Source organism: Halalkalibacter kiskunsagensis (assembly GCF_037027555.1).
In the GTDB taxonomy this organism is placed as follows: Bacteria; Bacillota; Bacilli; order Bacillales; family Bacillaceae_D; genus Halalkalibacter; species Halalkalibacter kiskunsagensis.
In genome coordinates, this window is the sequence record NZ_JAXBLX010000024.1 from 1 (window position 1) to 57,671 (window position 57,671).

At 35.9% G+C, this 57,671-nt stretch carries 52 protein-coding genes and 1 pseudogene (1 of these 53 running past the window's edge); 40 read left to right on the plus strand and 13 right to left on the minus strand.

Annotated elements, in window-relative coordinates:
- The first annotated feature begins 134 nt into the window (after positions 1-134).
- The 3 genes from SLH51_RS14565 (at position 135) to fabF (ending at position 4,271) form a co-directional block, all read left to right on the plus strand.
- The gene (locus tag SLH51_RS14565; RefSeq protein ID WP_335962069.1) at positions 135-1,412 is read left to right on the plus strand and encodes a hemolysin family protein; all 1,278 of its coding nucleotides are present in this window, start codon (positions 135-137) and stop codon (positions 1,410-1,412) included.
- A gap of 653 nt (positions 1,413-2,065) precedes the next feature.
- Entirely contained in the window at positions 2,066-3,010 is a 945-nt protein-coding gene (locus tag SLH51_RS14570; protein WP_335962070.1) for a beta-ketoacyl-ACP synthase III, read from the plus strand.
- Between the two features lie 25 nt (positions 3,011-3,035).
- The gene (fabF, locus tag SLH51_RS14575; RefSeq protein WP_335962071.1) at positions 3,036-4,271 is read left to right on the plus strand and encodes a beta-ketoacyl-ACP synthase II; all 1,236 of its coding nucleotides are present in this window, start codon (positions 3,036-3,038) and stop codon (positions 4,269-4,271) included.
- 155 nt (positions 4,272-4,426) lie between these two features.
- Here fabF and SLH51_RS14580 read toward each other — a convergent pair whose 3' ends face one another.
- Positions 4,427-5,713: a NarK family nitrate/nitrite MFS transporter gene (locus tag SLH51_RS14580; protein WP_335962072.1), complete on the minus strand. Its 1,287-nt coding sequence runs from the start codon at positions 5,711-5,713 to the stop codon at positions 4,427-4,429.
- A 359-nt stretch (positions 5,714-6,072) separates the two neighbouring features.
- Here SLH51_RS14580 and nirB point away from each other — a divergent pair, with 359 nt between their 5' ends.
- The 5 genes from nirB (at position 6,073) to hcp (ending at position 13,651) form a co-directional block, all read left to right on the plus strand.
- Positions 6,073-8,484 carry a nitrite reductase large subunit NirB gene (gene nirB, locus SLH51_RS14585; protein WP_335962073.1) on the plus strand — a complete coding sequence of 804 codons (2,412 nt, stop codon included), beginning with the start codon at positions 6,073-6,075 and terminating at the stop codon, positions 8,482-8,484.
- A 22-nt stretch (positions 8,485-8,506) separates the two neighbouring features.
- A complete protein-coding gene (gene nirD, locus SLH51_RS14590) occupies positions 8,507-8,827 on the plus strand; it encodes a nitrite reductase small subunit NirD (protein ID WP_335962074.1) in 321 nt (106 codons plus the stop codon).
- 243 nt (positions 8,828-9,070) lie between these two features.
- On the plus strand, positions 9,071-11,296 hold the full coding sequence (gene pflB / locus SLH51_RS14595) for a formate C-acetyltransferase (protein ID WP_335962075.1): 2,226 nt from the start codon (positions 9,071-9,073) through the stop codon (positions 11,294-11,296).
- 153 nt (positions 11,297-11,449) lie between these two features.
- The gene (gene pflA / locus SLH51_RS14600; RefSeq protein WP_335962076.1) at positions 11,450-12,178 is read left to right on the plus strand and encodes a pyruvate formate-lyase-activating protein; all 729 of its coding nucleotides are present in this window, start codon (positions 11,450-11,452) and stop codon (positions 12,176-12,178) included.
- 168 nt (positions 12,179-12,346) lie between these two features.
- A complete protein-coding gene (hcp, locus tag SLH51_RS14605) occupies positions 12,347-13,651 on the plus strand; it encodes a hydroxylamine reductase (protein ID WP_335962077.1) in 1,305 nt (434 codons plus the stop codon).
- Between the two features lie 292 nt (positions 13,652-13,943).
- Here the strand turns inward: hcp and SLH51_RS14610 are convergent, their stop codons facing one another.
- On the minus strand, positions 13,944-15,209 hold the full coding sequence (locus SLH51_RS14610) for an L-lactate MFS transporter (RefSeq protein WP_335962078.1): 1,266 nt from the start codon (positions 15,207-15,209) through the stop codon (positions 13,944-13,946).
- 483 nt (positions 15,210-15,692) lie between these two features.
- On the opposite strand from SLH51_RS14610, the gene SLH51_RS14615 reads away from it, so the two are divergent.
- From SLH51_RS14615 to SLH51_RS14650, 8 genes are all read left to right on the plus strand, one after another.
- Entirely contained in the window at positions 15,693-15,974 is a 282-nt protein-coding gene (locus SLH51_RS14615) for a hypothetical protein (RefSeq protein WP_335962079.1), read from the plus strand.
- A gap of 460 nt (positions 15,975-16,434) precedes the next feature.
- Positions 16,435-16,758, plus strand: a complete 324-nt coding sequence (locus SLH51_RS14620; RefSeq protein ID WP_335962080.1) for a DUF3895 domain-containing protein — start codon at positions 16,435-16,437, stop codon at positions 16,756-16,758.
- Between the two features lie 596 nt (positions 16,759-17,354).
- A complete protein-coding gene (locus SLH51_RS14625; protein WP_335962081.1) occupies positions 17,355-18,146 on the plus strand; it encodes a 6-carboxyhexanoate--CoA ligase in 792 nt (263 codons plus the stop codon).
- The gene (gene bioA, locus SLH51_RS14630; RefSeq protein ID WP_335962140.1) at positions 18,127-19,494 is read left to right on the plus strand and encodes an adenosylmethionine--8-amino-7-oxononanoate transaminase; all 1,368 of its coding nucleotides are present in this window, start codon (positions 18,127-18,129) and stop codon (positions 19,492-19,494) included. The genes SLH51_RS14625 and bioA overlap by 20 nt, the downstream gene beginning before the upstream one ends.
- Positions 19,478-20,656, plus strand: coding sequence for an 8-amino-7-oxononanoate synthase (gene bioF, locus SLH51_RS14635; protein WP_335962082.1), 1,179 nt, complete (start codon positions 19,478-19,480; stop codon positions 20,654-20,656). The genes bioA and bioF overlap by 17 nt, the downstream gene beginning before the upstream one ends.
- Entirely contained in the window at positions 20,653-21,339 is a 687-nt protein-coding gene (gene bioD / locus SLH51_RS14640; RefSeq protein WP_335962083.1) for a dethiobiotin synthase, read from the plus strand. Before bioF ends, bioD begins: the two co-directional genes overlap by 4 nt.
- A 302-nt stretch (positions 21,340-21,641) precedes the next feature.
- Entirely contained in the window at positions 21,642-22,832 is a 1,191-nt protein-coding gene (locus SLH51_RS14645) for a cytochrome P450 (RefSeq protein ID WP_335962084.1), read from the plus strand.
- A gap of 671 nt (positions 22,833-23,503) precedes the next feature.
- The gene (locus SLH51_RS14650) at positions 23,504-24,088 is read left to right on the plus strand and encodes a hypothetical protein (protein ID WP_335962085.1); all 585 of its coding nucleotides are present in this window, start codon (positions 23,504-23,506) and stop codon (positions 24,086-24,088) included.
- 36 nt (positions 24,089-24,124) lie between these two features.
- On the opposite strand, the gene SLH51_RS14655 is transcribed toward SLH51_RS14650, so the two are convergent.
- On the minus strand, positions 24,125-25,057 hold the full coding sequence (locus SLH51_RS14655) for a 3'-5' exonuclease (RefSeq protein ID WP_335962086.1): 933 nt from the start codon (positions 25,055-25,057) through the stop codon (positions 24,125-24,127).
- A 266-nt stretch (positions 25,058-25,323) separates the two neighbouring features.
- Here SLH51_RS14655 and SLH51_RS14660 point away from each other — a divergent pair, with 266 nt between their 5' ends.
- The 3 genes from SLH51_RS14660 (at position 25,324) to SLH51_RS14670 (ending at position 27,933) form a co-directional block, all read left to right on the plus strand.
- Positions 25,324-26,244: an aldo/keto reductase gene (locus SLH51_RS14660; protein WP_335962087.1), complete on the plus strand. Its 921-nt coding sequence runs from the start codon at positions 25,324-25,326 to the stop codon at positions 26,242-26,244.
- 49 nt (positions 26,245-26,293) lie between these two features.
- A complete protein-coding gene (locus tag SLH51_RS14665) occupies positions 26,294-27,133 on the plus strand; it encodes an aldo/keto reductase (protein ID WP_335962088.1) in 840 nt (279 codons plus the stop codon).
- Between the two features lie 263 nt (positions 27,134-27,396).
- Positions 27,397-27,933, plus strand: a complete 537-nt coding sequence (locus SLH51_RS14670) for a hypothetical protein (RefSeq protein ID WP_335962089.1) — start codon at positions 27,397-27,399, stop codon at positions 27,931-27,933.
- A 50-nt stretch (positions 27,934-27,983) separates the two neighbouring features.
- Here SLH51_RS14670 and SLH51_RS14675 read toward each other — a convergent pair whose 3' ends face one another.
- Both SLH51_RS14675 and SLH51_RS14680 read right to left on the minus strand, forming a co-directional pair.
- Positions 27,984-28,184 carry an alpha/beta-type small acid-soluble spore protein gene (locus SLH51_RS14675; RefSeq protein WP_335962090.1) on the minus strand — a complete coding sequence of 67 codons (201 nt, stop codon included), beginning with the start codon at positions 28,182-28,184 and terminating at the stop codon, positions 27,984-27,986.
- A gap of 329 nt (positions 28,185-28,513) precedes the next feature.
- The gene (locus SLH51_RS14680; RefSeq protein WP_335962091.1) at positions 28,514-29,230 is read right to left on the minus strand and encodes a Crp/Fnr family transcriptional regulator; all 717 of its coding nucleotides are present in this window, start codon (positions 29,228-29,230) and stop codon (positions 28,514-28,516) included.
- A gap of 176 nt (positions 29,231-29,406) precedes the next feature.
- Between SLH51_RS14680 and SLH51_RS14685 the strand changes: the two genes are divergently transcribed.
- The 3 genes from SLH51_RS14685 (at position 29,407) to SLH51_RS14695 (ending at position 32,784) form a co-directional block, all read left to right on the plus strand.
- Positions 29,407-30,018 (plus strand): molybdenum cofactor guanylyltransferase, encoded by a 612-nt coding sequence (locus SLH51_RS14685; protein ID WP_335962092.1) that lies wholly within the window; start codon positions 29,407-29,409, stop codon positions 30,016-30,018.
- A gap of 322 nt (positions 30,019-30,340) precedes the next feature.
- Positions 30,341-31,051: a Crp/Fnr family transcriptional regulator gene (locus SLH51_RS14690; protein WP_335962093.1), complete on the plus strand. Its 711-nt coding sequence runs from the start codon at positions 30,341-30,343 to the stop codon at positions 31,049-31,051.
- Positions 31,052-31,599: 548 nt separating this feature from the next.
- A complete protein-coding gene (locus tag SLH51_RS14695; RefSeq protein ID WP_335962095.1) occupies positions 31,600-32,784 on the plus strand; it encodes an MFS transporter in 1,185 nt (394 codons plus the stop codon).
- A gap of 108 nt (positions 32,785-32,892) precedes the next feature.
- Here SLH51_RS14695 and yhfH read toward each other — a convergent pair whose 3' ends face one another.
- Positions 32,893-33,027, minus strand: a complete 135-nt coding sequence (gene yhfH / locus SLH51_RS14700; protein WP_335962096.1) for a protein YhfH — start codon at positions 33,025-33,027, stop codon at positions 32,893-32,895.
- Positions 33,028-33,159: 132 nt separating this feature from the next.
- Positions 33,160-33,990 (minus strand): deoxyribonuclease IV, encoded by an 831-nt coding sequence (locus tag SLH51_RS14705; RefSeq protein ID WP_335962097.1) that lies wholly within the window; start codon positions 33,988-33,990, stop codon positions 33,160-33,162.
- Positions 33,991-34,183: 193 nt separating this feature from the next.
- On the opposite strand from SLH51_RS14705, the pseudogene SLH51_RS14710 reads away from it, so the two are divergent.
- Positions 34,184-34,762: pseudogene (locus tag SLH51_RS14710) on the plus strand (peptide-methionine (S)-S-oxide reductase MsrA); the annotation flags it as partial.
- Between the two features lie 191 nt (positions 34,763-34,953).
- Positions 34,954-35,190: a peptide-methionine (R)-S-oxide reductase gene (locus SLH51_RS14715; RefSeq protein WP_335962141.1), complete on the plus strand. Its 237-nt coding sequence runs from the start codon at positions 34,954-34,956 to the stop codon at positions 35,188-35,190.
- A gap of 78 nt (positions 35,191-35,268) precedes the next feature.
- Here SLH51_RS14715 and SLH51_RS14720 read toward each other — a convergent pair whose 3' ends face one another.
- Complete coding sequence (locus tag SLH51_RS14720; protein ID WP_335962098.1) at positions 35,269-36,330, minus strand: AbrB family transcriptional regulator; 1,062 nt, start codon at positions 36,328-36,330, stop codon at positions 35,269-35,271.
- Positions 36,331-36,714: 384 nt separating this feature from the next.
- Between SLH51_RS14720 and SLH51_RS14725 the strand changes: the two genes are divergently transcribed.
- The 5 genes from SLH51_RS14725 to SLH51_RS14745 all read left to right on the plus strand — a co-directional run bounded on the left by SLH51_RS14725 (position 36,715) and on the right by SLH51_RS14745 (position 40,604).
- The gene (locus SLH51_RS14725) at positions 36,715-37,008 is read left to right on the plus strand and encodes a Dabb family protein (protein WP_335962099.1); all 294 of its coding nucleotides are present in this window, start codon (positions 36,715-36,717) and stop codon (positions 37,006-37,008) included.
- Positions 37,009-37,182: 174 nt separating this feature from the next.
- Entirely contained in the window at positions 37,183-38,037 is an 855-nt protein-coding gene (locus SLH51_RS14730) for an endonuclease/exonuclease/phosphatase family protein (protein WP_335962100.1), read from the plus strand.
- A gap of 167 nt (positions 38,038-38,204) precedes the next feature.
- On the plus strand, positions 38,205-39,104 hold the full coding sequence (locus SLH51_RS14735; protein WP_335962142.1) for an ABC transporter ATP-binding protein: 900 nt from the start codon (positions 38,205-38,207) through the stop codon (positions 39,102-39,104).
- A complete protein-coding gene (locus tag SLH51_RS14740; RefSeq protein ID WP_335962101.1) occupies positions 39,097-40,347 on the plus strand; it encodes an ABC transporter permease in 1,251 nt (416 codons plus the stop codon). The genes SLH51_RS14735 and SLH51_RS14740 overlap by 8 nt, the downstream gene beginning before the upstream one ends.
- 71 nt (positions 40,348-40,418) lie before the next feature.
- Entirely contained in the window at positions 40,419-40,604 is a 186-nt protein-coding gene (locus SLH51_RS14745; protein WP_335962102.1) for an MGMT family protein, read from the plus strand.
- A gap of 161 nt (positions 40,605-40,765) precedes the next feature.
- Here the strand turns inward: SLH51_RS14745 and SLH51_RS14750 are convergent, their stop codons facing one another.
- Positions 40,766-41,758: an aldo/keto reductase gene (locus SLH51_RS14750; protein WP_335962103.1), complete on the minus strand. Its 993-nt coding sequence runs from the start codon at positions 41,756-41,758 to the stop codon at positions 40,766-40,768.
- Between the two features lie 215 nt (positions 41,759-41,973).
- Here SLH51_RS14750 and SLH51_RS14755 point away from each other — a divergent pair, with 215 nt between their 5' ends.
- Both SLH51_RS14755 and SLH51_RS14760 read left to right on the plus strand, forming a co-directional pair.
- Entirely contained in the window at positions 41,974-43,137 is a 1,164-nt protein-coding gene (locus tag SLH51_RS14755) for an LL-diaminopimelate aminotransferase (RefSeq protein ID WP_335962104.1), read from the plus strand.
- Positions 43,138-43,374: 237 nt separating this feature from the next.
- The gene (locus tag SLH51_RS14760) at positions 43,375-43,767 is read left to right on the plus strand and encodes a DUF2203 domain-containing protein (RefSeq protein WP_335962105.1); all 393 of its coding nucleotides are present in this window, start codon (positions 43,375-43,377) and stop codon (positions 43,765-43,767) included.
- Between the two features lie 88 nt (positions 43,768-43,855).
- Here SLH51_RS14760 and SLH51_RS14765 read toward each other — a convergent pair whose 3' ends face one another.
- Complete coding sequence (locus tag SLH51_RS14765) at positions 43,856-44,911, minus strand: glycoside hydrolase family 15 protein (RefSeq protein WP_335962106.1); 1,056 nt, start codon at positions 44,909-44,911, stop codon at positions 43,856-43,858.
- 233 nt (positions 44,912-45,144) lie between these two features.
- Between SLH51_RS14765 and SLH51_RS14770 the strand changes: the two genes are divergently transcribed.
- Positions 45,145-45,681: a hypothetical protein gene (locus SLH51_RS14770; protein ID WP_335962107.1), complete on the plus strand. Its 537-nt coding sequence runs from the start codon at positions 45,145-45,147 to the stop codon at positions 45,679-45,681.
- A 213-nt stretch (positions 45,682-45,894) separates the two neighbouring features.
- Positions 45,895-47,106, plus strand: a complete 1,212-nt coding sequence (locus SLH51_RS14775; protein WP_335962108.1) for a CynX/NimT family MFS transporter — start codon at positions 45,895-45,897, stop codon at positions 47,104-47,106.
- A gap of 61 nt (positions 47,107-47,167) precedes the next feature.
- Here SLH51_RS14775 and SLH51_RS14780 read toward each other — a convergent pair whose 3' ends face one another.
- A complete protein-coding gene (locus tag SLH51_RS14780; RefSeq protein WP_335962109.1) occupies positions 47,168-47,797 on the minus strand; it encodes a TetR/AcrR family transcriptional regulator in 630 nt (209 codons plus the stop codon).
- A gap of 220 nt (positions 47,798-48,017) precedes the next feature.
- Between SLH51_RS14780 and kynU the strand changes: the two genes are divergently transcribed.
- From kynU to SLH51_RS14810, 6 genes are all read left to right on the plus strand, one after another.
- Positions 48,018-49,304: a kynureninase gene (kynU, locus tag SLH51_RS14785; RefSeq protein WP_335962110.1), complete on the plus strand. Its 1,287-nt coding sequence runs from the start codon at positions 48,018-48,020 to the stop codon at positions 49,302-49,304.
- The gene (gene kynB / locus SLH51_RS14790; RefSeq protein WP_335962112.1) at positions 49,304-49,948 is read left to right on the plus strand and encodes an arylformamidase; all 645 of its coding nucleotides are present in this window, start codon (positions 49,304-49,306) and stop codon (positions 49,946-49,948) included. The genes kynU and kynB overlap by 1 nt, the downstream gene beginning before the upstream one ends.
- A 36-nt stretch (positions 49,949-49,984) precedes the next feature.
- Positions 49,985-50,842, plus strand: coding sequence for a tryptophan 2,3-dioxygenase (kynA, locus tag SLH51_RS14795; protein WP_335962113.1), 858 nt, complete (start codon positions 49,985-49,987; stop codon positions 50,840-50,842).
- A 325-nt stretch (positions 50,843-51,167) separates the two neighbouring features.
- Complete coding sequence (locus tag SLH51_RS14800; RefSeq protein ID WP_335962114.1) at positions 51,168-51,365, plus strand: hypothetical protein; 198 nt, start codon at positions 51,168-51,170, stop codon at positions 51,363-51,365.
- 219 nt (positions 51,366-51,584) lie between these two features.
- Positions 51,585-52,541, plus strand: coding sequence for a TRM11 family SAM-dependent methyltransferase (locus tag SLH51_RS14805; protein WP_390183887.1), 957 nt, complete (start codon positions 51,585-51,587; stop codon positions 52,539-52,541).
- Positions 52,542-52,818: 277 nt separating this feature from the next.
- On the plus strand, positions 52,819-53,643 hold the full coding sequence (locus tag SLH51_RS14810; RefSeq protein WP_335962115.1) for an aldo/keto reductase: 825 nt from the start codon (positions 52,819-52,821) through the stop codon (positions 53,641-53,643).
- A 77-nt stretch (positions 53,644-53,720) separates the two neighbouring features.
- Here the strand turns inward: SLH51_RS14810 and SLH51_RS14815 are convergent, their stop codons facing one another.
- Positions 53,721-55,109, minus strand: coding sequence for a hypothetical protein (locus tag SLH51_RS14815; protein ID WP_335962116.1), 1,389 nt, complete (start codon positions 55,107-55,109; stop codon positions 53,721-53,723).
- Between the two features lie 194 nt (positions 55,110-55,303).
- The gene (locus tag SLH51_RS14820; RefSeq protein WP_335962117.1) at positions 55,304-55,510 is read right to left on the minus strand and encodes an alpha/beta-type small acid-soluble spore protein; all 207 of its coding nucleotides are present in this window, start codon (positions 55,508-55,510) and stop codon (positions 55,304-55,306) included.
- A gap of 561 nt (positions 55,511-56,071) precedes the next feature.
- Here SLH51_RS14820 and SLH51_RS14825 point away from each other — a divergent pair.
- On the plus strand, positions 56,072-57,671 hold the 5' portion of the coding sequence (locus SLH51_RS14825) for an assimilatory sulfite reductase (NADPH) flavoprotein subunit (RefSeq protein WP_335962118.1). Its footprint extends 218 nt past the window's final position; only the first 1,600 of its 1,818 coding nucleotides appear in the window; its start codon is at positions 56,072-56,074; its stop codon lies beyond the right edge, outside the window.

Sequence of the window (57,671 nt, forward strand, 5' to 3'; positions counted from 1 at the left end):
GGATTTGGGGAGGTACTTCCTTTTTTATGCCTTGGAACCCTTGAGACACAAGGGATGATATTTATGAAATTCACTCATTTTATCTGAAAATTAGGTATAATGATAAGTAACTTTATTTGGAGTGTGATGTTTAGATGGACGATGTTCCGTCAAGTACGATCGCGTTTTTAATCCTGCTTTTATTACTGTCTGCTTTTTTCTCATCAGCCGAGACCGCTTATTCTAGTGTAAACAAAATTCGACTTCGAAATTATGAAGGAGAAGGGAGGTTGGGAGCAAAGACAGCAGTTTACATTGCTGAGAATTTTGATAAGACGCTGTCGACGCTATTAGTCGGTAATAATCTTGTAAACATTGCAGCCGCAACGCTTTCATCTCAAATAGCTACTCAATTATTTGGACCTAGTTTGGGCGTATTTATTAGTACGTTTGTTGTAACCATTTTGGTTTTGATTTTTGGAGAAATCATTCCCAAATCATTAGCAAAGGAATATGCAGAGGTATATGCGTTAAAAACATCTGGAGTTTTGTTTGTCTTAATCCAAGTCTTCTATCCCGTGACGTGGATTTTTTTGCAAATCAAAAAACTTGTTTCAATCTTTGTCAGAAACAAAGAGATGGTCCCTTCCGTTACAGAAGAAGAAATAAAATTGCTCGTACAAATTAGCGAAGATGAGGGCATCATTGGGAAAAATGAGAAAGAGCTGGTTCACAGATCTCTTGAATTTGATGATATTATCGTTAATGAGATTTTAAAGCCTCGTCCTGATATGGTTGCAATAGAAGTCAATCAACCAGTAGATGAGATAAAAGAAATCTTTTTTAAAGAACATTTCTCAAGAATTCCTGTATATGAAGGAAACATTGATAATATTATTGGGATCTTATCAGAACGTGACTTTTTTACTACGTACATTCAACAAAATGAAAATATGAATATTAAATCAATCCTGCGCAATCCATTGTTCGTAGTAGAATCGATGAAAATCTCTGCCTTATTACCTGAGTTACAAAAACAAAAGGTGCATATCGCTATCGTAATCGATGAATTTGGTGGAACGTCAGGCCTAATAACGCTTGAAGATATTTTGGAGGAAATCGTTGGGGAAATTTGGGATGAACATGATATTAGTATTAAGCAAGTGAAACAACTAGGGCCGTCAAGTTATGTGTTCAATGCAGATTACTCGATTGATGATTTCGCCGAGTTTGTTAATATGGATGCTCCACTTACATCGAATCATACTCTCGGTGGATGGCTAATAGAAGAATTTCAACGAGTACCACAAGAGGGAGAAGAATTTTCTTATCAAGATCTTAACTTGAAAATAACGAAGGCTGAGAAAAAAAGAATCCGTCAAATTCAAATTAATATCAATCAAAAGCAAGAAAGTGTTGAGTTCGCAAATTAATATGAGTGTGAGCAAGTTATCTGATGATAGCTTGCTCTTTTTGGTTTACATATAATATTGATTGCCATTAGCCCCCAAAGTGATAAGTTGACTATGAAGCTATTTGTTAAAAATTGTTATCGATCCTTGTCTTCTACCATAATCGTGAGTGCAGTATACTAGATGAATGAACATAGAGTTGTTATAAAGAAATAAATACAAGTCTCTACAAGTAAACCTTTTAAGTAGAATCCTTAAGCAACTATATGTCACACTCTCATATCGGTAATTATTTGCAGTAGCAGATTTTTTTCTAGGAATTTACTGGAACGGATATTTGCTCGGTAAGGCTCGATCGTGGGGTTTGTATATTTCTATGATGATTTGAGTTTGGGTTGTTTTCATTTTAGGCTTCACACAATTTATTCCCTAAATAGAAAGAAACGAATATTGAATAAGAAGGTTCGTTTTTTCCTTTTTATAAGAGAGGAAGTTTTAAAAAAAGATATGGAGAATACAATATAATATTAAAAAATAGATACAATTAACTTGTTGGGACTAGGCTTCCTTGAACATATTTTTCAGATTATCTTCATTTTGATAGTGTTTTCCTGTAATATATATTTATAGGAGATATTATGACCTAGTCATAATTGTAAAGTTAGGGTGATAAAATGAAACGGGTTGGAATCATTGGTGTTGGTTCTTATGTTCCAGAAACAATTGTGACAAATTACGATTTAGAAAAGAATGTAGATACAACTGATGAATGGATTAGGACAAGAACTGGAATTGAAGAACGTAGAATTGCTAGTGAAGATATAGATACGTCAGATATGGCAATTATTGCAGCTCAAAAAGCTATTGCTGATGCCAAATTATATCCTGAGGATATAGATTTGATTTTAGTTGCAACTGCAACACCTGACTATGCTTTTCCATCTGTTGCCTGTATCGTGCAAGAAGCTCTTGGTATGCATCATACACCAGCAATGGATATAAGCGCTGCATGTTCTGGATTTATTTATGCCTTAGTAACGGGGAAACAATTTGTTGAAAATGCCACATATAAAAATGTGTTAGTTATTGGTAGTGAAAAATTTTCTAAAGTCGTCGATTGGACGGATCGGAATACGTGTGTGCTATTTGGCGATGGAGCTGGAGCTGTTATTCTAAGTCAAGTTTCTGAAGATAAAGGGATTCTATCGTTTTCTCTGGGGGCTGATGGTTCAGGAGCCAATCATTTACTCGTTGATAAAAAAACGAACTTCGTTGAAATGAATGGCAGGGAAGTATTTAAATTTGCGGTCCGACAAATGCCTAATTCTAGCTTAGAAGTAGTTGAGAGAGCAGGATTAACGAAAGAAGATGTTGACTTTCTTATTCCACATCAGGCAAACATGCGTATTATTGATGCAGCTAGAGAGCGTCTAGGCCTTCAAAAAGAAAGAGTTTCTACAACAGTACGAAATCACGGAAATACATCAGCTGCATCAATCCCGTTAGCTTTATTCCATGAAATCGAAGCTGGGAAAATCCAAGATGGTGATGTAGTTGTGATGGTTGGTTTCGGTGGTGGTTTAACATGGGGATCAATTTGTTTGAGGTGGGGAAAATAACTAGTTAAAAAAGGGGAGGATCCATTTGAAAAAAAGAGTTGTTATTACAGGGGTAGGAGCGGTCACGCCATTAGGAAATAATGTTTCTACTACATGGGAAAATATAAAAATGGGAATTTCAGGCATTGGTCCATTAACAAGACTTGATTCAGAGCAATTTAACGTTAAAGTTGCAGGTGAAGTTAAAGACTTTGTTCCTTCAGAATTTATTGATGGAAAAGAAGCTAGAAGAATGGCTCGTTTTACCCAATTTGCAATCGCTGCTAGCAAAATGGCACTTAATGATGCTGAACTTACTCTCGGGGGAGATGTTGATCCTGAACGAGTCGGTGTATGGATTGGTTCAGGCATTGGTGGTTTAGATGCATTTGAAGAACAGCATAAACGTTTTTTAGATAAAGGACCAAAACGAGTTAGTCCTTTTATTATTCCTATGCTTATACCTGACATGGCTTCAGGTCGAGTATCGATCGAAGTTGGAGCTAAAGGATTAAATAACTGTTCAGTTACGGCATGTGCTTCAGGAGCTAATTCAATTGGAGATGCATTTCGAGTTGTTCAAAATGGTGATGCGGATGTTATGATTGCTGGTGGTACAGAAGCGGCGATTACTGACATGACGATTGCAGGATTTCAAAATATGACCGCTCTTTCTACGAACCCAGATCCGAAAACAGCGAGTCGCCCATTTGATAAAAATCGGGATGGCTTCGTCATTGCTGAAGGCTCAGGAATTCTAATTTTAGAGGAACTCGAGCACGCACTAGCACGTGGTGCAAACATATATGGAGAAATGATTGGGTATGGGGGAACAGGTGATGCCCATCATATTACAACGCCAGCTCCAAATGGGGAAGGTGCACAGCGCGCGATGAAATTGGCTTTAAAGGATAGCGGTGTATCATTAGAAGACGTCGATTATGTAAATGCACATGGGACAAGCACTCATTATAATGATTTATATGAAACAACGGCGATCAAAGAAGTGTTTGGTAAGCAGGCTTACGATCTTTCCGTTAGTTCTACGAAATCGATGACAGGGCATTTACTTGGAGCGGCAGGTGCAATTGAAGCGATATTCTCCTTATTATCAATGAGTGATAGTATCCTACCACCAACCATTAATTATGAAACACCAGATAAGGAACTTGATTTAGATTACGTTCCAAATCATGCAAAAGAAAAAAATGTAAATGTTGTTCTATCTAATTCCTTAGGGTTTGGTGGGCATAATGTTTCCTTGATATTTAAAAAGTTTTAGAGTAGTTCTAAAAAGGTAAAAACCAATTTTTGAAATTGGATATGGCTGAGCACGCTACGTATCTCCAAGGAGACACTCCTTGGAGATACGTAGTGGATACGCTCATTGCTTCGTGAAGTTCCCAATAGGTAAAACAACCTTTTGAAAATACCTCTTTAGCATTTAATTTCTGCATTTTTTCGTTGATAGTAGTACCAATTTAATAGAATAGAAATACCATAGAAACCAATAAAGAAATACAACGCTGTAATTGGAGTACCTGTAGTGGATACAGACCATCCAAATAGTTGCGGGATGAAGAAAGATCCATACGCTGCAAATGCCGCCGTAAATCCTAAAACAGGAGCTGCTTCTTTAACAGGAAAGATAATTGGAATCATTTGGAATGTGGATCCAGATCCCGCTCCAGCAGCCATAAATAAAAGAAGGAATGATAGTAAGAATCCAACAAAATGTTGTTGACTGATAAAGTAAATAACAGAAAATGCTCCAAGTGCCATAACGACAAGAACATAAGCTGTTACTCTAGCGCCACCAAATTTATCAGAGATCCAACCACCTATAGGACGGAACGCGGCAGCCAAAAAGGCACCAAGAAATGCTAAAGCAACATATTCAGGAAATTGTGAACGAAGTAATAATGGAAATGCTGCACCGTACCCAATAAATGAACCGAATGTTGCTACATATAAAATGGTCATGATCCATGTGTGTTTACGTTTCACAATGATAAATTGGTCTTTAACTGATTGCTTAGATGTTGGAAGATTATCCATTCCGAAATAAGCAACAATTGTCATTACAATAATCGGAATCACCCATATGAAGGCAGCATTTTGTAACCAAATTTCTTGGCCATTCGGTAATAACTGCCCCTCACCACCAATAAAAGCAAAGGTTCCTACTGTAATAATAAGCGGAGTAACGAATTGAACAACTGATACCCCCATATTTCCTAAACCTCCATTAATTCCAAGGGCTGTTCCTTTTTCTTTTTTCGGAAAGAAGAAACTTATATTTGCTAAAGCAGATGAAAAGTTTCCTCCACCAAGACCACATAGAGCTGCTAATAGAAGCATCACCCAAAAAGGGGTTTCGGGATTCTGAACTGCAAAGCCAATCCCTAGTGTTGGGATGATGAGAATTCCAGTAGAAAATACAACCCAGTTTCTTCCACCAAACTTCCCAACTGCAAATGTATAAACGAACCGTAATGATGCACCAACAAGTCCTGGGATAGCCGCTAACGTAAAGAGTTGTTCATCTGTAAATGCAAAGCCAATATCATTTAATCTTACCGCTACAACCGACCAAATTTGCCAAACAATAAAAGCGAGCATTAATGTAGGAACAGAGATCCATAAATTACGTTTCGCATGTCTTTTTCCTTCTTTTTCCCAAAATTCTTTGTTTTCTGGATTCCATTCTTTAATTCTTCCCATGCTGATATCCCCCAATAATCTATTGATATATTTCAGATGCTTCTTTTGATTACATTCCAAATCATACAAACTTAAATCGAATCTGAATGTGATGTTTGTCACACGGTAACAAAACTAACTTTTCTAACAAGGTGGTTTTACAATAATAATAAGATGAGGGAAGTAGGGATATAGGTATAAAAGGTTACTGATTTTTCACCTAAATATATTTATTAAAGGAAAAGTCATGAACATATTGTGAACTGATGAACAATTAATTGTTAGTGTGATCTTTCTCACTTAATTGTTACGTTTTATGCCCTACAATGAGCAATAGAAACAAACATTGTGAAGTATTGAACAAATCGGAGGGATTGAACATGGGAAAGAAACAATTAGTCATGATCGGGAACGGGATGGCAGGTGTTCGTGTCATTGAAGAAATATTGAAGCTTGATTCTGACTTGTACAATATTACGATATTTGGGAAAGAACCTCATCCTAATTACAATCGAATTCAACTATCAAATGTTCTTCAAGGAAATACAACATTTGAAGAAACAATTATGAATGATTTAACCTGGTATGAATCGAATCATATTCAGCTTTTCACTGGAGAAGCAATTACACGAATTGACACGGAAAAACAGGTAGTTTTTTCTAATAAAGGTAGACATGTAAAATATGATGAATTAATTCTTGCAACAGGGTCTTTACCCTTTATTTTGCCCGTACCTGGTGCAGATAAAGAAGGTGTCATAGGCTTCCGTGACATTCAAGACTGTGCAGAAATGATTCAAACGGCTAAACAATATAAAAAAGCCGTTGTGATAGGAGGAGGACTTCTTGGATTAGAAGCAGCAAAGGGCTTAATTCACCTTGGTATGAAAGTTGATGTCGTTCATTTAATGGAACACTTAATGGAACGTCAACTTGATGCCATTGCATCCACTATGTTGAAAAAAGAATTAGAGCAACAAGGCATGAATTTTCTAATGGAAAAAGCGACGGTAGAATTGACTGGAACTGACCGTGTTGATGGAATTCGGTTCAAAGACGGCACCGAGGTGGAAGCGGACTTAGTCGTTATGGCAGCAGGTATTAAACCAAATGTAGAGTTAGCAAAACAGAGTGGAATCTACGTAAACCGAGGAATTGTTGTAAATGATTTTATGGAGACTAACCTTCCACATGTGTATGCCATTGGTGAATGCGCCGAGCATAGAGAAATCGTTTATGGTCTAGTCGCTCCTCTTTATGAACAAGGAAAGATTCTCGCTCAAACTCTTTGTAATCAGAAAGACCAAAGATACGAAGGGTCAATTACAGGTACACAATTAAAAGTCTCAGGGGTGGATCTGTTCTCAGCTGGTGAAATTTATGACGATGAATCATCGAAATCAATTGTCGTTCACAATGAATACGAAGGCGTTTATAAAAAAGTTCTGATCAGAGCTCACCGAATTGTTGGTATTGTGTTATACGGAGATACAAAAGATAGCAATCGCTTGTTTAAAATGCTAAACGAAAAACAAGATGTTTCTGATTGCACTTCGATTTCATTCCTTCAATCAGGTGGGACAGAAACAAATGATATTGCAACGATGCCAGCTGATGAAATTGTATGTGGGTGCAATGGTATTAACAAAGAAACGATTGTCAATGCCATTCAACAAGATGGAGTAACCACTGTCGAGCAAGTTGGAGGATGTACAAATGCTGGTCGTTCATGTGGACGATGCAAACCAGTTATTCAAGACATCATTGCGTACACTCTTGGTGACGAGTTCGCACATACTGCTGGTAAAAAGACGGTATGTAATTGTACAACATTAAGTCGTGATGAGGTGGTTGAGGAAATCAATGAAAAAGGATTAACAACCATTAAAGAAGTAATGCACGTACTAAACTGGTCAACTGATGAAGGGTGCTCTAAATGTCGTCCAGCTCTTAATTACTTTTTAGGTATGGTGTATCCGGACTATCGAGATGAAAGAGATTCGCGCCTAGTGAACGAAAAAATGCATGCGAATATTCAAAAAGATGGAACGTATTCAGTCATTCCAAGAATGTACGGCGGTGTTACAACAGCGAAGGATTTACGGAAACTAGCTGATGTCGCTGAGAAATACAATGTACAATTACTGAAAATTACAGGTGGACAACGAATTGGATTATATGGTCTTGAAAAAGGTCAGCTACCTGATGTTTGGGAAGAATTAGGGATGCCGTCTGGATATGCGTACGGAAAAACGTTACGTACAGTGAAAACATGTGTTGGAGCACAGTTCTGTCGCTTTGGGACACAAGATTCTATGAGTTTAGGAATAGAGTTAGAAAAACGCTTTGAGCGTCTTGATACGCCACATAAAGTAAAAATGGGTGTATCTGCTTGCCCAAGAAACTGCGCAGAAGCAGGGATTAAGGATGTCGGAATTGTAGGGCTTGATGGTGGATGGGAAATTTACGTAGCCGGTAACGGGGGGACCGACCTACGAGCTGGGGACCTACTGTGTAAAGTAAAGACGGAAGAAGAAGTGTTCGAAATTACTGGAGCTTATTTACAATATTATCGTGAAACGGCATTGTATTTAGAGCGAACTTCTAGTTGGGTAGACCGTTTAGGGTTGGAACATGTAAAAGAGGTTGTTTTTAATGAGGAGAAAAGAAATGAGTTAAACATACGTCTAAGCAAAACGCTTGCTCGTTATGAAGAGCCATGGCAAAAAGCGATAGAGGATTCATCTATTCGTGATGCTTATTATACAACACGTGAAATCATGAAAGTGTAAAAGAAGAAGGGAGAGATTTTCAATGATTCACAATGGAATACGTATAAAAATTGCTGATTATAATCAGTTACCAAGTATGGTTGGACAGGTGTTTATGGTCGGACAAGAGGAAATAGCGGTATTTCGCCTTTCAAATGGAATAGTTCGAGCGCTTAAAAACAAGAGCCCTCATCCAAAAGGGGGAAAACTAGCTGACGGTCTTGTGAGTGGTGAATATATTTTTTGTCCGATTCATGATTGGATTATTTCACTCATTGATGGAAAAGTTCAAGCGCCTGACAGAGGAAGTGTACAAACTTATCCAATAGAAGTAGAGGGAAACAACGTTTATCTTATCTGGTAAAACAGGGATCAAATTCATCATTTTGTCACGAATAACAATTGATTTGTGATATTTATCACATTCATATACTGTTAAATCTCATAAACTAATAAGTGTAAGGTATTAAATGTCATCGCAAGACAATCACAAAGATAGGTGTAAATTTACTAATCATGTAAACGTGAGCACCTATTATTGTGAAAGTATTCACATTGAAGGTATGAACGTACATCGCAGATAATTTGAGAGAGCGAGGAAAAGTAAATGAACTATTGGAGAACATTTAAACAAGGAAAATGGCAAAGTGACGTAGATGTCAGAGACTTCATTCAACGGAATTACAGGTTATATGAAGGGAATGATACATTTTTAGAACAAGCAACAGATCATTCCTTACAATTATGGGATCAAATTATGGATCTTAGTAAAAAGGAACGCGAGAACGGCGGCGTTGTAAATATGGATACATCGATCGTTTCTACGATTGTATCTCATGAGCCTGGCTACTTAAATAAAGAATTAGAACAAGTAGTTGGATTGCAAACAGATGAACCGTTTAAGAGATCACTTCAACCTTTTGGTGGGGTACGAATGGCTGCGGATTCGTGTAAAGCTTACGGATATACGCTTTCACCTGAAGTGGAAGAAATCTTCACAAACTATCGCAAGACTCATAATCAAGGAGTATTTGATGCTTATACACCTGAAATGAGATTAGCACGAAAAGCTGGGATCATCACAGGCCTTCCAGATGCCTACGGTCGTGGTAGAATTATCGGAGACTATCGAAGAGTAGCGCTCTATGGTGTTGACTATTTATTAAATCAAAAGCAAGAAGAATTAAATACTACTGGCTCAACGATGACAGAAGAGGTCATTCGTGAACGTGAAGAATTATCTGAACAGATTAGAGCCCTACGTGAATTAAAAGAAATGGCAACGTCGTATGGGTACGACATCTCAAAGCCGGCAGAATCAGCAAAAGAAGCGTTTCAATGGTTGTACTTTGCTTATTTAGCAGCAATTAAAGAGCAAAATGGTGCAGCAATGAGCCTAGGACGAGTTTCAACGTTTTTAGATATTTATATTGAGCGAGATATACAAGAAGGGACGTTAACAGAGGTTGAAGCTCAGGAATTAGTCGATCAGTTTGTTATGAAACTACGCCTCGTTAAGTTTGCGAGAACACCAGATTATAATGAACTATTTAGTGGTGACCCTACTTGGGTAACTGAATCCATTGGGGGTGTCGGAGTTGATGGAAGAGCGTTAGTTACAAAAAGTTCGTTCCGGTTCCTGCACACATTAGATAATTTAGGGCCAGCACCCGAACCAAACTTAACAGTATTATGGTCAAATCAATTGCCAAATAACTTTAAAGATTATTGTGCAAACATGTCAATTAAAACAAGCTCAATTCAATATGAAAATGATGATCTGATGAGAGCAAGTTACGGTGATGATTACGGAATTGCGTGTTGTGTAAGTGCGATGAAAATAGGAAAACAAATGCAATTTTTTGGAGCTCGTGCTAATTTAGCAAAAACACTATTGTATGCGATCAATGGTGGGGTTGATGAAAAACTTAAAATTCAAGTAGGACCATCTTTTTCACCAATTACAGACGAGTATTTAGAATACGAAAAGGTTGTTGCCAATTTTGATAAGGTGATGGATTGGTTAGCAGAACTGTATATGAATGCACTTAATGTGATTCACTACATGCATGATAAATATAGTTATGAAAGAATTGAAATGGCCCTGCACGACAAAGAAATCATTCGCACGATGGCTTGCGGGATTGCAGGATTATCGGTAACGGCGGACAGTTTAAGTGCAATCAAACATGCCAAAGTAAAAGTCATTCGCGATGAACAAGGAATTGCTGTCGACTATGAAATCGAAGGGGATTACCCTAAATATGGAAATAACGATGATCGTGTCGACGATATTGCCGTGTCGCTTGTGAAATCCTTTATGAATAAATTGAAAAAACATAGAACGTATCGAAATGCGATACCAACAATGTCTGTCTTAACGATTACAAGTAATGTTGTGTACGGTAAAAAGACTGGCAATACACCAGATGGAAGAAAAGCAGGGGAGCCTTTTGCACCTGGAGCTAATCCACTTCATGGACGCGATCAAAAAGGAGCACTTGCATCTTTGACATCTGTTGCAAAAATACCATATGAGTATTCGCTTGATGGCGTATCTAATACATTTAGTATCGTACCTAAAGCATTAGGAAAAGAAGAACAGGATCAGACGTCAAATTTAGTGGGGATTCTTGATGGATATGCAAAACAAGGGGGGCATCACTTAAATATTAATGTATTCAACCGCGATACATTAATTGATGCAATGGAGCATCCAGAAGAATACCCACAATTAACGATTCGTGTCTCGGGTTATGCTGTTAACTTTATAAAATTAACACGCGATCAACAAATTGATGTGATAAATCGGACGTTCCACGAATCACTGTAGAGTTTATGCCAATATAATTTTGAATGAACTAAGAACAAAAGTGTAGCCTCTGCATAGTAGTTGCCCCCTTGAAGGAAAATCAAAAATAAAGACAACTAACGGGGGCAACTCTAATCAGTCACCTTGGTTATCTAGAAAAATGAGGGATTCGTTATGATAGGAAAGATTCATTCAATAGAAACATGTGGAACTGTAGATGGTCCTGGATTACGTTATATCGTATTTATGCAAGGCTGCTTGTTACGATGTCAATACTGTCATAATCCAGACACATGGAAGGTTGGCGAAGGAAAAGAGATCACCGTCAGTGAAATTATCAACGATCTTCAGTCCTATATTCCATACTTTGAAAGCAGTGGTGGTGGGATTACGGTTTCTGGAGGAGAACCTTTGCTTCATCTCGACTTTTTAATTGAACTTTTTACAAAATGTAAGGAGCTAGGTATCCATACGACCATTGATTCTTCAGGAGGTTGTTTCCAGGAGCATCCTGAATTTTTACGCAAACTTGATCGATTACTTGGATTAACAGATTTAGTGCTACTAGACCTAAAACATATTGATCCTATCAAGCATCAAGCATTAACAGGAATGAAAAATGATCACATTTTAGCCTTTGCAAAACTGCTTTCTAGTAAAAACATTCCGATTTGGGTTCGCCATGTATTAGTTCCCGGAATTTCAGATGATGTAGGTGATTTGAGAAATTTACGACTGTTTATAGACGAATTAGATAATGTAGAAAGAGTTGAAGTTCTTCCATATCATAAATTAGGGGTTTATAAGTGGAAGGAATTAGGACTTGAATATGCTTTAGATCATGTAGAACCCCCAACCGAAGAGAAAATCGCAGAAGCTAAGACTCTTCTATTAAGTAGATAGCAAATGTAAACCAGCTGTGAGATTAATCTCACAGCTGGTTTTTAGTAGTGGGGTAACAAATAAAGTGTTATAAGAACAAGTGATAAATGTCACAGATAACCATTAAAGATGTATGTAAAATACAAGTTATAGAGAGAAAAAATTCATTGTAATCGGAGGCGACGTATTATGTTTTGTCATCAATGCGAACAAACACCAACTGGAGGCTGTAACATCGTTGGCGTTTGTGGGAAAAATGAAGATATTGCAAGTTTACAAGACACACTCGTTTTTGCGTTAAAAGGAATTGCAGCGTATGCAACTCATGCAAGGCAACTTGGTTTTTCTGACTCAGAAGTCGATGCAACAACACATGAAGCGTTATACATGACATTAACTAATTCAAATTTTAATTTACAAGAGCATATTGATATGGCTATGAAAGTCGGGTCTTCTGCAGTAAAAGTGATGGAACTACTAGATCACGCCCATACAAGTAGACTTGGAGTACCTGAACCTGTCACTGTTTCACAAAATAAGGTTGAGGGAAAAGCCATCATCGTAACAGGTCATAATCTATTTGCATTAGAAGAATTACTTAAACAAACGGAAGGAAAAGGAGTTAATATTTACACACATTCAGAAATGCTTCCAGCCCATGGCTATCCAAAGCTAAAAAAGTATTCACATTTGAAAGGAAATATCGGAAAAGCTTGGTTCGACCAGCGGCGATTGTTTGAAAAATTCAAAGGAGCGATTCTTGCGACAACAAACTGTGTTATGCCAATCAAAGGGAGCTACTCAGACCGATTCTTCACCTATGATATTGCAGGTCTAGAAGGAGTCGAAAAAATCGTGAACGATGATTTCACTCCGTTAATTGAAAAAGCTTTATTATTACCTGATGCAAATATGGAAAGCGAAGAAAGCTTAACAACTGGATTTCATCACAACACGGTTATTGGAATTGCTCCTGAAATTGTTGATGCAGTAAAAGCAGGAAAAATTCAACGTTTCTTCGTCATTGCAGGCTGCGATGCACCAGGACCAGGTGGGAATTACTACCGTGAGCTGGCAACATCCTTACCAAATGATACAGTTATTTTAACGACTTCCTGTGGTAAATTCCGATTCAACGATCACGACTTTGGGACAGTAGCCGACACCGGAATTCCTCGTTATATCGACTTAGGTCAATGTAATAATTCGGTTTCAACAGTCAAAATTGCGCTAGCGTTAGCAGAAGCATTTGAGTGTGAAGTAAATGAACTTCCTGTTAGCATCGTGTTATCATGGTTTGAGCAAAAAGCAGTCGCTATTCTACTTGGCTTATTTAGCTTAGGAATCAAAGACATTCGGATCGGGCCTAAACCACCAGAATGGATTACACCAGGTGTACTTAGTGTGCTACAAGAAGCATTTAATTTAAAGCTGATTACTACGGTAGAGGAGGATCTGAGAGATATGTTGGCGTTGGGAGCTCATTTGGCTTAGGCGAAGATGTAAAAATAGTGAATGGAAATATCATTCATTTTGATAGTAAATAGTTTTTTTGAAGTGCGATGTGTAAGATATCGCACTTCATTTAACATTGTTTGATAAATGGTGAAGAAGAATATAAAAAACTAAGAATGCGTTCTTGCTAATCATCCCTTATCAATATCGTTATATTATCAAGATAAGAAAGAACATTCATAGTTCGATGCTATGGATATTATGTGAATTGTTTCACATTAATAAAAATGATGATAATTTGATAAGGTTAAATGCTTGGTGGTTGAAACGTTCATCCTGCTTTTAATACAGATGCTTTTGATTGGTTTCTTTTAATTCTTTTAATATCAAATTGAATGAGTATGGATATAATAAACGCTATGATTAATAAAATGGTAAAGAAATAAAAAGCAGGGATATAACTATCTGTAGCCTCATGAAAATAAGAAACAGCAATAGGACCAACGATACCGGCTGCAGACCAAGCTGTTAAAATATATCCATGTATGGCACCCAATTCTTTTGTACCAAAAATATCAGCTATAAAGGCAGGGAGAGAAGCAAACCCGCCGCCATAAACGGTCATAATTAGAAAAATGAAAACTTGAAATAAGATAACATTTGTTATATGGGGCAATGTAAGAAAAGCTGTAATTTGAATAATGAAAAATGCTGAAAATACAGTAGGACGACCTAAATAATCGGAAACGCTTGCCCATCCAATCCTCCCCCCGCCATTAAACATACCCATAAGTCCGACCATGGAAGCAGCTGTTGCAACGCTTAGTCCAACCATTTCTTGAGATAAGGGAGAGGCAACGGAAATAATCATGATGCCTGAACTAATATTAATAAAAATCATGACCCAAAGCATCCAGAAACGCTTTGTTTTTACTGCTTCGTTTGCCGTAAGCTGCGATAAGTCTTCTTTTAACTTTTTGTTACTAGTTTGCGTGGTCCCTTTTATTCCTGAAGCCATCCAACCTTCAGGTGGGCGTACAATATATAATGCACCCGACATCATTAAAACGAAATAAGCGGTTCCTAGAATATAGAATGTGTTGGGAATTCCAACCAAGTCGATTAATTTAGCTGCGAGGGGGCTTGTTATAAGAGCACCTGCTCCAAAACCAAAGACAGCCATTCCTGTAGCTAAACCTCTTCTGTCAGGAAACCACTTTACTAGAGTAGATACTGGAGAAATATAACCCAACCCAAGTCCAATTCCACCAACGACACCATACATGATCAAAAACAAAGGTAACGATTGTATCGAAACGGCAAAACCTGCTCCAATCTGTCCGGCGCTAAATAGAATGGCTGCCAACATAGCAGATTTTCGTGGTCCTTTCTTTTCGACCATTCGACCAAAAGTAGCTGCAGATATTCCTAAAAACGCGATAGCTAATGTAAACGCAAGTGTAACTTGGGTTCCTTTCCACCCTAACAATTCTCCAATTGGGTTTGTGTATACACTGTAAGCATAAGCAGAACCAATTGATAAATGGATTGCGATTGCTGATAAAGCAATAAACCACCTATTTTTTTTGTGTTTCAAAATTCTCACTCACTTTCTTGGTAAAATATTTTTGTAATACATGCTATTATCACAATCAAAAAAATGTTTTTCTTACATAACACACATTGCCTCTCGTTCTTATGATATCTAAGCGAATATGATTGTGAGTATTTCTAACTGTCTCTTTTTAAAAGATAAGTTATTTTCATAAAAAAGTATGTGATACTCATCACATACTAAAGGTTTTAACTTTTTAAAGGCAATAATGACATGAAACAATAATGGGTCTATTCAAAACTTTATATTTCTACGTGCCTTTTAAAAAACTTTTATAAGAGTGATGAAGGTCACGGAAGAAATGCAAGTTTAACGATTACAATAATAATAGTCCAATATATTGGTATCACAATTTATTTTTTCGTAATAGTAATGTATTTTTTACTCTTGTTTTTCTGCGGGACCGTTTTTAAGAAAAGGTAAAAGTACGACTAAATAGTACTGATTGGAAGGGATGACATCAAAATGATGACTCAGGAAGTATTACTCGTGAAAGAATTTTTTAGCAATGAAGTGAAAAACCATTATTATGTTGTCTGGGAATTAGTAGAGACCGTAACAGATGAATTAGAGGATACTATCACAGAAGAGGTTGTGAAAGTAATGTATGAGACAAGTGAATGTAGTTCTCTAATACCTATGCATTCATTTATCGTTGAGAAAGCAGGAAATATAGAAGATTCATTAACTAGAGTAAGGGAACAGTGTAAGTATATTTTTAAAGAAAATAAAACAATGGTAGAATAAGCAAACGTTTTAAACAATGGATCCAGTTATAGTATTCTTATTAAATAGAATTTATAGCTATCCGATAAATGACAATAATCCTTTTTAAAAAGAACGGAACCCTATTTTCTAGGATCCCGTTCTTTTATGTCGTAAATGGTATTGGATTAATAGATTCAGAACGCGATTTTTGTATTAGTACAACTCCTTATAATTATTCGTGTTATACTAAAGGGGTGTTTTACGTAATGCAACCATTATAGAAAATTATTTATTACTTAAGGTGTAGGAGTAGTGGGAATAGAACTTCTTTGGCAGTCTACCTTTGAAGTATCTTTCATCAATCAATCATTTGTGAAGTGTGTAAGCGTTTGAAAATACCATAATTCATTTATAGGGTTAGGTATTTTTTATCAAAAAAAGATAATATGTTACTATTAACTATAGTTAGTCAAATGATAATGAGAGGAGGGTTCTTATAGTGCTCTCGTATAAAGAAAAAGAACTAATTAAAGATTATTTGATAAGGAATAACTTCTTTACTCTAATTGATTTATGTAATTATTTAATTGACAACGGCTCTAGTACAGCTAAATACTCTACTGGAAAGTTTCACATATACCCTTATGTTGCTGTTTTTTTAGAAACGTATGTAACTAGTTCAGCATTAGAAATAAAGCAACTCGAGAATAACATACAATATAAGATTATTGGTGAGCTATCGATTAATAATGAAAGAAAAGATAACAAAGAAAATAAAGACAAAGAAAAAATAATTGAAACTGGGCAGCTTAGTTTGTTTTAATGGTTTGGTTGCTAGTAATTAGTATTGGTTGGATTGTCGATAAGTTCGGTATTTCTTGGCAACTTTATCTACCAAAGTTAGTATATGTAGAAACGAGCACAGATAACTTTTTTGTGCTCGTTTATCTATTTGTCTGTATCATGTTATAAAACGCAGAATAGTTAAACCCTTAAAATCAGTTCAGTTTAGTGTTGATATTCCAATGAATACTTGATTATAAAATTAGAGGGTTCATCGATTTAAACCACTTTGCCACCACAATACGGCCCCTTCCTTTTAAAATCATTCTTTTTTAGATATCTGACCAACGAGAAGTTGGTAATACATATTGTAGAATCCATTGATGTTTTTATTATTTGCCCTTTGTCTATTGTCAACCATTTTAAATGAATGGTTGACATATAATCTGTAGGGATGTAAAATTTTTTTAATATATGGCTAACATTACCATGGAGGTGTAGATGCTAAATATATGAAAAGTACAGAATACAAATATAGACCCCTAATAAGGTTTATTGACTTTATAGTAATGAAATTAACTGTTTTTCAATTAGCTAATCCTCTAAGACATGCTTTTACGCTAAAGGCTAAATCGTATGCAGGATAAAAAAATTTATAGTATTAGAATGAGAGCTGCAAAGGGAGGACCTCATGAAAAAGGTGGAAAGCATATTTCTGGTGGAGAAGTTCTAGCAAACTATGAAGATATAAAAAAAGCCGTAAATACCTTGTTGGACAAGGCGATCATGCATTCAAGAGGGAACCCAGATTTTATGCAAATTCAATTTGAGGAAGTCGAAAAACCTGTTCAATATTTAGCGCCCTTACGTATCAAAACAAATAATGTTTCAAGTCTACAAGAAGGGCATCAACGGGCAATTAATCTGCTTAAGAAATGCGGGGTACCTAGGCCAACAATTGAAGAAGCATACAAATTAATGGAACAATCAGAAAATTCCGGGATGAGAGGAGCTATCTTATTAAACGTTCATTCGGGTGAACGAGTCGACAATAGAGGAGAAAAAGGAGTACGTGTTTCACGAATGGATTGGGATAATGACAACTTTAATAATTGGGCTATAAGACAGAAAATTCCGAGTGAATTAAAAATAAAGGAAGCTATAACACTTGCAACTAAAGTAGCTAGCCATCCTGAAATTTTTGCTGAGTTGTGTTGGTCAGATGATCCAGATTATATTACAGGTTATGTTGCAAGTAAAAAAATAGGTTATCAAAGAATTTCAAAGCTTAAAGAATATGGTGATGAAAGAGGATTTCGTATTATTTTTGTTAAGAATGTTCCGAACATTGATACCTATATAGATTACCTTGAAAAAGAGCCCACACTACTATACTGGGAGGAAGATGATGACACACGATTTAATTGAAAAAAGCAAAAAGCATTTATGGTTACCTTTTACGCAAATGAAGGATTATGATCTAGACCCTCTAATTATAGAGAGCGGGAATGGCATTAAGGTGAAAGACATTAATGGCAAGGAATATTTTGATGGTTTTTCATCTGTATGGCTTAATGTTCACGGTCATAGAAAAAAAGAATTAGACCAAGCGATAAAAGATCAGCTAGAGAAAATTGCTCATTCGACTCTATTAGGAATGACGAATGTACCAGCCACAAAACTTGCAGAGAAATTAGTTGAAATATCTCCAGATAATCTTACACGTGTTTTCTTTTCAGATAGTGGTGCCGAAGCAATGGAGATCGCACTAAAAATGGCATTTCAATATTGGAAAAACGTAGGAAAATCACAAAAACAAAAGTTTGTTTCCATGCAAGATGGGTATCATGGCGATACGATTGGTGCGGTAAGTGTGGGTGCTGTAGAGCTCTTTCATCGTGTCTACGGTCCTCTAATGTTTGAAAGTTTCAAAGCGCCAATTCCATATGTATATCGATCAAAAAGTGAAGATTCAAAACAGTGTCGGGATGAATGTTTACAAAAGCTTGAAGAACTGCTTAAGGTTCATCATGAGGAAATTGCAGCCCTTACCATTGAATCAATGGTACAAGGGGCTGCAGGAATGATTGTAATGCCAAGTGGCTTTCTAGCAGGAGTGCGCGCTCTATGTACAAAGTATGATGTATTAATGATTGTAGATGAAGTTGCGACTGGTTTTGGTCGTACGGGAAAAATGTTCGCTTGTGAGCATGAAAATGTTCAGCCCGATTTAATGGCTGCCGGTAAAGGAATAACTGGAGGATATCTTCCAATTGCAGTGACGTTTACTACAGAGCAAATCTATGAAGCATTTTATGATGACTATGAAAAGTTAAAAACTTTTTTTCATGGACATTCCTATACAGGCAATCAATTAGGTTGTGCCGTTGCACTAGAGAACTTGCGTCTCTTTGAAACTGATGAAATTGTTCAAACCGTTGAGAATAAATCAGAAGAACTGAAGGAAATCCTATCAGACTTACATTCTTTAACTCATGTTGGTGATATTAGACAGTTAGGGTTTATGTGTGGCATTGAGCTTGTACAAGACAAATTAACCAAAACTCCTTTCCTATTTAAGAAGAGAATAGGCTATAAAGTCTCTTTAAAGATGAGAGAACTTGGAATGCTGACAAGACCATTAGGAAATGTCATTGTGTTTATGCCTCCACTTGTTAGTACTAAAGATGAACTGGAAACAATGGTTAACATTATGAAGGAGGCGATAGAAGTCGTTTGCCAAGAGGAGGAAGCCGTATTTGTACACGACATTTAATTCGTGGTTAGCAGAAAGGGTCATTGACATAAAAGAAAATAACTTGTACCGAGAGTTAAATGTCATGAATAGCTGGCCTAAGCCTAAGGTTGATATGAATGGAAAGAAAAAGATTGTTTTTTCTTCTAATAATTATTTAGGCCTGGCGACTGATGAACGACTAATTAATGCGGCAGAGTCAACTGGAAGAAAGTTTGGTGTAGGGAGTAGTGGTTCTAGATTAACAACAGGAAACAGCAGTTGGCATGAAAAACTTGAAGATCGAATTGCTAGCTTTAAACAAACTGAGGCATCCCTGCTTTTCTCAAGTGGATATCTCGCAAATGTTGGCGTTCTGTCTTCCTTACCTGAAAGCGAAGATATTATCTTAAGTGATGAGTTGAATCACGCGAGTATAATTGATGGCTGTCGACTTTCAAAAGCTAAAACAATCATATACAAGCATGTTGATTTACAAGATCTCGAAAATAAGTTAAAAGAAACGAAAATATATGATAGACGTTTTATCGTTACAGATAGTGTGTTCAGTATGGATGGGAATATTGCACCGCTAGATAAAATCATAGCTTTAGCCAAAGCTTACCATGCTTATGTTATTGTAGATGATGCGCACGGCACAGGTATTTTGGGTGAAAATGGACGAGGAGCATGTGAGTATTTTGGAGTCAAACCAGATGTGGTGATCGGGACCTTAAGTAAAGCAATAGGAACAGAAGGTGGGTTTGTGGCTGGTTCTTACATATTACAAGACTTTTTAATTAATCAAGCACGGACATTTATTTTCCAAACAGCTATTCCCCCTAGTGTGTGTGCTGCTTCTTATGAAGCGATTAATATAATTGAAGTAGATCAGAGAATGAGAGAGTCATTAATGCTAAAAGTGAATATTATTCGTAATAGACTGCAAGCATTAGGATATAAAGTAAAAGGTAATAAGACACCAATTATTCCTGTCATCATCGGCGAAGCAAAAAAAGCCTTATGGTTTTCCAACAAGCTAAAAGAGCATGATATATTTGCACCTGCCATACGGCCACCAACCGTAAAGGAAGGAGAATCTCGTATTCGTTTGACTGTTACTGCAGAGCATTCCTATGACGACATCGATAGATTAATCCAGGCTTTTGAAACGATACGTAAAGAACAAGAGGTGACTAAGTGAGGGGGATCTTTATAACAGGTACAGATACAGCTGTTGGTAAGACAGTTATTTCTAGTGGAATCGCAGGGGTTTTACGGGATGAAGGTGTGAATGTTGGTGTATTTAAACCAATGTTGAGCGGAATTAAACGAGGCGATCCAAAAAGTGACTCGTACTGGTTGAAAAAGATGTCTAAAAGCTCACTCACCCTTGAAGAAATCACTCCATTTGAATTCGAAGAACCTTTGGCCCCAGGGATTGCGCAGGAACTAGAAGGAAAGAACATATCACTTGAAGATATTTTAAAACACTGGGATATAATTCGGAATAAACATGAATTTTTTATCGTCGAAGGAGCTGGTGGGATATCAGTTCCTTTAGGGAAGGGGTATTTAGTCAGTGATTTAATCAAAGCACTAAATCTTCCAGTACTAATCGTAGCACGGCCCAATCTAGGCACTATTAATCATACTTTTTTAACTGTAGAATACGCAAAAAAACTAGGTTTAACTATTACTGGAATTATTATAAATGGAACTAGTGAAAAGATAAACCTAGCCGAGAAAACATGTCCTAAAGTTATAGAAGAGATGTGTTCAATTCCAATTTTAGGTATAACTCCGAAATTAAAGTGTATTTCGGAGGTAACAGTTAAGCAATTAATTAAAGATCATCTTCATTTAGATATACTACTTAAAAAATAGGGGATTTATAAGGTTCAATGGTTGGAACTATCAAACAAGTGTTACAGGTCGTGAATTAACTAATGATGAGTCATTTCAATATTAGAATGTCTGACGATGAGTATTGCTACTTATGCATCCAGTTTATTAAAGTCGTAAGCATTAATACGAGAATAAAGTGAAGTTGGAGTTGAATCTGATTATGAATGCTGAATGTATTATGACTTCACATACGAATGATGATCGTGTAAATACAGTTGAAGTTGCAACGGATTTTAAACACTCTTCTTCAACGCAACTCTTCTTTAGGAGGTGCTTTAACCATGAATCAAAGTCCAATGTTCAAAACGTATGAATATGTCCAGGATCCATATTCTTTTTATGATGAGATACGTTCAATGAACACTATTTATAGGGGCAATTTCTTGCGGTATCCTGGTTGGTATGTGACAGGATATGAAGAAGCGAGTTTGATATTAAAAGATATTCGTTTTCAAAATCGCGTTCCCATTCCGGAAACAACCCAAAAGTATGAAATTTTAAAAAATGTGCAAAAACAGATGATGCTTTATAAAAATCCACCTGACCACAATCGGATACGTAAGTTTGTTAGAGAAAGTTTTACCCCTAAAGCGTTGAAGCAATTAATACCTATGATAGAAGAAACAGCTCACGATTTATTTCAGAATGTAACATCTCAAAAGAAGATGAATGTAATATCTGAATTTGCTTTTCCTTTAGCCAGCCTCGTAATTGCTAACATGTTAGGGGTTCCGGAAAAAGATAAGGGTCTATTTCGCGAATGGGCTTTAACTTTAATCCAAAGCATTGATCTAACTCGTTCCAGGGAGTCCCTTGCTAAAGGAAACGAGACAATTATTGCAATGGTCGCCTATTTTAAAGAACTGATTCAAAAAAGAAAACAAGATCTTAAGGACGATCTAATTAGTTTATTGTTATCAGAAGATCAAAATGGAGATAGGTTAACAGATGAAGAATTACTTTCAACATGTATACTACTTGTTATTGCAGGACATGAAACAACAGTAAATCTAATTAGTAACTCAGTATACTGTTTATTAACACATCCCTCAGTATATCAAAAGTTAAAAGAAACCCCTTTATTATTAGAATCTGCAATTGAGGAATTTTTACGTTATGAGAGCCCAACTCAAATGACAGCTCGAATTGCTTCGGAAAATGTTAAGATCAATCAAACCGAGATAAATAAAGGAGATCATGTCTATGTTTTTATTGGTGCTGCTAATCGAGATCCTAAACATTTCATAAATGCCAATGTCCTAGATATTACAAGGAACCCGAATCCTCACCTTTCATTTGGTACCGGTATTCATTTTTGTCTTGGTGCTACCCTCGCAAAAATAGAAGCGCAAGTAGTGATTCGGACCGTATTAGAAAACACAAAAATGATCCACCTTGAAACTAGTGAAGTAGAATGGAGAAATCTTACCGGTTTTAGGGCTTTAAAAGAACTGCCGATTATTATGACATAAGGTGAAAAAAAACAATGGAATTAGCTTTTACTTAAGATGTTATATGAAAATGTAGAACAATTAATTGTTTTCCTTGCACAGAATGGGTAGTGGAAGAGAGAAAGGTTCGCTATGAATTCCAAAAGAATTCCAATACAATGTTGATCATTACGAAAACATAAAAGTGAAATGGCAGCTTGTGATGATCAAAAGTCAACGTCATTGTTTACTAGCTAGTTAAATCGAAACTTCGAATAATTTCATGTACTGTAATTTATGATATAGAGGGATTTAATCATTTGAAAAGGTGTTTGTAGGACAGCTAATTCAGGTTCAAATTAAAAAGGATTTCTTTTTTACTTACCCTGAACCAATCTTGAAGTCGGGATAAGAGTAGTGGATATGATCGTTTTTGAAATAGAAAACTAAAAGTAATATAGTGAGGTTTCGTATGTATGCAGGGGGAAGTCGTAGCACCGTAATGGATACGAAACTGACCAAAAACTCAATAAAGTGAGGCAATGAACAAATACGGATATGCATAATGCATATCCGTATTTGTATTCATTTTTTTCAGAATGTTTTGTAAATCATACCAACGAAGGGTATTGAATAGAATTAATGAACAGAAGCCTACTTACATGATTGAAGGCATCTTCTACAACCAAAAAGAAAAGAGGGGATGCCAAATAATGAAAATTATAAAGGCACTTGATTTTATTTATGAAAGAGAAGAATTCTTACAACAACAATTTAAAATATCTAGAACGTGTGCGCAACAAGGACTAGAAGGCATTGATGAAACGATTAAATGGTTAAAGACATCAATTTTTCAAACGATTGTCGATGATCTAACATTTTATATTTCTGATGAACCGATTAATTTCCCTGGGGAATTAGCTATTGACGAAGGGAAGACTTTTCAGCCTGTCATTTACATTAACATCATGTCAGTGACCGAAGATTTTCAAAATAAGGAGTATCTTTATGATATGAAAAGGGACCATACAACATGCTTTGAGTATGCTTCATTTGTAGTGTTCCATGAAGTAGGTCATTACGTACAAGCTTTAATGGGTGGGCGAGGGGAGAACAAAAAAGACAGATTGTATGATTACTTTGACAAGGGTGAATATTATTATGAGCGTTTCATTGCAAACATGAAACATGGGGTAACATTAGAAGAAAAGAAAAAATATAGGATGATTCCACATGAAAAAGCAGCAGATAACTTTGCAAGACAACATTTGCAAATTATGATGGACTCTTATAAATAATGAATATATCTAGTTCGTATGTATGAAGCAAGATTTTCATCCTTGCTTCGAATAAAGATGATTTACTGGCTGAATCAAATAATCGTCTAATATTAGAATTTTTGAAGAATATGCTGTATGTTCATTGTAGGTTAACAAGAATTGGTAGTAATAATCGACTAGATATTGAACTAATGAGATATTCTCATAGCTAAACACACCAGAACGATTAACTAAAATGTTGCTGTATTTATTTACTAGATTTCGTATTCTTTTTAATAATTTCTTAGCACTTTTTATTGGATAGATATCACACTGATCGATAAGAAAGTGTAAATCTTGACGTAGTTTATCGTTGAGATACGTATTTATTTGATCAAGTGAATAAAGATCATTTTCAAAGATAAAACGGCTTACCATGATCAAATCCGATTTTACTGGCTGATTTAAGAAATTAATATAAATGCGCAGAGTATTGTACGCATCAAACATTGGGTTATGCTTCTCACCAATAAATTGTAAGTCATACAAATGCAATGCAGTTTCTACAGACACATTTGATTTAGAAACTCGTTTTGTGAAGATTGCTTGAAAATCAACATAGCGTTTTTCAATTTTGTTTATGGTCGATTCTGAAATTTCATGTATCGATGCATCTGCTTTAAGGCGGAAAATATCACTAGGGGACCATGAAAAGAAACGCGATTTTTTAATACCACCAACCCATGTTAAAAATTCTTCGAATACCATTTTGAAGTCATCTGCATCTTTTAAATCACGATCATGGATTCCAGTTAAATCCTTACAGAACTCACTTAAAGGCTTCGCTGATGTTGGTTTAATAAACCGATCAAAAGTTGTGATTTCTTCCGTTTCAATGTCGAATTTTACTGCTCCTAGTCTAATAGCTTCCATCGAGGCAAAAGTCATTCCTGTATTTGAACATAACATTTCAAAATCAAAAAAAATATACTGTTTTAATTCTGCCATTTCATTCCCTCCTTCCTTCAACAGGAAATTATAAGGCAGTTTGATGAAAAAGAGAAGGACCAAAACATTCCATAACTGAAAATGCACTATCATTAACACTTTTTGTTATGAGATACTTCAAGATAAACTACAAATTTTATAGTAAATAACATAGATGTTACTATCTCACCATTATTTCAGTTCTTGTTCGAGATTCCTTGAAACCGTATACTTTTTATGGAAGGTTTTTTGGTACACTCATTGTTTATAAAGAGGAGGGTATACAAATGAAATACCGTAAACTTGGAAAAACTGATTTGAATGTATCCGTAGTTGGCATTGGTACTTGGCAATATGGAGGTGAATGGGGCAAGGATTTCACACAAAAGGAAGTAGATGAAATCTTAGAAAAAGCAAAGGAATTGGGTGTTAATTTAATAGATACTGCAGAATGTTATGGTGATCACCTCTCAGAGAAATTGATTGGTAAGTACTTAAAAAAGGACAACAGAGAAGATTGGGTTGTTGCAACAAAATTTGGTCATCACTTTCATGAATCTTTTGCGCGGACTAATCACTGGTCAGCAGAAGAAGTGATTAAACAATTAGATGATTCTTTAAAAGCACTTCAAACAGATTACGTTGATATTTATCAATTTCATTCTGGGAATGACGAAGCTTTTAAAAATGACGATCTTTGGACTGCTTTGGCTAAGCAAATAGATGCTGGAAAAGTAAGGCATTTAGGAATTTCAATTGGATCGAATGATAATGTTTTTCAAACAGACTTAGCCTCAGAGGTGAATGCCAGTGTCATACAAGTAGTTTACAACCGATTGGATCGCACCCCGGAAGAGCAAGTATTCCCTTCATGTGAACGACAAAATTTAGGTGTTCTTGCACGTGTACCTTTAGCGAGTGGCTACTTAAGTGGAAAATATAAGCCAGGTGCAGTATTCGATAAAAACGATATACGGAATAATCACGAGGAAACAAAAGTGTTAAAACAATTAAAATTAGTTGAAGAAATTGAACGCTATCAAGTACCTGAAGGTATTAATATGGCCCAGTGGGCACTTGCTTGGTGTTTGAAACATCCAGCTGTTTCTAGTGTTATCCCTGGGTGTAAGAGTGTTGAACAGGTAGAACTAAATGCAATGACTGCCGATTTAGAACTGGTTTCAAGAGAGCATCGACAATCTGTTTAATTGCGAGATACAGTGCAGGAGTCATGAAGTCTAATCATAATAATAAAGGATGGTAAATAGCTTACAAAGTACAACGACATTACATAACGGTGTAAAAATGCCTTGGCTAGGTTTAGGTGTGTTTCAAGTAAAGGATGGAGAGGAAGTTGTGAATTCAGTAAAAGCTGCACTTGAGCTTGGCTATCGAAGCGTTGATACAGCTGCCATTTACCAAAATGAAGAGGGGGTAGGCAAAGCGATTAGTGAATCAAATGTCCCACGTGACGAAATATTTGTTACTTCGAAAGTATGGAATTCAAATCAAGGATACGATACTACACTAACAGCATTTGATGAAAGTTTAGAGAAATTAGGGTTAGATTATTTGGACCTTTACTTAATTCACTGGCCTGTTCCTGCTCAAGGAAAATATTTAGATACTTGGCGAGCAATGGAGAAGCTATATAACGATGGTCGTATTCGTGCAATTGGTGTAAGTAATTTTAACATTCATCACCTTGAAGATTTGCTTGCAAATTGTGAAATAAAACCGATGGTCAATCAAGTGGAATACCATCCACGTCTTAACCAAACACAATTACGAGAGTTCTGTAAAAAGAATGAAATTCAACTTGAAGCTTGGTCTCCATTAATGCAGGGTGGACTTCTTAATGAGCCTACTCTAACTGAAATTGCAACGAAATATAATAAGTCAACGGCTCAAATTATTTTACGCTGGGATTTACAAAATGAGGTAGTTACGATTCCAAAATCTGTGAAATCTTATCGCATTGCTGAAAATGCTGATGTCTTTGATTTCGAGCTTACAGAAGAAGAAATCGGTAAAATAAATGCGTTAAATCAAGATCAGCGAATTGGTCCAGATCCTGATGAGTTCAATAAAGCATAAGACTTCCATGAGATATAAGCGGCTGTAATAGACCTCTCTAATAAATTGTATAGGAAAATATAAGGAAGGTGGGCGCTGATGGAGCTTACCTTTCTTTACATTAAATGAATGTTATTTAAAACTCATTGAAGCGTCTTGCTAAATATTGGTGTCATGAGGAGCATTAAATTTAAGTTGCTATATTATTAAAAAGGCGTATTTTTTATGAATAAGCAGGGACAATACTAAGGTATTTTCAAAAAGTAAAAGCTGGAGGCCCATTCGTGATAATCCAAGTAAGTAAATACCTTTCTCTTTGTATCGTTATTTGTTTTATAACCTTTTGCTATCAGATTAATAATGTATATGGAAATACATACGGTAAGGAGCAAATCGAGGAATTCATTCAACTAACTAGTAATATTCGAGCTGAAAAAGCAATTGAAATGTTTGAGGAGAAGCATAGCACAATTGTGTATCTCCCTGAAGATTTGCCTTTTAAGCCTACTCACCGATATGGGAAAGTTACGAATCAAGGCGATCTTACGTTGCATTTTATGAGAATGTTTAATAAACCACATCAGGATATCATTATCATCATTCTTGCACCAGATAGGAAAATAGAAACATTTCTCTCACCTGTAGACAATGTGCTCACACTGACTGATCATAGCAAAGCGTACATAAAGACAATTGATAACTATTTTAATTTGCTGCTATTTCAAAAAAATGGTTATGGATATATAATTGGCGGTAATACCAATCATATCCCAAAATTCAATGCGGAGGGGCTAATTGAAATAGCAGATTCGATTAAATAATTAATAAAATAGATAAAGCGCTTACACAAAGCGCTTTATCTAGATTTTTATTAAAACTTAGATCCACCCATTTGTTGTTCAGCCATTTGTACAAGACGTTTCGTAATTTCGCCGCCAACTGATCCATTTGCACGCGCAGTCGTATCTGGACCTAGTTGAACACCAAATTCAGATGCGATTTCATATTTCATTTGATCCAGTGCTTGTTGCACACCTGGTACTACTAATTGGTTTGAATTATTATTTGGCATGTATTTTCACCTCTTTCATGTTTTGATAGTAGTATGTTTGGAAACTGACTACTTTATGTAGAATTAAAATTGGTAATTTCATGAAGTAGTTACACATTAAAAAAATCCCTCTTCGAAAAAAGGAAATTGTAGTGACTTCGCTATACTTTTTCAACGGCAACTGCAATGACATTATTATTTAACAATTATTCCACTCCCATAAACAAACAATCTAATAACTAAGATACACAATTTAGAGGAGCATTTCTATGATCATCATCACATCTAGCATTACTGTATATAAAAGACCTATCAACGTTAAAGTTAGTAGATAGGTCTCCAGATGTTATTTACATTCTACAAATTTCTAACGGGCATCCTTCACAATGACAAATATCTTTTAATGCCTTTAAGTCATGGACTAGTATATAGCCATTTTCCTGACCAAGGATTCCTTTTGTACGTAAATCTGATAGCATGCGATTTACACTCTCTCTTGTTGCTCCGATATACTCGCCTATTTCGCCATTCTTTACTTTTTTTGTTATTCGAATGTAATCTTCGAATGTTTCTCCATACGAATTTGCCATACGAATAATGGTGGAGCAGAGGGCACCGAGTTTCCCGTGAAATGTAAGGTCGCGTAGTTTAGATTGTGTGATTTGGTTCAATAATTGAGTCCACTTCAAGAACTCGACTGCAATTTCTCCGTGCTGCCAAAGGATAACTTCTAAATCCTTCTGTTGGATCACACCGATAGTACAGTCTGTTATGGCCATTGCATTGTAACTGTAGTTGATGGACATGAAGCTACTTAGCTCACCAAATAAGTCACCGTTATCAAACATATTTAATATATATTCTTTTCCATCGGATGTGCTTTTTGTTAACTTTACATGCCCTTTTTTTATATAAAATAGCTTATCAGCTGTGTCGCCTTCCCAAAATAAATACGTTCCAGCTTCAACGTGTTGTTCATACATGATGTCAGTTAAAGATGATAGTGTTTTTTCTGAAAGGTGAAATGTATTTTGTTGAATGGTTCGACCTAACGTTAGTTTAGTCATAAAAATCCTCCTAACAAGCGATTCACTTTATTATAGATGAAAGGAGGAATGTGAGATGTGATAAAAATCACACTTGTAGTACTCTCGTTTGTTTTTTTATAAATACAGGTGTGACACATTTAACAGTTTAAATTTCTTGTTGGTCTTATAGTGTAAGGAAAAGGGGGGTGAAACCTATGCAATTAACGGGGGTAATTTTAGATAGCGAAATTCAAAAAGTAGACGATGATCAATTAACAAGTTTGCTAAAAATAGGTGATCAAACTGTCATTGAGAGACAAGTACGACAAATGAAGAAGATCTGTGATGAGGTAATTCTTGTAACCAATAATCCTTATGTTTATTTGCCGATACTTGGAAACTCTATCCGTGTTATAACGGATTACTATAAAGGATCAGGAACCTTGAGTGGCATGCATGCAGCATTTTCATTAGCAAAGAATGAATCATTATGGATCGTAACGTCTGATATGCCATACGTTTGTGCAGAAATTATTTCATACATGTTAGATGTGAAAAACAAAACGGACATTCAAATCATCGCTCCTGAGTGGCGTGGGAACTTACATTTATATCATGGAATTTATGATCGTTCATGTTTAGATGTGACGAAAGAGTTAGTGGAAAACGATCAGCTAGGTTTAATGAATATTTTAGAAAAAGTTACATTTAAAGCAATAAATGTAGAAAAACTTAAAGTTGGTGACAGCAATCCTTTTTATTTTCGTATTGAAAACAAGGAAGATTATCAAAAAGTTCTACAGGTTGAAAAAAATCATGTGTGTTGATTTAATCTATTCAATAGCGAGAGACCTCATTATTAGTAATGGGTTTCTCGTTTTTTATCGTGCACTGACTATGATATTTAATATGCTGGGTCATATCACACATGCGTTGAATGTAGTTATGTTGCAATTCTATCCTTGTTCGTGGCAGGATTGACATTGTTAAATTGGAAAAGCTTGAAATCAATTAATGCACTTAATGTGTATCCCAAAAAAGGGATGTGCCTAATTTTTTTTGCTACCTCATCTACCTTAACCTCAATTTACTTCTTGTTCTTTAGGTGGTAGGATTGACTCAAGTTAGAATGGAAACGAGGGCGTTAAGATGGATAAAAAAGAACAAAAAATAGTCCGTTTCTTTGAACAATTAAGTACAGAAAATAAACAACTCATGCTAACTTCAGGAACGAACATTCGTGTGCAATCCGGTTCTGTCCTTTTTTCTGAAGGAGATCCGCCTCAGTATATCTATTTAATTTTAACTGGATTAATACGGCTAAGTAAAATGACATCAGATGGAAAGGAATTTTCTGTAAGTCTTCTTCAAAAAGATGAATTAGCAGGGGAGGCAAGCTTGTTTAATGAATTGTCAGTTACTGTAACAGCAACAGTAGAAGAAGATGCTCAATTAATTCGCTACGAGCGTACCGTGATAGAGGAACTATTTAAAATGAATGGTGAACTTGCTGTTGCGTTTATGAAATGGTCAGCTATTCAAAACCAATCGACTCAATCAAAATTTCGCGATTTAATTTTATGTGGAAAAAAAGGTGGACTATATTCAACTCTTATTCGTTTTAGCAATTCCTATGGTGTGCAACATGAAAAAGGAATTCTTATCAACGTCAATCTTACAAATGTTGAGATTGCTAATTATATTGGTACAACTCGTGAAGGCGTGAATCGATTGATGAATGAATTGAAAAAGAAAAACATTATCTTTTATGAACATAACAATATTGTGATCCATGATATTCAGTTTTTAAAGAATTTTTTACAATGCGGAGATTGTCCAGTTGAAATATGTACTATATAAGAATGGGTTGAATATTCGAATTTAACAATTTCTATAAGAGAATGTAGCTGTTAGGGGGATACCTTAACAGCTATTTTTATTTAATGGACAATTTAAAAATAGTAAAATTGTTGGAATTATCACGAAGTTAGTAAAACATTTTGAATTTTTCCATGATACACCCCTCAGTGAATGTGGATACTATTAATAAAATGAATAATACATTCTAAAAAATGTTAGAGTTTTCGTCAGGAAATATAACACAAATAAACATATATTAAAAATACTTCTTAATAATTGTTAGTAAAACATTAGATAATACATAAGATTCAGAATAATAATTTGAATTTCAAAAAAAAATCCATTTGTATTTACCTTGTTAAACAATCTGACAAGAGTATAGATTGTTTTGAATCTTTTATCTAGAATTTAAATTGTGCTTAAGGAATCTTGAAAAAATAATGATCTTGTTGCTGCAATAGAAAAATGCAAAAAAACGACAAGAGAACTAGATTAAAAAGGATCAATCTAATTACTATGATTTTTAAGCAACTAGAGGAGGTTTACAAATGAAATCCCGTGGTCAAACATCTGCATTATTATTGTCAACATTAGCGATGATTATTTCTTTTGCGGTGTGGTCGGTCTTTTCCCCAATCGCTTCTACTTTACAAGAGCAGTATCAACTAAGTGAAACCCAAAGAAGCTTAATCATTGTTATTCCCATTTTATTAGGTTCTATCATGCGTATTCCAATTGGAATTATTGCTGATAAGTACGGAGCTAGAAAAGTATATACATTGACAATGCTTTTTAGTATTTTCCCAATGATTGCAGCAGGTTTTGTAAATTCATTTGGTGTATTGCTATTTTGGGCCTTTCTAATAGGTATGGCAGGAACGACATTTACTATAGCTATCACATATGTAACAAAATGGTATCCATCTGATAAACAAGGACTAGTTTTAGGTATTATTGGTATTGGTAATTTAGGTACTGCAGTTGCTTCTTTTACCGTTCCTTCAATTGTTAATTTATTTGGATTACATTGGGCATTTTGGGGGCTAGCAATTGCGCTTGGCATCATGACTTTGATTTTTTGGCTAGGGACGAAAGAATTACCTAAGCCTAAAGAAGTGAAGACACTAAAAGAAGCCCTGTCAGTAACCAAGTATAGGGCTACATGGGTTTTGTCTTTATATTACTTTCTAACTTTTGGTGGGTTTGTTGCATTTGGTTTTTATTTACCTACTTTATTACAAGAAACGTTTAACTTTTCACCTGTTAATGCAGGTTTTAATGTGGCCATATTTGTCGTTGCTGCTACTTTAATTAGACCATTCGGTGGTTATCTGGCTGATAAAATCGGTGCTAACCAAGTGATCGCATTTTTGTTTACAGGAATTATCCTAAGTGCATTAATTATGTCTTTTACTCTAGAGAACTTTGGTTTGTTTAGTGTTACTTGTCTTACAATGGGACTATTACTAGGAGCAGGAAATGGAGCTGTATTTAAACTTGTTCCAGAAGTTTCTCCTAATAACACAGGAGCTGTTACAGGGATTATTAGTGCAATTGGTGGGATTGGTGGATTTTTTCCTCCGCTTGTTATGGGTGTAATAAAAGAAGCAACTGGGAGTTATAGTTTTGGATTTATCCTATTAGCTTTATTTGCTGCAGGATGTTTATTCGTAAATATATTTGCTGTTGTTCGAGCAAATCTAACGACTGTACAAGCTAACAAAGTAAATTAAGTATTGAATCACAGTGAACCATAAAGAAAACGGAAAAAATAAAGAAAGACTGACTCAACTGTCAGTCTTTCTTTATTTTTTCACTGTTTTATAATAGTCAGGAGGGATCTAGTCGTGATCAATTAACCGCAAACATTTATCACATTGATTCAAGTAAGATTCATGCATTTCCTCCATACTCTTTCCACAATCTGTACATTTTTTCGGATCGATATTTCTGAAATATTCAGGTGTTGGTGTCATGATTAATCCCTCCAATGTTTTGTTACTTGCATTGTATTATAACAGTATCAATAAATCAATACTGTTTTATAATAAAAATTGAGATATTCTGAAAATGTTAATATTGTACTACAACACACGTTAAATAGTCGGTTATTTAGACCTTTGTTTTAACCATTCAATCTCTTCTTGATGTGAGATTCCCTCATTTTTGGGTGTTTCTAAAACAAAAGGAATCGTTGATAATATGTTTGAGTTAAGAAGTTGCTTAAGTTGGTCTTCGGTGATATGTCCAGATAGAAGATTAGCATGACGATCTTTTCTTGAACCAGAGGGATACTTGGAATTATTAAAATGAATCGCCTTTAGATGAGGAAAATAGTCAAGCTCGATCCCTTTCAATTCTAATTCCGACCAATTTTCACCATTCCATATACCACTTGCATATGCATGGCATGTATCGAGGCAGAATCCTATTTTCTCTGGATAATCAGTAAGCTTGCGAACGTGAACCATTTCTTCTAGGGTAATTCCCATATCTGACCCTGTTCCCGCATTGTTTTCAATTAGTAATTGCGCATTGCCATCCCACTGCGATAAGACGTTGTTAAGCATATCGATCATTTTTGTATATCCAGCTATTGAATCCAGCTTCTTTGTTGTCCCAAAATGAACGACTACACCAATTGACCCGCAAGCTTCTGCAATTTCAAGATCGTTAACAAGCGATCGAATAATTTGTGTTTCCATTTCCCTGTTATCTGGGATTAGCTTTGTCGGATAAGGGGTATGGAAAATGGATAGGATGCTATTCACCGAACAAAATGATGCACAACTTGAGGCATCTTCTTTATCAAAATCTTTTACGGTAAGGCTTCTTGGATTTTTTGGAAAAAACTGAAACGCTGTCGCACCTAAATTATAAGCAGTTTTGGCTGCTTGATGGTATCCATTACGAATACTTACATGACTACCGAAGTACATTTTTTCACCTACTTACAATATAAAGTGGAAATCTGTTATCCTATTCATTATGAGAAGATCAGTTAAAATACATGCATGGACGATCAAAATACCTTGAATAATGGAGGCGATAAAAGTGAGTATAGAGAGGTTTTCGCGCCAAGTTAAAAATTTGGAAACAGCTACGTTTGGAATGGGCTGATTTTGGGGACCTGATGCTCGGTTCGGGCATTTACCAGGTGTAATTCGTACACGTGTTGGCTATGCAGGGGGAACAATAGAAAATCCTACATATCGACAAATGGGTGACCATACAGAAACGATTGAAATAGATTTTGATCCGACCCTCATTTGTTTTGAACAAATAATGGAGGTATTTTGGGAAAATCATCATCCATCAAGAAGACGCGGTTATGGAGGAAGACAATACATGTCGCTTCTGTTATACCACAATGAAATACAGAAAAATGAAGCATTGCAAATAAAAAGAAAGTGGGAGAAGATTCGAGGTGAGGTTATTCCAACTGAGATAAAGTCTTATACTCAATTTTTTCTCGCGGAGGAAAAGCATCAAAAGTATTATTTAAAACGATATAAAACAGCCTATGAAGCAGTAAGAGAGTTATTTACTACACACGACCAATTTGTACAATCAACATTGATTGCACGCTTAAATGGATTTGTTCGTGAATTCGGTACTTTATCTGATTTAAAGTCGGAAATTGAAACATGGGGTCTTTCTAAATCCGATCAGATCCGGATACTCGAAACACTTAATTTGCTAAAATGGTAAAGGGGAGAGTGTGAGGTAAATGCACGAACTAGCTACGTTTGGAGGTGTCCTTTCTGATTCATGGTTCCTCCATTTGTTGAATTCCCTGGAGTTGAGGAAGGGATCTACGTTGTTATAGTTTCGGGTGAACCTTTTTTTCTTCGCTTGATAAGTTTGAGTCAGGCTGCGGGTGGCCGACTTTTTCACAGCCAATTATGCACTATCAAATTAAAGAAAAGCTCGATAAGAGTCATAGTATGTTAAGAAGTGAAATTCGAAGTAAAATAGGGAATTCTCATTTAGGCCACGTGTTTGAAGATGAACCGAAACATAGAAGGGGTCGCCGTTATTGCAGTAATTCTACTTCACTACGATTTATCAATAAGAAGGATTTAATGCGAGAAGAATACGAGGAATATATGTATTTGTTTTATAAGAATTACTTTTGAGGATTGTATTTTAAATAGCTATAAACAAAAAGAGTCGATTTCAAAGTTTCAAAACTTTGAAATCGACTCTCTCTTTAATTATGCTGCCGTTTGTTCTACTTTTTTTCTGAAATACCATTTTAAAAATGGTGGGACGAAAATCACAATTAATAAGATACGTGTTAGTTGGAGTGCACTAACAATGGCGGGGTCTGCACCGACCATGGAGGCTGTTAGCACCATTTCAATCAACCCTCCTGGAGCAACACTTAAAATAGCAGTAGCAAGATTTAAGGTTGTGAAGTTGGCTAATACTGCTCCTAAACCAAATGAAATTATGATGAGGGTAAGTGCGATAGCAAAATAAACAAGACAGTATTTTCCACCTTTTTTCAAATCTGCGAATGATATGTTCTTCCCAAGGCCGATCCCTACTGAAATCTGACCAGCGATGAGTAAAAAGTGTGGAATGCTAGCTAAGTCTACTGAACCGATATTCAAAATAGCAGTTATTGCAAGTGGCCCGATAACCAAACCTGCAGGGATTTTATTTTGCAATAGGATTCCTGTTATAGCAGGAAGAGTAAACCATAAGTAATTCCACCCTCCATACACCATGCTTTGTGATGCTAATATCCCACCTATATTCCCTGCAGAACCAGAAAAAAAATAAACAATGGCAGAAGGTACGATAAATAGAACTGTTAACAACCGAACAGTCTGGAAAATGACTACTAGTGAAGATTCGGCGTTTAGGTTTTCACTTGCTAATGTCATTTCTGTTAATCCACCAGGGATAGAACCAAAAACACTCGTAATCTTATCAACGTTAATCCAGTTGGTAACAGTGGAACTAATGAAAATACTTATTGTGATAAGGATGATTGTAAGAAACACATATGAAATGAAATTAGGACCAACGATAAAGAAAGTTTCAGCTGTAAAATACAATCCAAAGTAGGTTCCTAGAATAATAAATCCACTGTTTTTGATCGCATTAGGCCAATAAGATTCACGTTTTGTAAATCCTTGCCAAAGCATAACAAATGTCATTGCACCTAAAACCCAAGGAAGTGGGAAGTCTAATAAATAAAACAAGCAACCACCTAATAAACCTAGTAAACTAGTTTCGAACATTCGATACATGTTAGTTATGTTCATGTTTAACTCCTTTAGCTATACAATGTAATTTAAGAAAGAACACAAATTTCGCTTCACGAAATATAACTTTTGAAAGTTGTATAGTATTATAATCGATAAAACCAATTAAAAATAAGTTTTGTAGATTAGGTAATTTAGTTGTTCGAAAAGGAGAGGCAAACTAGAAGGGAAATGTTATTATTGAATAGCTCTGACCTTGTGTCGATTTAATATTATTATTCATGTACTTTTTTAATTCACATTGATAATTATAACATATATTTAAATGACAAATGCATAAAGGTGTTTCTTATCTCTTATTATAGTGCTGATCGATTGCATCGAACAACAGTGCACGTTACTATATAATTGAATACATAAATGACATAGAAAGAAGGCACTCTTATGATTAATCGAACAGTACTCCTTAAATTTTCAGAAACGACAACTCAGGAACAACTTCAAGAAGTTATTGAACAATTTAAAGCATTAAAAAATCACTTAACAGGTATTGTTGATCTCCAAGCAGGTCTGAATTTTGCTGAAAAAAGCAAAGAATATCAAGTTGTATTAACAGTTCGTTTTGAAGACAGAGCTGCTTTAGATGCGTACGCAAACGATGAAAAACACCAAGCTGTAGCTGCGTTCATCAGAGAAGTAGGACGCGTAGATAGCATTGGGGTAGACTTTGAATTATAAGTGGATACAAAAGAGCTTAGCGAAGTAGAGCTAAGCTTTTTTTGTATTCATAATGAAACTGCCTCTCATTCGTCTTAATTTTTCTTATGTATATGCAATTGGATGAAATTACATGCGTATCATTCAGAAAATTGCGTTATAATGAAGTGGATGAATAGGAAGGGGGGCTAGTTGTTGAGGAAGTATTCACTCATCCTTATATTTGTAACCGTTTTCACTATTTCGCTATTTTATTATCATTCGCAAAATAAAGACTCGTATATTTTGCATAATCACGAAAGTGTGTTTTTAGAGCAAGAAAATATGATAGCGGTTTCAACTTATAATATTCAATTTGGTAGAGGTCAAGATAAACTTGTGAAGTTAAAGCGAACGATTGAAACGTTGCAATCTTTAGATGCTGATATTATTAGTTTACAAGAAGTCGAACGAAATAGCCTACGATCGTATTTCAATGATCAAGTTCACACTATTGCAAGAGAACTCAATATGAATGCGTATTTTTCTCCTTCAATCGCTTATCCTGGTTTATATTATGGTAATGCGATACTGACCCGTTTCCCTATTAATAATGCGAAAACTATGCATTTCCACCATAGATTAGAAAATAGAGCAGCATTAGTTGTAGAAGTTCAAGTCACAGACACTCAAACACTACATGTAATTAATACCCATTTAGGTTTAGACAGAACTGAACGTTCAGGTGCAATTGATAAGATTAATCAAAAACTAACAAATCTAGACGGTCCTATTATTTTAACTGGAGATTTGAATGCAGTTCCAAGTGAGCAAGAATATCGTCAGTGGAACGATAAATTAACAAAAAGCAACAAAGGAATTCCGATTCAAACCTATAACAATCAAAACTGGCAGATTGATTACATTTTTCATAGCTCGGATTTCACTGTAAATGAAGTGAATGTGATTGAAAGTGATGCTTCAGATCATTTTGCTGTTAGTGCTTTATTGTATTTAGAAAGCTCTCCAGTGTATACAGATGCAAAAGCTCAATCAAAAGAACTCAAATAGTTATATTTGTTAATTAATGATTTTGGCGTAGCGTATGTTACGCTATTTTTGTGTCAATTAGTAATTAATGAAACTTTCTCTTAGTCTGTACGTAAGTCTATATCAAGTAACAAGGTGTTCTTTGTATGAAAAAAATGGGAATGTTTACTATGAAAGGGTGTGGAAAGATGGGATTAGTGTTACGAAATGTAACGAAACGATTCGGTAGCTTTACTGCAGTAGATAATTTGAAGCTCGAGGTTCCTGTTAAAGAAATATTTGGATTCCTCGGTGCAAATGGTGCAGGAAAAACAACTACATTTCGCATGGTTTTAGGGTTATTAGATCAAACAGAAGGAAGTATTTTATGGAATGGAAAAGCAGTAAACTATGAAACAACTCCGGAGATTGGGTACTTGCCAGAAGAGAGAGGACTGTACCCAAAAATGAAGGTGAGTGATCAAATCGTTTACCTTGCTCGTTTACGAGGTATGAAAAAACAAGACATTTTACATGAGCTAGATATATGGCTAGATCGGTTTAATGTTCCTGAAAATAAACATAAAAATATTGAAGAACTTTCAAAGGGAAACCAACAAAAAATTCAATTTATAGCTGCAGTCATACACAAACCCAAACTACTTATTTTAGATGAACCATTTAGCGGGCTGGATCCAGTCAATGTAGAACTATTAAAAGATGCTGTGAAAGAAATTAAAGAAAGTGGGACAACGATTGTATTTTCAAGCCACCGGATGGAGCATGTTGAAGAATTGTGCGAGAATCTATGTATCATGCATAAAGGTACGCCTGTGGTATTAGGTGAATTAAAATCAATAAAACGATCTTTTGGAAAGAAAAATGTTTCAATTTTTGCTGATTTTGATTTGACAGATCTGAAGTCGTTACCTGGTGTATTAAAATGGAGGAAAACGACAGAAGGAGTTCAATTACAGGTTGAATCTGAAGGAGCTGCAGAAGAGGTTTTTCATCAAGTTGTCTCAAGAGGGTTTGTTAGGAAGTTTGAATTGGAAGAGCCTTCCTTGCATGATATTTTTATAGAAAAGGTAGGAGCTTCTTATGAGTAATTTCTGGATCATGCTTTCACATGCCTATTTTTCTAAATTGAAAGCCAAATCATTTATTATTACAACGATCATCTTAGCCGCTGCGATTCTGTTAATGTCTAATATTGGCCTCATCATTCATGCGTTCCAAGGGGAAGATAAGAGCGATCAAGTAGCTGTTGTTGATCAAACAGATGAGATGTTTCCAATCCTCGAAGAAGAGTTAAATTCATTAAATAAAAATATAGAGCTCGTTTTAGCAACAGAAACAGAGGAAATGCTTGAGTCGCAGGTCGAAGAAGGAATGTATGAAGGTCTTCTTATTTTAGCTTATGGAACTGGGAATCTGCCAAAAGCGGTGTATAAATCAACGTCCTTATCAGGGAATACCATTACATCTAATATTCAAGCTGCACTTCAACAAATCCAATCAACTAAAGCTGCGGCCCAACTAGATTTATCAATGGATGAGTTAGCTCTATTACACTCACCTGTTATATTTATACAAGAAGCTATTGTGGAAGGTGCTAAATCAGAAGAAGAACTAAATCAAGCAAGAGGGATTGTATATATCCTGCTATTTTTCATTTATTTCTCAGTCATCATGTATGCGAATATGATTGCAACGGAAGTCGCTACAGAAAAGTCATCTCGCGTGATGGAAATCTTAATCTCAAGTGTTTCACCTGTAAAGCAAATGTTCGCTAAGATCATTGGCATTGGATTAGTAGGACTAACCCAGCTAACGGTATTACTCATAGTTGGATACGTGTCATTAATACAAAATCAGGGAGAATTAGTTGGTGGATTTTTTGATGTTTTTGGATTTGGGGACCTTTCAGCATCAATCATTTTATACGCAATTGTGTTCTTTTTATTAGGGTATTTTTTATATGCAACAATTGCAGCGTTACTAGGTTCACTTGTTAGTCGTATAGAAGATGTACAGCAAATGATTTTACCGATGACATTCCTTGTTATGATTGGATTTTTTATTGCAATGTTTGGTTTAGGGGCTCCTGATTCATCAGTGATAACGATAGCCTCCTATATCCCATTTTTTACACCTATGGTAATGTTTCTTCGAGTAGGTATGTTAAACATTCCTATGATTGAACCGATACTTGGGATTGTCGTCTTAGTAATCGCTATCTTCATTCTAGCAATCTTTGGTGGGAAAGTTTATCGTGGTGGCGTCTTAATGTATGGAAAGTCAAATTCCTATAAAGACATTAAGAAAGCAATTGACTTATCGAAAAAATAAAAAGTGATAAATGTCGGCGTTTTTATAAACCTCTATATATCATCTTTTAATAAGGGTGAAGTTCAATGTAAGTGCGATCCTACGAAAAAGTTCTTGATATTATTAAACATATACCTGTTGGAAAAGTGATGACGTATGGACAAATAGCTAAATTTGCAGGTAGTCCTAGAGCAGCAAGACAAGTTGTTCGAATTCTTCACTCGATGATCCGGAAATACAACTTACCTTGGCATAGAGTTGTAAACAAAAAAAGGTGAGATTGTTATAAAAGATGAAAATAAGGTTCTCGTCCAAACAATTTCATTAGAGAATGAAGGGGTTAAGGTGATAAATCGTAAAGTCGATTTGCGTTTATATCAACATCATCCTTTAAACTAGTAAAAGGTCAATTTATTTGACCTTTTTCTAGTTATATTTTTTATAAACTGCGCTGAAACTTTTCAATAAAACGATTTGGATACTCAGAAGGCAAAGCGCTTATCTTATCGAGTTCGGTAAAGTGTTCCTGGGATAATTTCCATCCCACGGCGCCAATATTTTCACGGTATTGTTCAAGTGTACGCGCTCCAAAAATAGGTGATGTAACTCCTTCTTTCATCAATAACCAGTTTAACGCAACTTGCGCTGGTGTCTTTTCAATTTGAGAAGCAATTTCTTTTACTTTATTTACAATCTTGAAATTGCGTACAAGCCCTTTATTCTCCCAGCTTGATTCCCCTTGCAATCCTTGAGATAAACGACCGAAAGACGGAGTTTCTAACCCTTCATATTTTCCGGTTAAAAAGCCACTTCCAAGAGGTCCCCATGGAAGCACTCCAATGCCTTCTTCTAAACATAAAGACATTACTTCCCGATCCATTTCGCGATTTACCAAGCTGTATTGTGGTTGAATGGAAATGAACTTGGCAAATCCTTTTTGTTCACTTATTGAAAGTGACTTCATGACTTGCCAAGCTAAAAAATTAGAGCAGCCTATGTAGCGAACTTTACCAGAAGAAATTAAGTCATCCAATGTACGTAACGTTTCCTCAATAGGAGTCAAGTGGTCCCAAACGTGAAGCTGATATAGGTCGACATAATCTGTTTGCAAACGTCTTAAGCTTGCCTCAATACCATCGACAACACGTTTACGTGAGTAGCCAACATCATTAGGACGATCTCCAACTTTCATTCTCACTTTAGTCGCAAGAATAACGTCTTGACGTTTGTCTTTAATAGCTTTTCCGACTATTTCTTCAGATGTACCACCAACATACACATCAGCCGTATCAATGAAATTCCCGCCATCTTCAAGAAACTGACCGATCATGTTGATCGAGTCAGCTTCCGGTGTGGTATTTCCGAATGTCATCGTACCTAAACATAATTCAGAAACAACTAACCCGCTTTTTCCAACTGTTTTAAATTCCATGTTATCACTCCTATATGTATAGTAGTATGTATTTCTTTTATTGTATCAGCATCTCCTCCTTATAGACATCATAATGCTTTTACAGTTTTCTGAATTTACATTTTTTATAATTGCGCTGTTGTCTAAAACAAGGTATACGAAGTTCTAAGAATCTCTCCTTTCAATTTGATATAATGGATAGATTAAGAAAAATTACGATAAGTGAGGGATGAGTCATGTCAATTTTGTTTTCAAAAAAAATGAATAGATTTCAAACAAGTATTTTCAATGAATTAGCTACATACAAAAAACAAAAAGTTGAAGAGGGGCACCATATGATTGATTTGAGTATAGGGAGCCCAGATCTTTCGCCTCCTGTTTTTGTAATGGAAGAATTAGCAAAGCAAGTAAAGGATCCATCTTCATATAGATATTCATTAGAAGGTACTCCTGAATTTCTTCAAGCGATCTCCAACTATTATTCTAGTCAATATCATGTTACGATCTCATCAGAAAAAGAAGCGTTAATGGTTATGGGGTCACAAGATGGACTCGTTCATTTGCCATCCGTTATCACCGATCCGGGTGACATTATACTGGTCCCAAATCCAGGTTATACAGCGTATGCTGCTGGAATTTCTTTAGCTGAGGCTAAACCGTACTACATGCCTCTTCGCGAAGAAAACCAATTTTTGCCGGATTTAGAACAAATCCCTAAAGACATTCGAATCAAAGCAAAATTAATGATTCTTAACTTTCCAGGAAACCCAGTTCCAGCTATGGCAACTAAAGAGTTCTTTAAATCTGTTGTTCGATTTGCTAGAAAATACAATATTATAGTTTTACATGATTTTGCATATTCAGAATTGTATTATCGTGATAAGCCGATTAGTTTCTTATCTATTCCAGGTGCGAAAGAGGTCGGAATCGAATTTAATTCTCTATCAAAAAGCTTTAATATGGCAGGATGTCGGATTGGTTATGTTGTAGGTAATGAGAGAGTGATCGAAGGATTACATCGCTTGAAGTCCAATTTAGATTTTGGTGTTTTTCTGCCGATTCAACAAGCAGCGGTTTGCGCACTTTCAAATTCAACTACTTTTAGTGCCGACCTTAGAGAAATTTACAAAAAACGTAGAGATTTACTAGTAGAGGGACTACATTCAGTTGGATGGAACGTTCAATCTCCTCAAGCCTCTATGTTCATTTGGGCAAACGTACCTGAACGATATTCTTCAACCGAACTAACATATAAATTGATCGATGAAGCCGGGATCGTTACTGTGCCCGGAATAGCGTTTGGCTCACAAGGAGAAGGGTATTTGCGATTATCACTTGTCCAAAGCGAAGAAGTATTAAAAACAGCTGTAAAAAGGTTAAAAAAGAGTAATATTTTTTAAAAATATTTATGGATCTATTATTCTAAAACGGAAGAGTACCTACAGGGTCGATCTTCCGTTTTTGTTTCCCCTATTTTTCTCCTTGCTATTTATTGAAAACGACATGATGGGGGATTTTGTTATAAAGGGGCAGGGGGTAAAATCATTTTAAATATATTTACGAAATAGCATTAAATAGAAGGTCGTTCTTTTTATATTAAATACTATTTTTGTTATAATAGTTATGGAGGTGCTGATATGTCTAAAATTCATTTCTCATTAGCAGAAGCAAACGCACTTTTGCCAACTCTTAGAAAAGAGCTAGTAGAGCTACAACAACTAAAACATAAATTCCAATATCAATTAAAGAAATTAAATAAGATCAAAGAAGCCAACCACGAACTTCAAACAGATTCAAAAGAAATCTTTATGAATGAGAGTGAGCTGGAGTTTATTGAAATGCAAGCGCAACTTCATGCATACAATATTGAATCATTAGGTGTCCAACTAAAGGACATCGATTTAGGACTTCTTGATTTTCCATCTCTAAAGGATGGAAAAGAAATACTTCTGTGCTGGAAACAAGGAGAGCCTACAATTACTCATTACCATGGAGAGCATGAAGGGTTTAGTGGAAGGAAGCCATTATAGAACAAATCATTCAAAAGCCTGCACATCAAATGCAGGCTTTTGAATTAGCTAGCTATGATGAATGATACTTTCAAATACATCATAGAGGTTATACCGCAGTGTTTCGTTGTTTTTCTTGGGCTAATATATACATCGCACTTGACCAACCAAGTGGTGTATTAGGGTTAGGATCCTTTGAATGTGCGAAATATGCTTCTGGTAAAACCGCACCTTCTAACATCACTTGTTTCGTTCGTTCTAAATAGTGAAGAGCTTGCTCTTCGTCATTTAAGGTCAGCCAACAAAGGGAGAGCCATGGTAGTCCGAATGTCCATTCTGCTTCTGTTCCAAAATAAAACGTCTTATCGTGACAGCGCCCATGCGACGCTTCGAATTTTGAAAAGTAGCTGTCGCCTTGATAACGAATTACGCCATTTGAGCGTAGCAATGACCGTTCTACTCGGTCTATGATTTGCCTTGCTTTATCACCGTCATACAGTTTATAAGGATAAATCAGACTAAGTTGGGCAAGATCTACCTCTTTTGTGTAGCTTTCTCTAGGGAACAAAGTATTTAATGTTTCCAGCCCTTTATCTATTGCTTCTTGAGGAACGAAAACAATTGGTTGTACTGCTTTTAATCCTGCTGCGCATGCACCAACACTACTTGCGTGCAATTCCTTCGTTTCTTCCCACATGCCATTATCTTCATCTTCCCAGTAATTACAACAAATTAAGTAAAACACAAGCTTTTGAACAATTTGGTGATCTCGATCATCTCGAAATATAGTTTTTTTATGTTCGATAATACCGGAGCCTAATGCAAATAAAAATGCACCTATCATATCGTGCTGCGCGTGTCCCCATTCTTGCTCATGAATTTCATAGCCATCAGGACTATACCTGGCATGGAGGTATTCATATACAGCTTGCGGACGTTGTTTGGTATGAATGTTAATTTTCCATTCATACCGACGAAACACATCAAGTATGGCTTGCATGGTCTTAGTGAATGTGTCACATTTTTTCGTCATGTAAGGAAGGGACATGTAAACAGCATCTCTTATCCAAAAATAGTGATACTCTTTTGACTGGCTAGCAAGGTACAAATGATTGGGCTGCCTTAATTGGGTTAACAATTGATAACTTTCTTGTAAACGGTCCATGTTATCTCCTCCTAGGTTTGTCCGTAGTACTTCTTGTCATCGTTTTAACCGAAATTAAAGGCACTTATACATGAAATATTGACTCTTAAAATGAAAATTAAAGTATTTGGACAAGCCATCTATTCATAAAATCTAATAATAATGAACATTTAGTAGAGGTTGTTCTATAGTTAGTTCGATAAGAACGCCTTTTTTGTTTAACGAAAAATAAAACAATAAAAGAGGTGACTAATATGAGTTTTTTTGCTCGGTTTTCAAATATTAACTTGGAAATGGACCAAGCATTGGTAACGTCGTTTTTAGAACAAATTGAAAAAGTGTATCGTTATGAATGGATCTCAGATAAAGAGGTAAAAACACTAATCATTCATGGCGAGGAAATATATGAACTGCCGTTTATCGAGAAAGAAAATTCATTTACTTTATCGATACAGGAATTAATCATAACGGAAAAGACATTTTCATTGCCGTTTAATCAATTACTGTTTGAAGCTAGGAAGAAAAGACTTGGAATCATAAATATTAATGAACGAAAGAAGCAAAGAGCAGAAAAAAAGTTGCAAGATATTATAGAAATTCGGACAAGGAAAAAAGAACAAGAAAAAAAAGAATCGTTAGCAATGTCAAAACAAACGAAAGAATATGTGACGAAATTTGAAATCAATTATTTATTAATGGATTTGTACGAAGCACTTGAAATAAATGATGATGAGAAAATTACGTTTTGTAAACAACGATTGCAAGAATTAGTAAGGGAAAAAGGAAGTTAAAAATGTGAGAAATCTTTTTTTGTGATTGGACTAGACTACTTAGGGTAAAAAAGATAGATTCAGCAAATGAAATGGCTGATTCTATCTTTTTTTATTTATGGAATCGTGTATTTATTCAAGCAATAATGGAATAGATCTCGAATACTCTTTACCTTGAAAGCTTGAAGTTTGTTACAATAGATTCATTGACGGTAAGATAAGGGGTTACAGACAATGGAAAATCAACCTTTGCTTCATTCTAAAGAGAAAGGGCTCGCATTACATAATGTCGTATTATTAATGGGCATTTTATTTGTCTCCTTTAATTTACGTCCTGCTATTACTGCAGTTGGCCCATTAGTCGGATCGATTCGCGTTGATGTTGGGATATCGAATGGATTAGCTGGTTTGCTGACAACGATTCCATTGATAGCATTCGCATTGCTATCGTTTTTTGCTCCGAAGTTAGGGTACCGGTTTGGAAATGAGCTGATGGTGTTTTTCGGATTGCTCACTTTACTGGTCGGAATTATTATACGATCTATGGGACTTTCAATGACCGTATTTACTGGAACCGCTTTAGTAGGAATCGGTATTGCCATATCGAATGTGTTGTTACCGAGTATTGTAAAAAGTAAATTCCCTAGTCAAATTGGTCTAATGACTGGTTTGTATACAACTTCAATGTGTGTATTTGCAGCAATTGGTTCAGGTTTAAGTGTTCCTTTAGCGCACGGGCTTCATTTAGGTTGGCAAAAATCATTAGCCGTTTGGGCTTTTCTAACAGTTGTAGCTGTCTTGATGTGGATCCCTCAATTAAAAAACGCTTCTCCTATTACATCGTCTTACATGAGAAATATTAAGATAAAAAGCACAACAATATGGCGTTCAAAATTAGCTTGGCAGGTAACAATCTTTATGGGCCTACAGTCATTTTTGTTTTACAGTTTAATTGCATGGTTGCCTGAAATCCTTAGTAATAGTGGGTTAAGCATGTCAGAAGCAGGCTGGATGGTTTCAATTATGCAATTAGCTGGATTGCCTATGGCCTTGCTTACTCCGATTTATGCCGATCGTTTTTCGAATCAGAAGGGCATCGTTTGGCTAATTGGGGTGTTTTATCTGATTGGAATTATAGGGATTACTATTACTGACAGTGTTTTAGTCCTAACGTGCAGTGTAGTTTTAATTGGTCTTGGTCAGGGAGCTTCCATTAGTTTAGCACTAACTTTAATCGGCCTTCGATCTGCTCATTCTAAGCAGGCTGCAGAGTTATCGGGGATGTCACAATCAATAGGGTATTCACTCGCTGCAATTGGTCCACTTACAATTGGAATGCTTTTGGATGTTACGAAAACTCCGAGCGTTACATTTGTCATCTTTGTTTTTATTATTGTGATCATGGTGATAGCAGGTCTTGGAGCTGGTAAGAATAAAACGGTATAGTGAACAGAGCAAAATGAGAGTGTGCACCATAACAGGTTCACACTCTCATTTTATGTTGAATCTAAGAACTACAGGAGTTATCATACAATCCGTTCATATAAAGGTTTGTTAAATTATCAATGACATCTTCTATGAAAAGATGATCACCTTTTACACAATCCCACATAAACATCTCATTTGCATAATACCAGCCTCGTGCAACAAGAGCTGAATTAAAAGAAGTAGTCGCTAGTCCATTTCTTTGGGAGAAACGAATATCCACAGAAATTCGCTCGATAAATCGTTCACGAATCTTATTCCATTTTTCTTCTACCTCACTAGATATCCCTAATGCTTCCTTTACTATGTTCATAATTTCTTTTTCCTCTATTGCTAATTCAAGAAAAGAACGGACTTGTTTGGAGATTAAATTGTGTGCTTCTTCTTTTGAAGTTGGGCTAAATGTACGCTCAGCTATTTTATAAAACTGACCCATTACTTCTTCCATTAAAATGATAAAAAGATCATCTTTATTTTTAAAGTAAACATAAGCAGTACCATAGCCAGTATTCGCTTTTTTAATAATTTGTGAAATCGTTGCTTTTTGAAACCCATTTTCGATGAATGTTTCGCGTCCGGCTTCAATTAGCTTCTTTCTCGTTTGAATAGCTTGCCGTTCTCTTGCTGATAAATTTTCAAGATTGTTTGTCATCCATTACACCTCTTTTCGCACATATAATTCTCTATTTACTAGGATGAAATGACCTATTCATTCACTTGAATAGCTCAAGTTTACAAGCATATTTTCTTAATTACAATGATTTCATCTTTTTTTCTTTTAGATGACGTAATGTCATTGACATCATATCATTATCAATATACAATTCAATTATTGAAAAAGCATTTCCATTTTTTTCAGGAGGGTTACGTAAATGCCAGATAATGAAAACGCTTACGAAGTGGAGTACGCTAAGCAGTTAGATAAACAGGATCAACTTGCTTCATATCGTAAAGAGTTTTATGTGAAAGAAGATCGAATTTACCTTGATGGCAATTCGCTTGGACTGCTTTCTAAACGAGCTGAAACAACTGTGCTTCAATTGCTTGATTCTTGGAAGAATTATGGTATCGAAGGCTGGACGGAAGGGGATAACCCGTGGTTCTATCTTTCTGAAACCATAGGGGAGAAGATAGCGCCTCTTGTTGGAGGGAATCCAGATGAAGTAATAGTAACGGGTTCAACGACCGTAAATCTACACCAATTAGTCGCAACCTTTTATGAGCCCGATAGCAAAAGAACAAAGATTTTAGCAGACGAATTAAATTTTCCAAGCGATATTTATGCACTGCAAAGTCAGATAAAGCTAAAAGGGTTTGAACCGAGCGAGCATTTAGTTCAAGTGCGAAGTAAAGATGGACACACTTTACATGAAGAGGACATCATAAATGAGATGAAAGATGATGTTGCCCTTATTGTGCTGCCTAGTGTTCTTTATCGAAGTGGGCAAATTCTTAATATGAAGCGTTTAACAGCTGAAGCACATAAACGTAATATTTTAATTGGTTTTGATCTCTGTCACTCAATTGGTTCCATTCCTCATGAATTAAGTAAATGGGGTGTTGATTTTGCCTTTTGGTGTAATTACAAACATCTAAATGGTGGACCTGGTGGTGTTGGAGGACTGTATGTGAACAAGAAACACTTTGGCAAGCATCCGGGACTTTCTGGTTGGTTTAGCTCTAAAAAGGATAAACAGTTTGATATGGAGCATGTCCTAACACCAGCTGAACATGCTGGTGCATTCCAAATGGGAACGCCGCATGTACTTAGTATTGCACCTTTGATTGGGTCACTTGCTATTTTTGAAGAAGCAGGGATTGAAAATATTCGAAAGAAATCATTAAAAATGACACAGTACTTAATGGATCTCATCGACTATGAATTGTCTGACTTTGGGTTTGTCATTCGCAATCCTAAAGAAGAGGATAAGCGAGGCGGTCATATATATATTGAACACCCGGAAGCGGCTAGAATTTGCAAAGCATTAAAAGCAAAGAACATTATTCCTGACTTCCGCAAACCAAATGGGGTTCGCTTAGCTCCTGTTGCCTTGTATAACACATATGAGGAAGTATGGAGCAGTGTACAAATATTAAAGACAATTATGGAAGAAGAGCTTTATAAGAAATTTAAAAATGAACGTGGGGTGGTAGCCTAATGCAGTCAAAAGATAATAAAAAAGCACAATGGATTGATGTTTCTCAGCCGTTACATGAAGGAATAGCTCATTGGCCAGAAGATACACCTTTTTCCTATAAAGTGACGTACTCAAAGGAGCAAACCGGTTCCGTTAATATCGGTCAAATGACAACAAGTGTTCATTCGGGAACACATGTTGATGCACCGTTTCATTTTAAAAATGATGGGGCAACAATCTTGGATTTAGATGTTAATTTGTACATTGGAGAAGCGAGAATCATTGATATCTCAGCTTATGAAAAAATAGATGAACCAACTTTACGTCAATTTGATTTAAAAGGGGTAACTCGCCTTTTAGTCAAAACCTCTGTTCCAAATCAACCTGAGGTCTTTCCTGAGAGCATACCCTATGTAACGGCTGATGGAGCTCGTTATTTGTTTGAAAACGGTGTGCGACTTATTGGTGTCGATGTACCCTCTGTAGACTCGCTTGATAGTAAAGACTTAGAAGGTCATCACGCTCTTTTCAAATACAATATTGCCATCCTAGAAAACTTGATGTTGGACCATGTTGCAGAAGGCGATTATGAACTAATAGCTCTGCCTCTTCCATTAAAAGATGCAGATGGGAGTCCGGTACGAGCTGTTATAAGGCCCATATGATATAAGGTGAAAATGATATTCTAAAGGAGGAGCACTATGACGAATAATCATGAACACTATCAAAACAAAGCAACGGAAGCGGAAAAAGGAATTCATACCGATTTTATTAATAATATGACTTACGGTGAGTACTTAAAGTTAGAGGATATTCTTTCAAGTCAAAATCGATTATCTGAACACCATGATGAAATGCTATTTATTATCATTCACCAAGTAAGTGAACTTTGGATGAAGTTGATTTTACATGAAACCAATGCAGCCATTGAGTCCATCCAGGCAGATGATTTACCAACTTCTTTTAAGCGTTTAGCACGTGTGTCAAAGATTCAATCACAAATTATTCAAGCATGGGATGTCCTCTCAACACTAACTCCTGCTGAATATATGGAGTTCCGTGATTCATTAGGTCAAGCATCTGGATTTCAATCGTATCAATATCGCTTAATTGAATTTGCTCTTGGGTACAAAACAGGTCATATCTTAAAGATTTATGAAAAAGATTCAATGTTGCATCAGACACTTACAAAAGCTTATCATGCCCCGAGTCTATATGATGTTTCCATTCAAGCACTTGCGAAAGCAGGCTTGCATGTAAATCCAGATTTATTACAACGTGATTTCTCTAAGCCATATGAAGAAGATGTAACTGTACGTGATGCATGGCTAACCGTATATCGAGACGTTGACAAATACTGGGATTTGTATCAACTAGCAGAGAAATTAGTTGATATCGAAGATTGGCTCCAGCAATGGCGTTTCCGTCACATGAAAACTGTAGAACGTATTATTGGATTTAAGGTAGGAACAGGTGGATCATCTGGCGTGAATTATTTGAAAAAAGTATTAGACCAACGCTTTTTCCCAGAGCTGTGGGATCTCCGTACTGAAATCTAGATGTTCTGCATCGGTGGAGAAATGTTCTTCACTGATGTTTCATATAAGAGGTCAACTCGTAGAAGCTGGTATCTTGTAGTTTTCTGAAAAAGTAACGTATATAAAAGAAGCACTTGTTGAATTAGAAGAAGCAATTAAAAATTTAAACAGTCATTGGTTATAATTATAAGCTAATATTTGAAAGGGAGTTATCGTATGGTTGTAATTTGATACTTATTCATTATATAGTTAAATAGACAGAAAAAATATAATTTAACACCTATCCAATTGTAGCAAAAAAGGACAAGGGACATAGGATAAATAAAACTTGAAGGAGGGACGTGAGTTGGGTAAAGCGATAAATAGAATCAAATCACAGCTCGCACAATTAGATAAAGAAAACAATTGGGATGAAATGCAACGTGATGAGGTTATTGATTTATTAATATATGAAGAAATTAAAGCTGCTTCACATGAGCTTGATTTTGAGCAAGTAGGTAGAATGGTTAGTTATTTACTTGAACATGGAGAAGCATTGAAATAACTTGCCAATTTGGCACAACTTTGTTAACAATATGCTGACCTCAGTTAATATTTGATTCAACATATCACTACAAAAAGCGTAAAAAATTATATATGTACAAGCAAACGCAAATTGAGCTCACTACGCCTCTTTCTAATGCGAGAATGTGGGCTTTTTTGTTTGGAATCGAATAAGTGAAATTGCTTTTAGTGAAATAGTATAGAAAAGGATGAGCGCAGCTTGAATGATTTTAATTTAGATCTTCTTAGTTATATTTATACATATTCATGTCGTGAGGACGAACGTTCTTTGTGTCAGTTAGAAATGCGTGCGATTTTTGGAAGGGATATTGAGACTTCTATTTTGGAAAGTTCGATTCCAATTGACCCGAGTAGAAGTCCATTTATAAAAGAAAGAATTGATGTGATTTTTAAAGGAACATGTTTGGAGGATATAGCCCTCCGTTTGAAAAAGTTACAAACTGTCGAAGCAACTTTTAAAGTTGTATTTGTTAAAAATGATGACCTAGGTCAAGATGAAAAGATTGGCTTTAAAAAAAGGCGTGAGATAGAGCGTGAAATAGGTTTACAAATAAATGGGGAAGTTGATCTACTTAAGCCAGAATTATTGTTTGCAATTATGAAAGTGAACGAGGGTTGGATATTTGGTAAATATATAAAAAGTGAAGCAATTTGGTTGCATCATCAAAGGAAGCCACATCAGTATTCCACTGCATTGAGTACACGAGTAGCTAGAGCAATTGTCAATATTGCAGCGCCTAATCCCAATGGGGTAAAACTAATTGATCCGTGTTGTGGAATCGGTACAGTACTCGTAGAAGCACTTTCGATGGGCATGGATATTGTCGGACGAGACTTAAATCGACTTGTCATACCCGGCGCACGAGGAAATATTGCGCATTTTGGATTTCATGCTGAAGTTACGTTAGGAGACATTCGAGATGTAACAGAAAATTATGATGTGGCCATAATTGATATGCCCTATAATCTATGTTCTGTACTTAGTAAAGAAGATCAGCTTGAGATGCTCGAAAGTGCTCGAATATTTGCAAAAAAAGTGGTCATTATTACAATTGAAACGATTGATTCAATAATAGAAAAAGCAGGACTCGTAATTGTGGATCGTTGTGTTGCTAAAAAAGGGGGATTTACTAGGCAAATTATAGTTTGTGAATGATTAAAAGGGTAAGAAGCAGATCTAAAAATATTGAAGAATGCTTAAAATAGAGGACTACCTTCTAAGACATCCTGAATTTTATAGCCTAATACATTAAATGAATAAATAGTTTCTGAAAGTGAACATGATGATAAAAATCACACTATAAAAAAGATAGTAAATATCTTTTTTGTGATTAGATTTAAATGATTTCACTACTTTTAATCTTCTTGAACTTTCTATAACATTATTGTTGTTAGGATAGTAATTATTTGTAGAGGGTAAAAGAGGACTTTTTATGATCGTTACATTAAATAATGGAGTGAAAATGCCACAGCTAGGGTTTGGTGTTTTTAAAGTAGAGGATGGAAGTATTACGGTTGACGCGGTTAAAAAGGCGATTGACGTTGGTTATCGCTCCATTGATACGGCAGCCATTTATCAAAACGAAGCAGGTGTTGGACAAGGAATCCGTGAAGCTGATGTACCTCGTGAAGAATTGTTCATCACAACAAAGGTATGGAATGCTGATCAAGGATATGAAGAGACATTAGCAGCGTTTGATAAAAGCTTAGAAAAGTTAGGATTAGAATACATAGACTTGTATTTAGTCCATTGGCCGATGCCCAAAGTTGATAAATATGTTGAAACGTATCGTGCATTAGAAAAGTTATATGAGGATGGACGAGTACGAGCTATTGGCGTTTGTAATTTCCATATTCCACATTTAGAGAGATTGTTAAGTGAATGTAAGGTTAAGCCTGTTTTAAACCAAGTGGAATTGCATCCTTGTTTTTCACAAGTAGAGCTTCGCGAATTTTGTGCCAAGCACGATATCTTCGTAGAAGCATGGGGACCCCTTATGCAAGGTGGAGAGGTTCTAAATAATAGTACGGTTTTAGCACTTGCTGAGAAATATAGTAAAAGTCCTGCACAAGTGGTTATCCGTTGGCATCTTCAAAACGATATCATTGTCATTTCAAAATCTGTAACGCCTTCTCGTATTGAAGCGAACTTCGATGTATTCGATTTTGAATTATCAGATGAAGATATGGCGAAACTTGATGATCTTAACACCAATCAACGAATAGGGGCAGATCCTGCAGACTTTTATAAAGTTTAAATTATTGTTACGGGACCGACTTAGGGGTATTTATCTCCGAGGTCGGCCTTTTTTGTGATAAGCCTAGGACCTTCCACCTAAGATGATCGCTGAATTTGTGACAGAAGATTATGATAGGTTTCCACTTCCTCAAGTTTTCCAATTTTACGATACGTTTTAGCTAGCCACTTAATAGGCTCTACTTCATTTGGGTGAAGCTCCATTTCCCAACTAAAGCAGTCAATTGCTTGTTCATATTGGTGTAAGTCAAAATAATGCATGCCTAGTTCCAATTGGTTGTCGGGATCATCCATTATGTTAAACATGTTATTGATCTTATTTCTTACCGGAATCTCATCGTTGAATTGAAATTGTTGAAGCCAAGAATGGATTTCAGACAAACTATGTTGCTTTAGAAGTTGCGGAAGTGTTGAACGCAGAATTTTTTCAAATAGTAGAGGTCGCTTACCAACCAAAGGGAACAGGCGTTCGGAAATTGATGTTATAGAAAGGGTTAAATGTGAAAGAAAATTATAATCAATCAAGTCAGAAAGTTCATCCATTTCATTATCTGATAGGGAAAATGAATAAGCGAAAAGTAAAGTAATGGCATTTTTGTAGTCCTGTTTCTTGATTAGGCGTTGATATACGTCTTGGTGAAGTCCAGATTTAGGCGATGTGTGTGGAAGGAAAGAGAGTAGAAATTGTAAGACTTCATCATGTTCAAAGTACTCAGTTAAGTCTTGAACTAGTTTAGGATACGTTACTGCAGTAGGCTGGTTAAGCCATTTAGCTATACGGATAAAAAGGAGGTCATTCAAACGGTTTTGGTGAGTATAGAGTGTCACTAAAAGGTCATAATTCTTATTCAAGTTTAAGAAGCATTGTTGTTCAACATAAATTGGATCCGACGAAAGCAGTTTAGATAAAGGTGCTTTAAAATAGTTTGCAGCACTAGCATAGTCTAAGTGTTCTGTAGTAGAAGTGATCCAATTTCGATTGTATCCTCTTGAACGTAGAATCATTGCTAAACGATAGGCAGCTCTTAATTTACCATTACGACGATATGTAAAAAAGCATTCTTTTAAAAATGATTCAAGTGTGTCAGCTGATAGATAAGAATCAAAGTAGGAAGTGATAAGAGCAGTCTCTTCAAGGGAGTAGTCTTTTTTTATCGTAGTCATTAGTTGACGAATAGGACTGATTTTAACTGTAGACAATGGAGGGAGTAACCGTGAGAACAGCGGATTAGGTGCATAGATGAAAACCCCATGTTTTTCTGCGTTTCCTAAAAACGAGTTTCGTGTGAAATCTTTTAAAGGCTGAACAGTTAAAAAATGATCTTTGTAGAAAAAAAGTAAATAATGCGAGTTATTTGAGTCAATGCATTCAACAAGCTTACACTGCTGGAAAAAAGTGAGTTTGTGTGCTTGTAAAGAAATCTGTTCTTTGTCTTTACTTAGTAATGTCCATTCGGTCGGCTGCATAGAAATACCCCCTTTTTTAAAACTATATCATACTTCGTTTTTGAATGCATTAGCTACGAGTGTCGAATGGAATCTTGGTTAGTAAGGAAATATATCCACTTAAAAATCTTTATTCGTTTTTCTGAAAATGAGGTTATATCACATTAACTTAATAGGGCGCTTACATGAATGTAAGCGCCCGTATATTTCCATAATTAAAACTGAGATCCACCTATTTGTTGCTCAGCCATTTGAACTAATCTTTTTGTGATTTCTCCACCAACAGAGCCGTTTGCACGGGAAGTTGTGTCAGGTCCTAATTGAACGCCAAATTCTGATGCAATCTCATACTTCATTTGATCCAATGCTTGCTGTACACCTGGAACTAATAATTGATTTGAATTATTGTTGCTACTTGCCATGTTAAAACACCTCTTTCTTGGTTTTGAGAATAGTATGTTAAAATTTATACCGTTTATGTACAAAAGGGTACGATAAATATAAAATAAATATTTCCAGCTTGTTCAACGCTGTACTATTAAATTAAGATGCAAGAAAACTATTGAAGAGCACAAAAAGTCGCTATCGTTTGCGAGCATTGTGAAAGGTACGACGATTACGATTCTTTTACCTTTTATAAGAGAAGATTAGCGGAATGCAGAAGAGATGAAAAAGAATAAGGACAGTCACATCTTTGTAAGACTAAATCAGCGATTTATTCTTTTTTAATAGCAATGTAGTACAAGAAGGAATGAAAAGGAATCGAAATAACCAAATTAAGAAATAGTGAGGGTACTGCCTAACCAATCATAAAAATTACAAATGATAGAGATAACTAAAACAAATTTGACTAATCGGAATAATAGACATACGATTAAATTAATTATTTTCGCTAATTGTGAATGGCAAAGTTTGTTGAAAACCGTCATAATTAATAAAATGATGTACATAAATTTATATTCTTTTTTGTGAGGTGGATATAGTTGCAACTTCAGGTAATGAACAGTCCGTTTAATCAAGAGCAGGCAGAGCTCCTTAATCATCTTCTGCCATCACTGACAGAATCACAAAAAGTCTGGCTTAGTGGTTACCTAGCCGCAACACAGTCTGCTTCTGTAGCAAGTACACCAGAAGCACCTGTTGCAGAACTTCCTACAATCAACGTTCAGCCAGTTTCTAAAGAAGTGACCATTCTTTATGGCTCACAGACAGGGAATGCACAGGGACTTGCTGAAAATGTAGGAAAAACTCTTCGAGGGCAGGAATTTGAAGTGACTGTCGCATCAATGAGTGATTTTAAGCCGAATAATTTGAAGAAACTTCATAATTTACTCATTATTGTAAGTACGCACGGCGAAGGAGATCCGCCAGATAACGCGCTGTCCTTCCATGAGTTTCTACATGGCAGACGAGCTCCAAAACTCGATGATCTACGTTTCTCTGTTTTATCACTAGGAGACAGCTCGTATGAATTTTTCTGTCAAACAGGGAAAGAGTTTGATCAGCGTTTAGAAGAACTCGGAGGCAAGCGCCTAAACGAGAGAGTTGACTGTGATCTTGATTTTGATGAACCAGCAGCAGAATGGCTTGAAGGAGTTATTAGCGGTTTAAAAGAAGCTCAGGGTGGAAGTGCTGCTGCTTCAGTCGAAACTCCGCAAGCCGCTGTTGAATCAGAATATTCTAGAACAAATCCGTTTAAAGCAGAAGTGCTTGAAAATTTAAACTTAAACGGTCGTGGATCAAATAAAGAAACTCGCCATCTAGAGTTATCTCTTGAAGGGTCTGGACTTACGTATGAACCAGGTGATAGCCTTGGTATTTATCCGGAGAATGATCCTGCTCTTGTTGATTTGCTTTTACAGGAACTAAAGTGGGATCCAGATGAGATTGTTAAGGTCAATAAACAGGGCGATGTTCGATCATTGAAAGAAGCCCTAACTTCTCAGTTTGAAATTACGATATTAACAAAACCATTGCTTCAACAAGCAGCTGATCTTACGGCAAACCCTAAATTAAAAGAACTGTTATCAGCAGGCAATGAAGATAAAGTAAAAGAGTATATTAATGGACGCGATCTGCTTGACCTGGTTCGAGATTATGGTCCGTGGAGTGTTTCAGCACAAGAATTTGTTTCCATTTTACGTAAAATGCCAGCGCGTCTTTATTCAATTGCAAGCAGTTTAACAGCGAATCCTGATGAAGTACATTTGACAATCGGTGCAGTACGTTACAATACACATGGACGTGATCGGGATGGGGTTTGCTCGATTTTATGTTCAGAACGTTTGCAAGCAGGTGATACTCTTCCTGTGTACATTCAGCACAATCAAAACTTTAAACTACCACAAAATCCAGATACCCCGATTATAATGGTAGGACCTGGAACAGGTATTGCTCCATTCCGTGCGTTTATGCAAGAACGTGAAGAATTGGGAGTTGAAGGAAAGTCATGGATGTTTTTTGGAGATCAACATTTCGTGACAGACTTCCTTTATCAGACTGAATGGCAAAAGTGGTTAAAAGACGGTATTCTGACGAAAATGGACGTTGCATTCTCACGCGATACTGATGAAAAAGTGTATG

Excerpts from the sequence above, each read along its gene's own strand:
- SLH51_RS14565 (WP_335962069.1), top strand. The coding sequence starts at position 135 with ATGGACGATGTTCCGTCAAGTACGATCGCGTTTTTAATCCTGCTTTTA.
- SLH51_RS14570 (WP_335962070.1), top strand. The coding sequence starts at position 2,066 with ATGAAACGGGTTGGAATCATTGGTGTTGGTTCTTATGTTCCAGAAACA.
- SLH51_RS14580 (WP_335962072.1), bottom strand. The coding sequence starts at position 5,713 with ATGGGAAGAATTAAAGAATGGAATCCAGAAAACAAAGAATTTTGGGAA.
- nirB (WP_335962073.1), top strand. The coding sequence starts at position 6,073 with ATGGGAAAGAAACAATTAGTCATGATCGGGAACGGGATGGCAGGTGTT.
- nirD (WP_335962074.1), top strand. The coding sequence starts at position 8,507 with ATGATTCACAATGGAATACGTATAAAAATTGCTGATTATAATCAGTTA.
- pflB (WP_335962075.1), top strand. The coding sequence starts at position 9,071 with ATGAACTATTGGAGAACATTTAAACAAGGAAAATGGCAAAGTGACGTA.
- pflA (WP_335962076.1), top strand. The coding sequence starts at position 11,450 with ATGATAGGAAAGATTCATTCAATAGAAACATGTGGAACTGTAGATGGT.
- hcp (WP_335962077.1), top strand. The coding sequence starts at position 12,347 with ATGTTTTGTCATCAATGCGAACAAACACCAACTGGAGGCTGTAACATC.
- SLH51_RS14615 (WP_335962079.1), top strand. The coding sequence starts at position 15,693 with ATGATGACTCAGGAAGTATTACTCGTGAAAGAATTTTTTAGCAATGAA.
- SLH51_RS14625 (WP_335962081.1), top strand. The coding sequence starts at position 17,355 with ATGCAGGATAAAAAAATTTATAGTATTAGAATGAGAGCTGCAAAGGGA.
- bioA (WP_335962140.1), top strand. The coding sequence starts at position 18,127 with ATGACACACGATTTAATTGAAAAAAGCAAAAAGCATTTATGGTTACCT.
- SLH51_RS14645 (WP_335962084.1), top strand. The coding sequence starts at position 21,642 with ATGAATCAAAGTCCAATGTTCAAAACGTATGAATATGTCCAGGATCCA.
- SLH51_RS14650 (WP_335962085.1), top strand. The coding sequence starts at position 23,504 with ATGAAAATTATAAAGGCACTTGATTTTATTTATGAAAGAGAAGAATTC.
- SLH51_RS14655 (WP_335962086.1), bottom strand. The coding sequence starts at position 25,057 with ATGGCAGAATTAAAACAGTATATTTTTTTTGATTTTGAAATGTTATGT.
- SLH51_RS14660 (WP_335962087.1), top strand. The coding sequence starts at position 25,324 with ATGAAATACCGTAAACTTGGAAAAACTGATTTGAATGTATCCGTAGTT.
- SLH51_RS14665 (WP_335962088.1), top strand. The coding sequence starts at position 26,294 with ATGGTAAATAGCTTACAAAGTACAACGACATTACATAACGGTGTAAAA.
- SLH51_RS14675 (WP_335962090.1), bottom strand. The coding sequence starts at position 28,184 with ATGCCAAATAATAATTCAAACCAATTAGTAGTACCAGGTGTGCAACAA.
- SLH51_RS14680 (WP_335962091.1), bottom strand. The coding sequence starts at position 29,230 with ATGACTAAACTAACGTTAGGTCGAACCATTCAACAAAATACATTTCAC.
- SLH51_RS14685 (WP_335962092.1), top strand. The coding sequence starts at position 29,407 with ATGCAATTAACGGGGGTAATTTTAGATAGCGAAATTCAAAAAGTAGAC.
- SLH51_RS14690 (WP_335962093.1), top strand. The coding sequence starts at position 30,341 with ATGGATAAAAAAGAACAAAAAATAGTCCGTTTCTTTGAACAATTAAGT.
- SLH51_RS14695 (WP_335962095.1), top strand. The coding sequence starts at position 31,600 with ATGAAATCCCGTGGTCAAACATCTGCATTATTATTGTCAACATTAGCG.
- yhfH (WP_335962096.1), bottom strand. The coding sequence starts at position 33,027 with ATGACACCAACACCTGAATATTTCAGAAATATCGATCCGAAAAAATGT.
- SLH51_RS14705 (WP_335962097.1), bottom strand. The coding sequence starts at position 33,990 with ATGTACTTCGGTAGTCATGTAAGTATTCGTAATGGATACCATCAAGCA.
- SLH51_RS14720 (WP_335962098.1), bottom strand. The coding sequence starts at position 36,330 with ATGAACATAACTAACATGTATCGAATGTTCGAAACTAGTTTACTAGGT.
- SLH51_RS14725 (WP_335962099.1), top strand. The coding sequence starts at position 36,715 with ATGATTAATCGAACAGTACTCCTTAAATTTTCAGAAACGACAACTCAG.
- SLH51_RS14735 (WP_335962142.1), top strand. The coding sequence starts at position 38,205 with ATGGGATTAGTGTTACGAAATGTAACGAAACGATTCGGTAGCTTTACT.
- SLH51_RS14740 (WP_335962101.1), top strand. The coding sequence starts at position 39,097 with ATGAGTAATTTCTGGATCATGCTTTCACATGCCTATTTTTCTAAATTG.
- SLH51_RS14750 (WP_335962103.1), bottom strand. The coding sequence starts at position 41,758 with ATGGAATTTAAAACAGTTGGAAAAAGCGGGTTAGTTGTTTCTGAATTA.
- SLH51_RS14755 (WP_335962104.1), top strand. The coding sequence starts at position 41,974 with ATGTCAATTTTGTTTTCAAAAAAAATGAATAGATTTCAAACAAGTATT.
- SLH51_RS14760 (WP_335962105.1), top strand. The coding sequence starts at position 43,375 with ATGTCTAAAATTCATTTCTCATTAGCAGAAGCAAACGCACTTTTGCCA.
- SLH51_RS14765 (WP_335962106.1), bottom strand. The coding sequence starts at position 44,911 with ATGGACCGTTTACAAGAAAGTTATCAATTGTTAACCCAATTAAGGCAG.
- SLH51_RS14770 (WP_335962107.1), top strand. The coding sequence starts at position 45,145 with ATGAGTTTTTTTGCTCGGTTTTCAAATATTAACTTGGAAATGGACCAA.
- SLH51_RS14775 (WP_335962108.1), top strand. The coding sequence starts at position 45,895 with ATGGAAAATCAACCTTTGCTTCATTCTAAAGAGAAAGGGCTCGCATTA.
- SLH51_RS14780 (WP_335962109.1), bottom strand. The coding sequence starts at position 47,797 with ATGACAAACAATCTTGAAAATTTATCAGCAAGAGAACGGCAAGCTATT.
- kynU (WP_335962110.1), top strand. The coding sequence starts at position 48,018 with ATGCCAGATAATGAAAACGCTTACGAAGTGGAGTACGCTAAGCAGTTA.
- kynB (WP_335962112.1), top strand. The coding sequence starts at position 49,304 with ATGCAGTCAAAAGATAATAAAAAAGCACAATGGATTGATGTTTCTCAG.
- kynA (WP_335962113.1), top strand. The coding sequence starts at position 49,985 with ATGACGAATAATCATGAACACTATCAAAACAAAGCAACGGAAGCGGAA.
- SLH51_RS14810 (WP_335962115.1), top strand. The coding sequence starts at position 52,819 with ATGATCGTTACATTAAATAATGGAGTGAAAATGCCACAGCTAGGGTTT.
- SLH51_RS14815 (WP_335962116.1), bottom strand. The coding sequence starts at position 55,109 with ATGCAGCCGACCGAATGGACATTACTAAGTAAAGACAAAGAACAGATT.
- SLH51_RS14820 (WP_335962117.1), bottom strand. The coding sequence starts at position 55,510 with ATGGCAAGTAGCAACAATAATTCAAATCAATTATTAGTTCCAGGTGTA.